Annotated in this window: 43 protein-coding genes and 1 pseudogene; 30 read left to right on the top strand and 14 right to left on the bottom strand. The window is 63.0% G+C overall.

Translation table 11 applies throughout. The annotated features are described in order from the left end of the window. Positions 1-655 precede the first annotated feature (655 nt). From gyrB to dnaA, 3 genes are all read right to left on the bottom strand, one after another. A complete protein-coding gene (gene gyrB / locus PQU95_RS17755) occupies positions 656-3,046 on the bottom strand; it encodes a DNA topoisomerase (ATP-hydrolyzing) subunit B (protein WP_272753238.1) in 2,391 nt (796 codons plus the stop codon). A gap of 109 nt (positions 3,047-3,155) precedes the next feature. Next, complete coding sequence (gene dnaN, locus PQU95_RS17750) at positions 3,156-4,262, bottom strand: DNA polymerase III subunit beta (protein ID WP_017510175.1); 1,107 nt, start codon at positions 4,260-4,262, stop codon at positions 3,156-3,158. Positions 4,263-4,300: 38 nt separating this feature from the next. Then, positions 4,301-5,746 (bottom strand): chromosomal replication initiator protein DnaA, encoded by a 1,446-nt coding sequence (dnaA, locus tag PQU95_RS17745; RefSeq protein WP_272753239.1) that lies wholly within the window; start codon positions 5,744-5,746, stop codon positions 4,301-4,303. A gap of 400 nt (positions 5,747-6,146) precedes the next feature. Between dnaA and rpmH the strand changes: the two genes are divergently transcribed. The 8 genes from rpmH to PQU95_RS17705 all read left to right on the top strand — a co-directional run bounded on the left by rpmH (position 6,147) and on the right by PQU95_RS17705 (position 12,921). Continuing rightward, positions 6,147-6,281, top strand: a complete 135-nt coding sequence (gene rpmH, locus PQU95_RS17740) for a 50S ribosomal protein L34 (protein WP_008955801.1) — start codon at positions 6,147-6,149, stop codon at positions 6,279-6,281. 4 nt (positions 6,282-6,285) lie between these two features. After that, positions 6,286-6,639 (top strand): ribonuclease P protein component, encoded by a 354-nt coding sequence (gene rnpA / locus PQU95_RS17735; protein WP_081600701.1) that lies wholly within the window; start codon positions 6,286-6,288, stop codon positions 6,637-6,639. After that, on the top strand, positions 6,624-6,833 hold the full coding sequence (gene yidD, locus PQU95_RS17730; protein ID WP_081600700.1) for a membrane protein insertion efficiency factor YidD: 210 nt from the start codon (positions 6,624-6,626) through the stop codon (positions 6,831-6,833). Before rnpA ends, yidD begins: the two co-directional genes overlap by 16 nt. 17 nt (positions 6,834-6,850) lie before the next feature. Next, on the top strand, positions 6,851-8,494 hold the full coding sequence (gene yidC / locus PQU95_RS17725; protein WP_272753237.1) for a membrane protein insertase YidC: 1,644 nt from the start codon (positions 6,851-6,853) through the stop codon (positions 8,492-8,494). 201 nt (positions 8,495-8,695) lie between these two features. After that, positions 8,696-10,048 (top strand): tRNA uridine-5-carboxymethylaminomethyl(34) synthesis GTPase MnmE, encoded by a 1,353-nt coding sequence (gene mnmE / locus PQU95_RS17720; RefSeq protein ID WP_272753236.1) that lies wholly within the window; start codon positions 8,696-8,698, stop codon positions 10,046-10,048. A 23-nt stretch (positions 10,049-10,071) separates the two neighbouring features. Beyond that, positions 10,072-11,235 (top strand): dienelactone hydrolase family protein, encoded by a 1,164-nt coding sequence (locus tag PQU95_RS17715; protein ID WP_272753235.1) that lies wholly within the window; start codon positions 10,072-10,074, stop codon positions 11,233-11,235. A gap of 112 nt (positions 11,236-11,347) precedes the next feature. Continuing rightward, positions 11,348-12,103: a substrate-binding periplasmic protein gene (locus PQU95_RS17710; RefSeq protein ID WP_272753234.1), complete on the top strand. Its 756-nt coding sequence runs from the start codon at positions 11,348-11,350 to the stop codon at positions 12,101-12,103. Beyond that, complete coding sequence (locus PQU95_RS17705; protein ID WP_272753233.1) at positions 12,100-12,921, top strand: substrate-binding periplasmic protein; 822 nt, start codon at positions 12,100-12,102, stop codon at positions 12,919-12,921. The genes PQU95_RS17710 and PQU95_RS17705 overlap by 4 nt, the downstream gene beginning before the upstream one ends. Positions 12,922-13,030: 109 nt before the next feature. Here PQU95_RS17705 and ugpQ read toward each other — a convergent pair whose 3' ends face one another. Next, the gene (ugpQ, locus tag PQU95_RS17700; protein WP_272753232.1) at positions 13,031-13,765 is read right to left on the bottom strand and encodes a glycerophosphodiester phosphodiesterase; all 735 of its coding nucleotides are present in this window, start codon (positions 13,763-13,765) and stop codon (positions 13,031-13,033) included. 553 nt (positions 13,766-14,318) lie between these two features. Here ugpQ and PQU95_RS17695 point away from each other — a divergent pair. The 10 genes from PQU95_RS17695 to PQU95_RS17650 all read left to right on the top strand — a co-directional run bounded on the left by PQU95_RS17695 (position 14,319) and on the right by PQU95_RS17650 (position 23,035). Further along, the gene (locus tag PQU95_RS17695) at positions 14,319-15,440 is read left to right on the top strand and encodes a Re/Si-specific NAD(P)(+) transhydrogenase subunit alpha (RefSeq protein ID WP_272753231.1); all 1,122 of its coding nucleotides are present in this window, start codon (positions 14,319-14,321) and stop codon (positions 15,438-15,440) included. Positions 15,441-15,451: 11 nt separating this feature from the next. Beyond that, entirely contained in the window at positions 15,452-15,757 is a 306-nt protein-coding gene (locus tag PQU95_RS17690; protein WP_227301921.1) for a proton-translocating transhydrogenase family protein, read from the top strand. A 3-nt stretch (positions 15,758-15,760) separates the two neighbouring features. Continuing rightward, complete coding sequence (locus PQU95_RS17685) at positions 15,761-17,131, top strand: NAD(P)(+) transhydrogenase (Re/Si-specific) subunit beta (RefSeq protein WP_272753230.1); 1,371 nt, start codon at positions 15,761-15,763, stop codon at positions 17,129-17,131. Between the two features lie 198 nt (positions 17,132-17,329). Continuing rightward, positions 17,330-18,100, top strand: coding sequence for an oxygen-binding di-iron domain-containing protein (locus PQU95_RS17680; protein WP_017510164.1), 771 nt, complete (start codon positions 17,330-17,332; stop codon positions 18,098-18,100). Between the two features lie 3 nt (positions 18,101-18,103). Next, complete coding sequence (locus tag PQU95_RS17675) at positions 18,104-19,564, top strand: type IV pilus assembly protein FimV (RefSeq protein ID WP_272753229.1); 1,461 nt, start codon at positions 18,104-18,106, stop codon at positions 19,562-19,564. Beyond that, a complete protein-coding gene (locus PQU95_RS17670) occupies positions 19,542-20,678 on the top strand; it encodes a response regulator (RefSeq protein WP_272753228.1) in 1,137 nt (378 codons plus the stop codon). Before PQU95_RS17675 ends, PQU95_RS17670 begins: the two co-directional genes overlap by 23 nt. 9 nt (positions 20,679-20,687) lie before the next feature. Then, positions 20,688-21,230: a GTP-binding protein gene (locus tag PQU95_RS17665; protein WP_272753227.1), complete on the top strand. Its 543-nt coding sequence runs from the start codon at positions 20,688-20,690 to the stop codon at positions 21,228-21,230. A gap of 4 nt (positions 21,231-21,234) precedes the next feature. Further along, positions 21,235-21,870 carry a roadblock/LC7 domain-containing protein gene (locus tag PQU95_RS17660; RefSeq protein WP_272753226.1) on the top strand — a complete coding sequence of 212 codons (636 nt, stop codon included), beginning with the start codon at positions 21,235-21,237 and terminating at the stop codon, positions 21,868-21,870. Between the two features lie 22 nt (positions 21,871-21,892). Continuing rightward, a complete protein-coding gene (locus PQU95_RS17655; RefSeq protein ID WP_147695322.1) occupies positions 21,893-22,255 on the top strand; it encodes a roadblock/LC7 domain-containing protein in 363 nt (120 codons plus the stop codon). Between the two features lie 69 nt (positions 22,256-22,324). Then, the gene (locus tag PQU95_RS17650; RefSeq protein WP_272753225.1) at positions 22,325-23,035 is read left to right on the top strand and encodes a hypothetical protein; all 711 of its coding nucleotides are present in this window, start codon (positions 22,325-22,327) and stop codon (positions 23,033-23,035) included. A gap of 69 nt (positions 23,036-23,104) precedes the next feature. On the opposite strand, the gene PQU95_RS17645 is transcribed toward PQU95_RS17650, so the two are convergent. After that, entirely contained in the window at positions 23,105-24,997 is a 1,893-nt protein-coding gene (locus PQU95_RS17645; RefSeq protein ID WP_272753224.1) for a sigma-54-dependent Fis family transcriptional regulator, read from the bottom strand. 271 nt (positions 24,998-25,268) lie between these two features. Here PQU95_RS17645 and adh point away from each other — a divergent pair, with 271 nt between their 5' ends. Continuing rightward, complete coding sequence (gene adh, locus PQU95_RS17640) at positions 25,269-26,783, top strand: aldehyde dehydrogenase (protein WP_017510156.1); 1,515 nt, start codon at positions 25,269-25,271, stop codon at positions 26,781-26,783. 15 nt (positions 26,784-26,798) lie between these two features. Here the strand turns inward: adh and PQU95_RS17635 are convergent, their stop codons facing one another. After that, on the bottom strand, positions 26,799-27,095 hold the full coding sequence (locus tag PQU95_RS17635) for a hypothetical protein (protein ID WP_272753223.1): 297 nt from the start codon (positions 27,093-27,095) through the stop codon (positions 26,799-26,801). On the opposite strand from PQU95_RS17635, the pseudogene PQU95_RS18545 reads away from it, so the two are divergent. The 3 genes and pseudogenes from PQU95_RS18545 to PQU95_RS17625 all read left to right on the top strand — a co-directional run. Further along, positions 27,028-28,260 (top strand): annotated as a pseudogene (locus PQU95_RS18545) (FIST signal transduction protein); the annotation flags it as partial. The gene PQU95_RS17635 and the pseudogene PQU95_RS18545 sit on opposite strands and share 68 nt — an antisense overlap. A 159-nt stretch (positions 28,261-28,419) precedes the next feature. Then, the gene (locus PQU95_RS18540) at positions 28,420-29,076 is read left to right on the top strand and encodes a methyl-accepting chemotaxis protein (RefSeq protein ID WP_373321419.1); all 657 of its coding nucleotides are present in this window, start codon (positions 28,420-28,422) and stop codon (positions 29,074-29,076) included. Between the two features lie 181 nt (positions 29,077-29,257). Continuing rightward, positions 29,258-29,944, top strand: coding sequence for an META and DUF4377 domain-containing protein (locus PQU95_RS17625; protein ID WP_272753221.1), 687 nt, complete (start codon positions 29,258-29,260; stop codon positions 29,942-29,944). A 102-nt stretch (positions 29,945-30,046) separates the two neighbouring features. On the opposite strand, the gene PQU95_RS17620 is transcribed toward PQU95_RS17625, so the two are convergent. The 3 genes from PQU95_RS17620 to PQU95_RS17610 form a co-directional block, all read right to left on the bottom strand. After that, positions 30,047-30,604 (bottom strand): GNAT family N-acetyltransferase, encoded by a 558-nt coding sequence (locus PQU95_RS17620; protein ID WP_272753220.1) that lies wholly within the window; start codon positions 30,602-30,604, stop codon positions 30,047-30,049. Positions 30,605-30,660: 56 nt separating this feature from the next. After that, positions 30,661-30,837: a hypothetical protein gene (locus PQU95_RS17615; RefSeq protein ID WP_272753219.1), complete on the bottom strand. Its 177-nt coding sequence runs from the start codon at positions 30,835-30,837 to the stop codon at positions 30,661-30,663. Positions 30,838-31,054: 217 nt separating this feature from the next. Next, positions 31,055-31,447, bottom strand: a complete 393-nt coding sequence (locus PQU95_RS17610; RefSeq protein ID WP_272753218.1) for a YidB family protein — start codon at positions 31,445-31,447, stop codon at positions 31,055-31,057. A 206-nt stretch (positions 31,448-31,653) separates the two neighbouring features. Between PQU95_RS17610 and PQU95_RS17605 the strand changes: the two genes are divergently transcribed. The 8 genes from PQU95_RS17605 to PQU95_RS17570 all read left to right on the top strand — a co-directional run bounded on the left by PQU95_RS17605 (position 31,654) and on the right by PQU95_RS17570 (position 40,807). Then, on the top strand, positions 31,654-31,833 hold the full coding sequence (locus tag PQU95_RS17605; RefSeq protein ID WP_147695315.1) for a hypothetical protein: 180 nt from the start codon (positions 31,654-31,656) through the stop codon (positions 31,831-31,833). A 227-nt stretch (positions 31,834-32,060) separates the two neighbouring features. Next, complete coding sequence (locus PQU95_RS17600) at positions 32,061-33,401, top strand: efflux RND transporter periplasmic adaptor subunit (protein ID WP_272753217.1); 1,341 nt, start codon at positions 32,061-32,063, stop codon at positions 33,399-33,401. Then, complete coding sequence (locus tag PQU95_RS17595; protein WP_272753216.1) at positions 33,401-36,478, top strand: efflux RND transporter permease subunit; 3,078 nt, start codon at positions 33,401-33,403, stop codon at positions 36,476-36,478. The genes PQU95_RS17600 and PQU95_RS17595 overlap by 1 nt, the downstream gene beginning before the upstream one ends. 323 nt (positions 36,479-36,801) lie before the next feature. Further along, on the top strand, positions 36,802-37,275 hold the full coding sequence (locus PQU95_RS17590) for a type IV pilin protein (protein WP_272753215.1): 474 nt from the start codon (positions 36,802-36,804) through the stop codon (positions 37,273-37,275). Beyond that, positions 37,269-37,724, top strand: a complete 456-nt coding sequence (locus PQU95_RS17585) for a pilus assembly FimT family protein (protein ID WP_272753214.1) — start codon at positions 37,269-37,271, stop codon at positions 37,722-37,724. The genes PQU95_RS17590 and PQU95_RS17585 overlap by 7 nt, the downstream gene beginning before the upstream one ends. Continuing rightward, a complete protein-coding gene (locus tag PQU95_RS17580) occupies positions 37,705-38,109 on the top strand; it encodes a prepilin-type N-terminal cleavage/methylation domain-containing protein (protein ID WP_272753213.1) in 405 nt (134 codons plus the stop codon). The genes PQU95_RS17585 and PQU95_RS17580 overlap by 20 nt, the downstream gene beginning before the upstream one ends. After that, complete coding sequence (locus PQU95_RS17575) at positions 38,106-38,798, top strand: PilW family protein (RefSeq protein ID WP_272753212.1); 693 nt, start codon at positions 38,106-38,108, stop codon at positions 38,796-38,798. Before PQU95_RS17580 ends, PQU95_RS17575 begins: the two co-directional genes overlap by 4 nt. Then, positions 38,795-40,807: a hypothetical protein gene (locus PQU95_RS17570; protein ID WP_272753211.1), complete on the top strand. Its 2,013-nt coding sequence runs from the start codon at positions 38,795-38,797 to the stop codon at positions 40,805-40,807. Before PQU95_RS17575 ends, PQU95_RS17570 begins: the two co-directional genes overlap by 4 nt. On the opposite strand, the gene PQU95_RS17565 is transcribed toward PQU95_RS17570, so the two are convergent. The 5 genes from PQU95_RS17565 to PQU95_RS17545 all read right to left on the bottom strand — a co-directional run bounded on the left by PQU95_RS17565 (position 40,802) and on the right by PQU95_RS17545 (position 45,068). After that, positions 40,802-41,701, bottom strand: a complete 900-nt coding sequence (locus PQU95_RS17565) for a LysR substrate-binding domain-containing protein (RefSeq protein WP_272753210.1) — start codon at positions 41,699-41,701, stop codon at positions 40,802-40,804. The two genes, PQU95_RS17570 and PQU95_RS17565, sit on opposite strands and share 6 nt — an antisense overlap. Positions 41,702-42,276: 575 nt before the next feature. Then, positions 42,277-42,957 (bottom strand): Fe2+-dependent dioxygenase, encoded by a 681-nt coding sequence (locus tag PQU95_RS17560; protein ID WP_272753209.1) that lies wholly within the window; start codon positions 42,955-42,957, stop codon positions 42,277-42,279. A 121-nt stretch (positions 42,958-43,078) separates the two neighbouring features. Beyond that, a complete protein-coding gene (locus tag PQU95_RS17555; protein ID WP_144373335.1) occupies positions 43,079-43,492 on the bottom strand; it encodes an ExbD/TolR family protein in 414 nt (137 codons plus the stop codon). Further along, on the bottom strand, positions 43,479-44,153 hold the full coding sequence (locus PQU95_RS17550; protein WP_272753208.1) for a MotA/TolQ/ExbB proton channel family protein: 675 nt from the start codon (positions 44,151-44,153) through the stop codon (positions 43,479-43,481). The genes PQU95_RS17555 and PQU95_RS17550 overlap by 14 nt, the downstream gene beginning before the upstream one ends. Before the next feature lie 3 nt (positions 44,154-44,156). Further along, positions 44,157-45,068, bottom strand: coding sequence for an energy transducer TonB (locus PQU95_RS17545; protein ID WP_272753207.1), 912 nt, complete (start codon positions 45,066-45,068; stop codon positions 44,157-44,159). Positions 45,069-45,241: the final 173 nt, after the last annotated feature.

The raw sequence follows: 45,241 nt of genomic DNA, 5'->3' as shown, positions 1-45,241 counted from the left end.
CAGCAAGCTGTCCAGTAGTGCGTCAGGTACGTTGTGATTTTTCGAGCTCATTGTGCCTCCAGACTAGGTAGCAGTTTCCTGCCAAATGTCCGTTTACACAAAATTCAGTACACGCCCTGATCAGAGCTGAGAAGCGTCTTTTGAACCTTCACGGCAAGGTCAAAAATGCCCCCTTCCTATTAGAACAACAAGAAGCATTGAAAAGATTCTTGGAGCCTGTGGAAGTTGTACAGCCCGAATTTGTTGAGGTTGCAGCTACGGAAATTTGAATCACTTCATTACAGTACTATCAGTTATCGACTATATGGTGATAAGCGTGGATTCGATGCAAAGCGGCCAATTTCGCTGGCCGGCGTAAACTTCAGCTTCGAATCGGGAGTTCGCATATACCGTTGCAGGAAGCTGCCACTCGGTGCTGGGGACAGGGAAATGGCTGGTGTGTGACCTTGAGTAGACTCTCAAGGCTGATAGGGTGACAGACCGCTAAGGCCGATAAGCGGCCCCGCTACCACCATGGCTGTATTTCCCATCGGCTAGTAGGGAATGAAAATGGCCTCCAAAACTGGAGGCCATTTGCTAAGCTAAGTACAGCGAGCCGAATCCCAAAAATCTAGAAAAGTGGGAAAAATCTAGATATTCGTGGGATCCTACATTTTTACACATCAATATTCCGCGCAATCAACGCATTGCTCTCGATAAACGCGCGGCGTGGTTCGACGTTGTCGCCCATCAGGGTGGTAAACACGTCGTCGGCGGCCATGGCGTCTTCGATTTTTACTTTCAGCAGGCGGCGTACTGTCGGGTCCATGGTGGTTTCCCACAGCTGGCCGGGGTTCATTTCGCCCAGGCCTTTGTAGCGCTGGATGGACAGGCCTTTGCGGGTTTCGCCCAGCAGCCAGTCTAGCGCGTCGCCAAATTCGCTTACCGGTTTTACCGTTTCGCCGCGTTTTACCTGGGCGCCGTCGCGCAGCAGGCCGTGCAGCATGTCGCCGGTTTTGGCCAGTACGTCGTAGTCGGCGGTGGCCAAAAAGTCCTGGTCCAGCACGGTGACCAGCACGTTGCCGTGCAGCATGCGGGTGATCTTGATGAGCCAGGCATCGTTTTTCTCGTCGCGCAGGGCGTCCAGCTTGATGAGCTCGGCCGGCAGTACGGCGGCCAGGCGCTGTACGGCGGCGGCGGCGGCGCTTTCGCTATCCAGGCTGATGCGGCCAACCTTCATCAGGGCGTGCAGTACCAGCGGGTCTACTACGCGGCTTTCGCGGTCGATGGCGGCGCGGGCTTGCAGGTACTGGCGGGCGATTTCACCCAGGGCGTCGCCGCTAAGCGGGGCTTCGCCGGCGGCGGGGGTGAGCTCGGCTTTGTCCAGCGCCAGCTGTAGCAGGTACTGGTTGAGCTCGAAATCGTCTTTCAGGTAGCGTTCCTGCTTGCCGTGCTTGGCTTTGTACAGCGGCGGCTGGGCGATGTAGATGTGGCCACGCTCTACCAGCTCGGGGGTCTGGCGGTAGAAGAAGGTCAGCAGCAGGGTGCGGATGTGCGCGCCGTCCACGTCGGCATCGGTCATGATGATGATGCGGTGGTAGCGCAGCTTGTCCGGGTTGTATTCGTCTTTGCCAATGCCGCAGCCCAGGGCGGTAATCAGGGTGGCGACTTCCTGGCTTTGCAGCATTTTGTCGAAGCGGGCGCGTTCTACGTTCAGGATCTTGCCTTTTAGCGGCAGGATGGCCTGGAACTTGCGGTCGCGGCCTTGCTTGGCAGAGCCGCCGGCGGAGTCACCCTCGACCAGGTAAAGTTCGGACATGGCCGGGTCTTTTTCCTGGCAGTCGGCCAGCTTGCCGGGCAGGCCCAGGCCGTCCATCACGCCTTTGCGGCGGGTGATTTCGCGGGCTTTGCGGGCGGCTTCGCGGGCGCGGGCGGCTTCCACGATCTTGCCGGTAATGATTTTGGCTTCGTTGGGGTTTTCCATCAGGAAGTTTTTCAGGGCTTCGCTGATGACTTCGTTTACCACGGGGCCGATTTCGCTGGAGACCAGTTTGTCTTTGGTCTGGCTGCTGAATTTGGGGTCGGGCAGCTTTACCGACAGCACGCAGGTCAGGCCTTCGCGCATGTCGTCGCCGGTGGTGTCCACCTTGGCTTTTTTGGCCACTTCGCTTTGTTCGATGTAGCCGTTCAGGGTGCGCGTCATCACCTGGCGCAGGGCGGTAAGGTGGCTACCACCGTCGCGCTGCGGGATGTTGTTGGTGAAGCACTGCACGTTTTCCTGGTAGCTGTCGTTCCACTGCATGGCTACTTCTACGGTCATGCCTTCTTTTTCGCCAATGCCGTAGAACACTTTGGGGTGCAGGGCGTTTTTGTTGCGGTTCATGTACTGCACGAAGCCGGCTACGCCGCCGCTAAAGGCAAAGTTCTCTTCTTTGCCGTTGCGCTTGTCGATCAGGGTAATGGCCACGCCGTCGTTCAGGAACGACAGCTCGCGGATGCGCTTGGCCAGAATGTCGAAGTGGAACTCTACGTGGCCGAAGGTTTCTTCGCTGGCGTGGAAGGTCACCTCGGTGCCACGGTGGGTGGTGTGCCCGGTCATGGTCAGCGGGGCCACGGCTTCGCCACGGCGGAATTCCATTTCGTGTACCTGGCCGTTACGCCAGATTTTCAGCTTGAGCCAGTCGGACAGCGCGTTTACTACCGATACGCCCACGCCGTGCAGGCCGCCGGAGATCTTGTAGCTGTTGCTGTCGAACTTACCGCCGGCGTGCAGGATGGTCATGATGACCTCGGCTGCCGAGCGGCCTTCTTCCGGGTGTATGTCGGTAGGGATACCGCGGCCGTTGTCTTCCACCGAGATGGACTGATCCGGGTGGATGGTGACTTTGATGGTGTCGGCGTGGCCGGCCAGCGCCTCGTCAATGGCGTTGTCCAGTACTTCGAACACCATGTGGTGCAGGCCGGTGCCGTCCTGCGTGTCGCCAATGTACATGCCGGGGCGCTTGCGCACTGCGTCCAGACCTTTTAGTACCTTGATGCTGTCCGCGCCGTATTCCTGTTCGCTCATAAACCCACTCTTGTTTCTGTTCGTTCGGGGCAGCTGCCCCCATGCTGGCGGCCAACCTTAGGCTGGTGGCCGCCGCCGCTGGCCCTGCACGGGGCAGGGCAGGCGGGTGTCAGATGCGCATTGGCATCACAACGTATTTGAAGGTTGCGTTGTCCGGGATGGTTACCAGCACGGCGCGTACGGCGTCGCCAAAGGCGAGCTGCACGGTTTCAGCCGGTAGGTTGGTCAGCACGTCCAGCAGGTAGTTGATGTTGAAGCCGATTTCCAGCTCGGCGCCCTGGTAGGCGATTTCCAGCTCTTCTTCGGCTTCTTCCTGCTCGCTGTTGGTACACAGGATGGACATGGTGCCCGGGCGCAGTACCAGCCGTACGCCGCGGAATTTCTCGTTGGCCAGGATGGCTGCGCGTTGTAGCGCCTGCAGGAAGGTCACGCGTTCCAGCAGGAAGATGTTGTTGTTGTCCAGCGGGATCACGCGGTTGTAGTCGGGGAACTTGCCGTCCACGATTTTGCTGATGATCACGGTGCTGCCAAAGCTGAAGCGCACCTGGTTGGACAGCAGCTCCACGTTGATCTGCTCGTCGCTATCCTGCAGCAGCTTGTACAGCTCTACGATGGTTTTGCGCGGCAGGATCACTTCGCTCTTGGCCAGGTTGGCCGCAATCTCGGCACTGGCAAAGGCCAGGCGGTGGCCGTCGGTGGCGATCAGGCGTACCTGGTTGCCTTCGGTTTGCAGCAGCAGGCCGTTCAGGTAGTAGCGGATGTCCTGCACGGCCATGGCGTACTGTACCTGGGCGATCAGGCGCTTCAGGTCGCGCTGGGCCAGGCTGAAGCTGGCTTCGGCGGCGCTGGCGGCCGACAGCAGCGGAAAGTCGTCCGCCGGCAGGGTTTGCAGGTTGAAGCGGCTTTTGCCGGCTTTCAGCATCAGGCGGCCGTCTTGCTGTTCCAGCGTAACGGTGGTCTTGTCGGGGATCGCGCGCAGGATGTCCTGCAGCTTTTTGGCCGAGGTAGTCAGGCGGAAGGCTTCGCCGGCGATGTCGTCGGGGCTGGCCGTGGTGATCTGGATTTCCAGGTCGGTGGCCAGAAAGCTTACCGCGTCTGCCTTTTTCTCGATCAGTACGTTGGAGAGGATAGGCAGGGTGTGGCGACGCTCTACGATGCCGGTCACAGCCAGCAGGGGTTTGAGCAGTGCATCGCGTTCGGCTTGCAGAATCAGCATGTGCGGACTCCCGGGGTTACAGGTCGTTATGAAAAGGTTCAGTTACGCAGCATGGAGAGCAGCGTATCGTAATCGTGGGCGATGTCCGCGTCACTACCGCGCATTTCTGCAATGGTTTTGCAGGCGTGCAGCACGGTGGTGTGGTCGCGGCCGCCAAAGGCGTCGCCAATGTTCGGCAGGCTCAGCGAGGTCAGCTCTTTGGCCAGCGCCATGGCGACCTGGCGCGGGCGCGCGATATCGCGGCTGCGCTTTTTGCTGTGCATGTCGGACAGCTTGATCTTGTAGTACTCGGCCACCGTTTTCTGGATGGCGTCCACGGTGACCTGGCGGTTGCCTGCGGCCAGAATGTCTTTCAGCGCTTCTTTCACCAGCTCCATGGTGATGGGCTGGCTGGTAAAGCGGGCGTAGGCCACCACGCGCTTCAGTGCGCCTTCCAGCTCGCGCACGTTGCTGCGCACGTTCTGGGCAATAAAGAAGGCTACGTTGTGGTCCAGCTTGGTGTTATCGGCTTCGGCCTTTTTCATCAGAATGGCCACGCGCATTTCCAGCTCCGGCGGCTGGATTTCTACCGTCAGGCCCCAGCTAAAGCGCGAGATCAGGCGCTCTTCCATACCTTCTATCTGTTTGGGGTAGCTGTCGCAGGTCATGATCACCTGCTTGCCACCCTCGATCAGCGCGTTAAAGGCGTAGAAGAATTCTTCCTGGGTGCGGTTTTTGCCGGCAAAGAACTGGATGTCGTCGATCAGCAGCAGGTCCAGGCTGTGGTAGTAGCGCTTGAACTCGTCAAAGGCCTTGTGCTGGTAGGCGCGCATGATGTCGGCTACGTAGCGTTCGGCGTGGATATAACGAATCTTGGCCTGCGGGTTTTTCTGGTAAACGTGGTTGCCGATGGCTTGTATCAAGTGGGTCTTACCCAGGCCCACGCCACCGTACACAAACAGCGGGTTGTAGGCCGGGTCGCCCGGGTTTTCGGCAATTTGCAGCGCGGCGGCGCGCGCCAGCTGGTTACCTTTACCGGTCACCAGGGTATCGAAGGTAAACGCCGGGTTCAGGCGGGTACTTTCGTGGCCACCGCCAATGGCTTTCAGCGCGGTTTGCTTGGGGCTGGCGGCTACGCTGGGGTTGCTGGCCGGGCGCGCGTCGGTTTTGCTATCGCTGGCGGCAGGGTTGGCCGCAGGTGCGCTGCCCTGGCCACGCGGGGTGGCTTTGGGTGGCGTGACCGGGGCCGGGGTAGCACCGGCGGGCGCGCCTATGCGCAGCTCTACCGGCGTTTCGCCCAGCAGCTCGATGGCCAGCTCTTCAATACGCGCCAGGAAGCGGTCTTTGATGAACTGCAGGATGAAACGGTTGGGTGCGTACAATACCAGTGCCTCCTCTGTCGGCTCGGCGGCCAGAGGGCGGATCCAGGTATTGAATTGCTGCGAGGAAAGTTCTTCCTCCAGACGCGTCAGGCACGTGGCCCAGAAGTGTTCCGGTTCAGTCATCAAAGTCATTAAAAACAAAATCCCGCCGCAAACGGACAGCTGGTCAGGGGGCGGCGGGAGTGGCTGACGGCAAGCGGCACCGGCAGTCATTGTTGGGTTGGGCTGGCTAGCCTTGCCTGTATCAGGTAGCCGTGCAGGGGATTCGCTTTTACTGGGCACGGCAACAGGCAGGTTTTCAGCTGGCTATTCTACGGCTTTTGCGCAAAGTTATCCACAGCACTGCAAAAAATTTGTACAGCACTTTACCCACCATGGGCGGGCTGTTGTGTCTCTATAATGTGCGCTTTCCCGCGCTGCCTGCAGGCTATTGACGTGCTTCTGGGTGGCAAAGGTTGACAAAACATGGATTTATCTGTGTAATCACGCGTTTATTTCCGTTTCGAAACAGGAAAACTTCATCATGAAACGTACTTACCAGCCTTCTACTACCCGCCGCAAGCGTACTCACGGCTTCCTCGTTCGCTCCAAGACCCGTGGTGGTCGTGCCGTTCTGGCCGCCCGTCGCGCTAAAGGCCGCAAGCGTCTGGCCGTTTAATCGCTTGGACAACACATTTCGCCGTGCGCACCGGCTTTTAAAAACGGATGAGTTCTCATCCGTTTTTCATTTGCGGAACGCGCGCAGTAATAACCTGTTCCAGGTGTATGCCCGGCCCAACGGCCTGACGCATGCGCGCCTGGGCCTGGTGGTAGGCAAGAAGGTAGCCAAGCGTGCCAATCGCCGTAACTACATCAAGCGCACGGTGCGCGAGTGGTTCCGTCTGAACAAGCATGCTTTGCCGCCAATGGATTTTGTTGTCCGCTCCCGGCAGGCGTATTACCGCGACGAATATCACGAAGCAATCACAGCTTTGGCTGCGCTCTTTGCTAAACTAGCCCGATGTCGAAATTCTTGATTCTTCTGGTGCGCTTTTACCAGCTGGCGATCAGCCCCTGGCTGCCGCCGCGTTGCCGTTATCAGCCCACCTGTTCGGCCTACGCCATCGAAGCATTGAGAAAGCACGGCGCCATCAAGGGCGGCCTGCTAGCGACACGACGGATATGCCGTTGCCACCCTTGGGGCGGCAGCGGTTATGACCCGGTTCCCTGACCTTTCCGGTAAGAGAGATGGACTCCAAACGACTGATCATCTTTATCGTGCTGTCTTTCGGCATCCTGCTGCTGTGGCAGGAATACTTTGCGCCGAAGCCGCCCGCCAAGCCTGCTGTGCAGCAACAAGCTGCCGCCACTGCAGCCCCCCATTCCGACGTACCGTCTGCCCAGCTGGCAGACAGTGCCAAGCCAGTCAAAGGCCAGCGCGTGGTAGTGAATACCGACGTGCTGCGCGCCGAGATCGACACCAATGGTGGCGACCTGCGCAGCCTGCAGCTGCTCAAGCACGACGGCGCGGTAGATGCCTCCAAGCGCTTCGAGCTGTTCACCGACAAGGGTGAGCGCCTGTACGTGGCACAAACCGGCCTGATCGCCGCCGGCAACGCCGCCCTGCCTACCCACAAAACCGTGTTTGCCGCCGAAAAAGCCGAGTACCAGCTGGCTGGCGACCAGGTAGAAGTGAAACTGACGGCCCCTGCGGCCAACGGTGTGCAGGTCAGCAAGGTGTACACCTTCAAGAAGGGCAGCTACCTGATCGACGTGCGTTACGACATCGTCAACGGTGGTAGCACCCCGCTGTCCACCACGGCTTACTTCCGCCTGCTGCGTGACGGCAAGGCACCGGAAGGTGAAGGCCGTATGGCACAAACCTTTACCGGCCCGGCGGTGTATACCCACGACGGCAAGTTCCAGAAAGTGAAGTTTGACGACCTGGACAAAGGTAAGGGCGAATACACCAAGAACGCCGACAACGGCTGGGTAGGCATGGTGCAGCACTACTTTGGTAGCGCCTGGATCCTGAAACCGCTGGAAGGCAAGCCGGTATGTGCCAATGCCCAGAGCTGCCAGTTCCTGCTGGAGCCTAAGAACGGTGCCTACTCGGCTGCCGCGCTGGTAACCGTACCGACCGTGGCTGCTGGCCAAAGCACCTCGCTGACCGTGCCGCTGTACGCCGGCCCGCTGGAATACAACACGGTGACCAAAGTGGCCGAAGGCCTGGACCTGGCCAAAGACTACGGCATGGTGCATATCTTTGCCTCGCCGCTGTTCTGGCTGCTGACCAAGCTGCACGCACTGGTGAACAACTGGGGCTGGGCGATCATCCTGCTCACCCTCACCGTGAAGGCTGTGTTCTACCCGCTGACCGCCGCCTCCTACCGCTCCATGGCCAAGATGAAGGTGCTGGCACCGCGTCTGGAAAACCTGAAGCAGCAGTACGGCGACGACCGCATGAAGTTCCAGCAAGCCGTGATGGAAATGTACAAAACCGAGAAAGTGAACCCGCTGGGTGGCTGCCTGCCTATGCTGGTGCAGATTCCGGTGTTCATCGGCCTGTACTGGGCGCTGCTGGCGTCGGTAGAGCTGCGCCAGGCAGAATGGCTGTACATCCACGATCTGGCCCGCCCGGACCCGTTCTACGCGCTGCCGCTGATCATGGCCATTACCATGTTTGCCCAGACCTTCCTGAACCCGCCACCGGCCGACCCGATGCAGGCCAAGATGATGAAGATCATGCCGATTGCCTTCTCGGTGATGTTCTTCTTCTTCCCGGCCGGCCTGGTGCTGTACTGGGTAGTGAACAACCTGCTGTCCATCACACAGCAGTGGTACGTGAACCAGAGCATCGAAAAAGCCCGCAAGGCGGCCCTGCAGTCCTGATCTGCGGCCAACCTTGTACGGTAGAATCACAGCCCGGCCTTTTGGCCGGGCTTTTTGCTGCCCGCGTTACCCACCGGGCTAATATGCTTATTGCCACGAACCCCACGAAAGAACACGAAAGCGGTCTGCCAGGGTCTGCCTGACCGGCTGTTTGGGGTGTCTTTTCGTGGTTTTCGTGGCCCCAGAATTGAAGGAAACCCCATGAGCTTCAGCTACACCCCCAGCACCATCTGCGCCATTGCCACCGCCCCAGGCCGCGGCGGCGTGGGGGTGGTGCGCGTCTCTGGCCGCGACTTGCTGCCCTTTGCCCAGGCCATCAGCGGCGGTAAAACGCCCAAGCCGCGCTACGCCACCTACACCGACTTTTACGCTGCCGACGGCAGCGCCATCGACAACGGTCTGCTGCTGTACTTCCCCGGCCCCAACAGCTTTACCGGCGAAGACGTGATCGAGCTGCAGGGCCACGGCGGCCCGGTGGTGATGAAGATGCTGGTGAGCCGCTGCCTGCAACTGGGCGCGCGCCTGGCCGAGCCGGGCGAGTTCACCAAGCGTGCCTTCCTGAACGACAAGCTGGACCTGGCACAAGCCGAAAGCGTGGCCGACCTGATCGACGCCGCCAGCGAGAGTGCGGCCAAGAGCGCGCTCAAATCGCTGAAAGGCGCCTTCTCGCACGAGATTCACACCCTGGTGGACGAGCTGATCAACCTGCGCATGCTGGTGGAGGCCACGCTGGACTTCCCCGAAGAAGACATCGACTTTCTGGAAAAGGCCGACGCGGTAGGGCGCCTGCGCCGCCTGCGCGGCCAACTGCAAAAAGTGCAGGCCACCGCCAAACAGGGTGCGCTGCTGCGCGAGGGCATGCACGTGGTGCTGGTGGGCCAGCCTAACGTAGGCAAATCCAGCCTGATGAACGCGCTGGCCGGCGACGACATCGCCATCGTTACCGACATCGCCGGCACCACGCGCGACACCGTGCGCGAGGAAATCGTGATCGACGGCGTGCCGGTGCACATCATCGATACCGCCGGCCTGCGCGATACCAACGACGTGGTGGAAAAAATCGGCATCGAGCGCACCTGGCAGGCGGTGGAGCGCGCCGACGTGGCGCTGGTGCTGGCCGATAGCCGCGATGGCCTGGTGCCCGAGGTGCACGCCATTCTGGCCAAGCTGCCACCGCGCTTGCCGCGCGTACACGTGTTCAACAAGGTAGACCTGTCCGGTGGCCAGGTTGGCCGCAGCGAGCAGGACGGCCACCCGGTGGTACACCTGTCGGCGCGTACCCACGCCGGCGTGGACGACCTGCGCGCGCTACTGCTGGAGATGATCGGCTACAGTGGCGACAGCGAAGGCGTGTTCCTGGCGCGCGAACGCCACCTGGACGCGATCGCCCGCGCCGCCGACCACCTGGGCCTGGCCGAGGCCGACTGGCAGATGGTGGAAATTTTTGCCGAAGAGCTGCGCATGGCGCAGAACAGCCTGTCGGAAATCACCGGCAAGTTCACGCCGGACGACTTGCTGGGCGTGATCTTCAGCCGTTTTTGCATCGGTAAGTAAACCGCCCTCGCGGGCAGGGAGGCATGATGCGCGTTATTGTGATCGGTGGCTTGCTGCTGTGGCATGTCCTGTGTCTGGCCCAGGGCGTGCCGGCGGAGGCCGAGCTGCCTTTGATGCGCGATGTGCACGAGACTGTGGTCGCGTTGCCGGTGACGGTGCGCGACCGCCACGGCGCCGTGCTCTCGGCCCCTTTCACCGTCACCACTTTTCGTCCTGATGGCGATGGCCCGTTTCCGTTGGTCATCCTCAACCATGGCCGGGCTGTCACCGCCGAGCAGCGTGTCTTGCCGGCTCGTCAGCGGCTGGAGTCAGCGGCCCGCTACTTTGTCCGCAAGGGATTTGCCGTGGCAGTGCCCACCCGCCTGGGCTACGGCCAGAGCGCCGCGCTGGGCGACCCTGAAGACGCCGGCTCGTGCGAGCGGCCGCAGTGGCAGCCGGCGGTGGAGGCCGGGCTGCAGCAGCTGCGCGCCACCTTCGACTATATGCGCGGCCAACCTTGGGTCAGCACTACGTCGTGGTTGTTGGTAGGGCAGTCTGCCGGCGGCTTTCTGGTAACCGCCGCCAGCAGCCGGGATTGGCCAGGCTTGAAGCTGGCCATCAATTTTGCGGGTGGGCGTGGTGGCGACCCCGATCGCCATCCTGGCGTACCGTGCTCGCCGGGCACTTTGCAACAGCAGTTTGCCGACTGGGGCAAGCAGGCGCGAGTGCCGATGCTATGGCTGTATACCGAAAACGACCAGTTCTTCGGCCCGGCTTACAGTAGTGCCTGGGCAGTGGCTTACCGCGTGGCCGGTGGTCGGCTGGATTTTCATCTATTACCTGCATTTGGCAGCAACGGCCATACCTTGTTTGCCGCCGGTAACGATCTGTGGCAACCGTTGCTGGATCGCTTGCTGGTAAGCTCGGCTTGGCCGCAGCCGGGGACGTTGTGGCCACCACCTGCTTTGCCCGCGGGGAATGTGGCCGATAGCGAGGCGCTTCCCCTGACGCAGGCCAGGGTGAAGGCCGTGGACTATCAGCGCTTTTTAGCGCGCCCATTGCCACGCGCCTTCGCGATGGACGGGATGGGCCACTGGGGGCAGGCTAGTGGCGACGATGCTATGTCGCGCGCACTGGCCTTGTGCCGGCAACGTGCCGTGGGCGAGTGCCGGCTGTATGCCGTGAACGAGCAGGTGGTATGGCGTTGACGTGTTGGCAGGGTGTCTGCAGCACGATGGCGTGTGTATTGTTGATACAATGTTGTGGTATTAAAGCAGCACGCTATTTATCAACTTTATTAACCAGCCGGCACCGCGACTCATGCCCCTTTTCCTGCTTGTGCTGGTGATGCTGGCGCCGCCTGCCCAGGCTCAGCGTCTAGTCTTTGCCTTCAATACCGCCGAACCTTACAAGGTGCTGGATGCGGCTGGCCGCCCAGCCGGCGCCTACGTGGACATCATCCGCGAGCTGGCGCGGCGTAGCCAACTGGTGCTGGAGATCGAGCAGGTGCCGCTCAAACGCGTACTGGCCATGATGGAAACCGGCAGCGCCGATATCAGCATCGGGGTGAAGGGTGGCCCGGATCGTGATGCTTACCTGGAGTTTATCGACCCGCCGTTTGCCCCCGGCAGCCGCACCGTGGTACTGCAGCGCAGTAACGACCCGCGTGTGCCGCAGCGCTATGAAGACCTGCTACCCCTGAGCGTGGGGGTGGTCGAGGGGGTGCACTATTTCCCGCAGTTTGACGCCGATAACCGCATGCGCCGCGATGCGGCTCCCACCATAGACATGGCGCTGCGCAAGCTGCTGGCCAAGCGTTTTGACGTGCTGCTGATCAATGCTTTGCAGGCGCAGGGCGAGCTGCGCGAGTCGCGTTATCGCGGGCTGTACCGCCAGGCCCGGGTGTCGTTCGAGTTTGGCGGGCAGCGCCGCATTGCCATCTCGCGCCATTCGGTAGTGGCGCAGCAGCTGAAGGGCGTGTTGTCGCAGCAGTTGGCCGCCATGGTGAAAGACGGCACTATTCGCCGCCTGCTGGCCAAAGCGGACGCCGAGATGGCGATAAGGCCGTTGCCGTGAACCTGCGCTGTCTGTTACTGGCCATCACGTTGGCCGCAGGCTGTGCCATGCCTGTACTGGCAGCACAGCCTGCCGTGCTGAACATTGCCTTTAGCGTGATGCCGCCGTGGAAAACGGTGGACGCCCATGGCGAGGCGCAGGGCCCCTACGCGCACATCTTGCGGCTGCTGGCCGAGCAGCTGGACGCGACGCCGCACTTTATCGAGTGTTCGCTTAGCCGCTGCCTGCAGCTGATGCAAAGGGGGGAGGCCGATGTGGCGCTGGGCATGGCGGCTACGCCTGAGCGGGTGGCGTATATCGATTTTCTCTCGCCGGGGCTGGAGGAGGATTCGCGCATTGCCTTTTTCATGCGCAGCAATGACCGTCGGCCGCTCGCCCGCTACGAAGACCTGGCCGGCTTGCGGGTGGGCGTGACGCACGACCGGCGCTATTTCGCCCGTTTCGACAGCGACACCTCGCTGCAAAAGGACGTGGCGCTGCACACGGCCGAATCCATGCGCAAACTGGTGGCCGGGCGGGTGGATGTGGTGATTGCGCCGGTGCTGCACGGCCGTAGCGTGCTGGCGGCCGAGTCACTGGCGCAGCGCGTGCGCCAGATGCCCTTGCAGGTCAAATCCTACGGTGGCTTTATTGCTTTTTCCCGCCTGTCGCCATGGGGCCCCTACCGCGCCAATGTGGCCATGGCCATTATGCGTATGCGCGCTATCGGCCAGCTGGACCCTACCCGGCAGATACCGCGTAGCCGCCGCTGCGAGCGTACCATGCCAGGCTTGCGTACCCCGGGCTGTGGCTACGATGCCGACGCCTTGCGGCCCTAGGGCGGGGCCATTGCCAGCCCTGGTGGGTGACCCAGCCTGTTTGCCACGCAAGCAGGCTTTTTTGTCAGCCGCAGGTTGTGATTCACCCGTGACTGCGGCGCAGCCTGGCCTATAGCCAGCTGGGGTCCAGCCGGTCTGGCCGGTCGGTACACAGCATGTTTACCCCCCAGTGGCGCAGCCTTTGCATGTCTTCCAGCTGGTTTACCGTCCACGCCATCACCGCCAGCCCGGCTTGGTGCAGGGCCTGTACGCTGGTCTCGTCCAGCGCCCGGTAGTGCACGTGTATGGCGCTGCAGCCCAGTGCGCGGGCCTGCGCCACGCTGTCTTCCGCTAAGGTTTCCAGCAGCAGGGCGCGGGGTAGCTGCGGTGCGGCCAACTGTGCCGCGGCCAATGCTGCCGTATCGAACGACGATAGCAGAGGCGGCAGCGCCGCGCCTTGCCATAGCGCCTGGATTTCGGCCACACAGACGCGTGCCATGGCGGCGGGCTCGCGCGCGGGTTTCAGCTCCAGGTTTACCGCCATACCCAGCTTGCGGCTTTTCGCGGCCAGCGCCGCCAGTGTGGGCAAGGGCTCGCCGGCAAAAGCCAGGTGGTGGTAACGCCCGGCATCCAGCGTGTGCAGCTGGGCGATGGTTTGCCCGGCCACATCGCCACTGCCGGTGGTGGTGCGCTCCAGCGCGTAGTCGTGCACGATCACCGCCTTGCCATCGGCGCTAAGTTGCACATCACACTCCACCCCGCTGACGCCCAGCCGGTGCGCCAGCAACAGCCCCGCCAGCGTGTTTTCCGGTGCCAGCGCGCCCCCCAGCCGGTGGGCAAAGCCTAGTGGGTATGGCCAATGCATGCTTTTGCTCCATTTCATGAAAAGGGCGTAACGGGGTACGTTACAAAACTGTCGTCATACTGCAGAAATTGCCTGATACGGTAAGTATTTAGCTGCATTTGATACAGGGATTACCCCTTAAGCGTAAACCCTTCTTTACAAAGTGTCGGACAAGATTGTCTACTGTGGTGCATATGCTGCGCCGCAATATGCAGCTTTGCTGCGTCTTTTCGCCATGCTGGTGCGTGTGTGCTTCCCCTGGCCATGGCAATGTCGCAGCGCAACAACGTGCAATCCACGCCACAGTTGGCCGCGCCATATGCAACAAATGTTAAAAGGTTATTTCAAATCAGTTGATTAAGTACTTGTCTGACAGTATTCATGACAACAATGGCACGGCATTGGTGCAATGGCAGCCCGTTTGGCATGTCGCTTTTATGTAAAAGCATTGCGCCAAATCAAAAGTCGTGATGTAGTAAGAATTCAAACGCTCGTTCGAAATCAAGCCTCGCACGGGCGTTCGCTATCTTTAGATTTTTTATTTGTCATTCATTCATTTGCAGAAAGGAAGACCATGCAAATCGCTATTCCAGCCGAAAGGCTGGCAGGTGAAAGCCGCGTGGCCGCGACACCGGAAACGGTTAAAAAGCTCGTCGCCATGGGCCATGCCGTGGTGGTAGAGGCGGGGGCGGGCAATATGGCCGCCGTGCCGGATGCGGCGTATGCCGAAGCCGGTGCCACCCTGGCCGCGTCGCGCGCCGCAGTACTGGCGCAGGGCGATATTGTGCTGACCGTGCGCCCGCTGCCGGAAGACGCTATTGCCGAGCTGAAAGAAGGCGCCGTGCTGATTGGCCAGCTGGCCCCGTTCCAGAACACCACCTTCCCGCAGCTGGCAGCGCGCAAGGTGTCGGCCTTTGCCATGGAGCTGCTGCCGCGCACCACGCGGGCGCAGAGCATGGACGTGCTGTCCAGCCAGAACAACATTGCCGGCTACCGTGCCGTGTTGCTGGCCACGCACTACTACCCGCGCTTCATGCCCATGCTGATGACCGCGGCCGGTACCGTGAAGCCGGCCCGTGTGCTGATCATGGGGGTGGGGGTAGCCGGTTTGCAGGCCATTGCCACCGCCAAGCGCCTGGGCGCGGTGGTGGAAGCCACCGACGTGCGCCCGTCTACCAAAGAACAGGTGGAAAGTCTGGGTGGCAAGTTCATCGAAGTACCGATGAGCGAGGAAGAGAAGAAAGCCAACGACGGTGTGTACGCCAAGGAAATGTCGGACGACTACAAGCGTCGTCAGGCCGAGCTGGTGGCCAAGCACGCGCGCCAGGCCGACATCATCATCACCACGGCGCTGATTCCGGGCAAGAAGGCGCCGACGCTGATCAGCCGCGAGATCGTGGCCGCCATGAAGCCGGGCAGCGTGATTATCGACATTGCCGCCGAAGCGGGTGGCAACTGTGAGCTGACCGTGCCGGGCGAGGTACATCGCACCGATAACGGCGTGAGCGTGGTGGGCCTGTACAACCTGCCGGGCCTGCTGGCGGCCGATGCCTCCAGCCTGTACGCCAAAAACCTGCTCACCTTCCTATCGCTGATGCTCAGCAAGGAAGGCTTTACCCTTAATCTGGAAGACGACCTGCTGGCGGCCACCCTGGTGACGCACGACGGCCAGGTGCGCTTTCCTGCGGCCAACTAGGAGGTGCCATCATGGTTGACCCGTTTATCTCCAGCTTCACCATCTTCGTTCTGGCCGTGTTCGTGGGCTACCACGTGGTGTGGAACGTTACCCCGGCCCTGCACACCCCGCTGATGGCGGTCACCAATGCCATTTCCGGCATCATCATCGTGGGCGCCATGCTGCAGGTGGTAGACATCAATGGTAGCCAGATCACCGTGACATCGGTGCTGGGCACCATCGGTATCTTCCTGGCCAGTATCAACATCTTCGGTGGCTTCATGGTCACCCAGCGCATGCTCGACATGTTCAAGAAGAAGAAAAAACAGGGGGCATAGCAGATGGAGAACGTATCCGCAGTACTTTACCTGGTGGCAGCCGTGCTGTTCATCCTGGCACTGAAAGGCCTGTCCTCGCCCACCACGGCGATCCAGGGTAACCGCTACGGCATTATCGGCATGCTGATCGCCGTGGCCACCACCTTCATGATCATGGACAAGCCGGTGCTGGCGCTGATTGTCGGTGCCATCGTGGCCGGTGGCGCCATTGGCGCGTACAAAGCCAAAACCGTCGAGATGACCGGCATGCCCGAGCTGGTGGCCGCCATGCACTCGCTGGTGGGCCTGTCGGCGGTGCTGATCGCCGTGGCCGCCATCTTCCACACCGGTGTCGAGCACACCGGCGTGCAAAAGGTGGAGCTGTTCATCGGTGCCTTCATCGGTGCCATTACCTTCACCGCCTCGGTGGTGGCCTACGGCAAGCTGTCCGGCAAGTTTGGCGCCAAGGCAGTGAACTTCAGCGGCCAACACCTGCTGAACCTGGTACTGGCGCTAGCCATGGTGGGCTTTGGCGTGGCGTACTTCCTGACCGATAGCCACGGCGCCTTCCTGATGATGGTGGCCATTGCGCTGGTGCTGGGCGTGACGCTGATCATCCCGATCGGCGGGGCCGACATGCCGGTGGTGGTGTCCATGCTGAACAGCTACTCCGGCTGGGCGGCAGCGGGTATCGGCTTTACGCTGAACAACCCGGTGCTGATCATTGCCGGCGCCTGCGTGGGCTCGTCCGGTGCCATTCTGTCCTACATCATGTGCAAGGCGATGAACCGTTCCATCGTCAGCGTGCTGCTGGGCGGCTTTGGTGCCGAAGCGGGTGGCGGCGGTAGCGCCGACACCGGGCCGAAGAACTACAAGTCCGGTTCTGCCGAAGACGCAACCTTCCTGATGGGCAACGCCGACAGCGTCATCATCGTGCCCGGCTACGGCCTGGCCGTGTCGCGCGCCCAGCACGCGCTGCAGGAGTTTGCCGAGCTGCTGCACCAGAAGGGCGTGAACGTACGCTACGCCATCCACCCGGTAGCGGGCCGTATGCCGGGCCACATGAACGTGCTGCTGGCCGAAGCCGAAGTGCCGTACGAGCAGGTGCAGGAGATGGAAGAGATCAACTCCGACTTCTCCAACACCGACGTGGTACTGGTGATTGGCGCCAACGACGTGGTGAATCCCGCTGCGCAGAAAGACAAGCAAAGCCCGATCTACGGCATGCCGATTCTGGAAGCGCACAAGGCACGCACCGTGATCGTGGTGAAGCGCTCGATGAGCGTGGGCTACGCCGGCCTGGATAACGAGCTGTTCTACATGGACAAAACCATGATGGTGTTCGGCGACGCCAAAAAGGTAGTGGAAGACATGCTGAAGGCGGTATCGCACTAAGCTGCGGCCAACCTTGCAAGACAGCGCCCCGTTCGTACCTGGCACGGCGGGGCGTTTTTGCGCCCGGGCCTGGCGGCGGCCACCCGGGCGGTGGTGGCCATTGCCTGCTGTTTGACCCGAGTCAATACCCGCTTGTATTAGGCTGGCTAATCTTTCGGGTCTATCCGGTCTGCACCGAGCAGGTGGCTCGCAAGCGTTATGGCACAGGTTCTCTACAACGACGGCAACCATAAATGCATCGCCTTTACCGACCTGGTACAGGGCGAGGGCATTCAGTCCAACCAGTTTGCCATTGTGCACGATGGTGACGGCATGCTGCTGGACCCAGGCGGCAACCTGACCTACAAGCACCTGCTGGCCGAGATGGCCGAGCATTTTCTGCCCTCGCATACCCGCTATATTTTCGCCTCGCACCAGGACCCGGACATCATCGCCTCGGCTAATGGCTGGCTGCTGATTACCGACGCGCAGATCGTGATCGCGCAGGAGTGGACGCGCTTCATCCCGCATTTCTGCGTAAAAGGTGCCACCGAAGGGCGGCTGATCCCGATTCCGGCGCGCGGCATGACGCTGCCACTGGGCCGCACGCGGCTGGAAATCGTCCCGGCGCACTACCTGCATACCGTGGGCTTTTTCCAGGTGTACGACCCGATCAGCAAGATCCTGTTTTCCGGCGATATCGGCGCCTCGCTGATGGATGGCATCAGCGCCGCGCAGCCGGTGGAAGACTTTGATCGCCACCTGGTAGACCACCATATGTCCGGCTTCCACCGCCGTTACATGAGCAATAACCGCGCCGCCCGCCTGTGGGTGAACATGGTGCGCCAGATGGACGTGGAGTGGATCGTGCCGCAGCACGGTGCCTCGTACAAAGGCAAGGACATGGTGAAGCGCTTCCTCGACTGGTTCGAAAAGCTGGAGTGCGGCACCGATTTGCTGTCCGAAGCCGACTTCCCGCCGCGCCGCTGAGCCATGCTACTGCCGGACGATTTCACGCTGCTGCTGGCCGCCAGCCCCGCTGTGTTGCTGGGCGTGCTGCTGGCGCTGCGTCAGCGTCGGGCCAGCCAGCCACCCGCCAGCCAGCTGCCGCCGCTGAAAATCCTGCGCCCGCAGCCTGCGGCCAACCCTGACGCACCGCCGGCTACGCCAGTGGCCAGTGACCGTGTGCCCCCCCTGATGCCCGCCGCCGCCGCGGCCAGTGAAGGTGCGGGTGCCGACGAGCTGCAGCTGGAAATCGGCGTGGCCGATACCGACCTGCTGACCGAGGCCGACGTTTACCTGCAGTTCGGCTACCTGGACCGTGCCGCTGCGCTGCTGCGCAGCTACGTAGACCACAACCCGCCCGCCAGCCGCGAGCTGGCACGCCTGCTGGGCCTGTACCTGCGCCTGCACGCCATCGACGACTTTACCGAGATGCTGCAAAGGTTGGCCGCACTGGGCATCATGACCGAGGCCGACACCGGGCAGGCCGTGGTAGAAGGCCTGCGTATCGACCCCGACAACCTGGCACTGCGCGTGTTTGCCGAAGACACCCTGGGCTGGGATATCGCCACCGTCAGTCGCCGCATCGGCCTGCGCCGGCCGGCCGGCGCGTCGCCGCTGGTGGCGCAGCCTGCTGGCCAGGCCGTGACGGCTGGGGATGGCCGCGTGCAGCTGGTGTGCGGCAGCCAGCCGCTGGCCGCCCTGAACGCGCACGAGCGCCTGGCCATTTGCCACCTGATGCCCGCCCGTCAGGGGGTACGCATTCTGCAGCAGCAAGGCGAAACCGCTACCGCCATCGGCACGCTGGAAGCCCTGCTGGCGCAGACGCGCCACCCGCTGACGCCGCTGATGGACATTCTGCATCTGTATTACCGCCAGGCCGACCTGGCCGGCTTTACCCGCCGCCTGTGGCAAAGCTTTGTGCTGCTGGGCGAGCATGGCGCGGCCCTGCGTGAACGCTTGTTGCGCATGGGTTTTGCCCTGGGTCGCCACCCGGTACTGGATGTGCTGGCTAGCGGCGCCGACGCGGCACGCCTGGAAGCGCTGGGGCGCGAGTGGGGCTTTGTGCCGGCCGGCACCAATGTGGAGGGGGCCCTGCCCCTGGTGACCGTGCAAGCCACCGCTCCGGCAGCCCAGGCCCGGCACGATGCGCTGGCCGAGGCCGACGCCTACCTGGATTACGGCCAGACCGAGCAGGCGCTGGCGGTGCTGGAGCAAGCCGTGTTTGCCAACCCGGCCGACGTGCGCCTCTACCCGTTGCTGCTGGACCTGTACCAGCGGCTGGAGGCGGCCGACCATTTGCGTATGCTGTTACAGCACCTGCGCCAGACGCTGGGGCGGCCGCCGCACGAGATCGCTGGCCGCCTGGGGCAGCTGCGCCAATTACTGAAACTGGATGACCCGCTGGGCACCCATCTGGAGGACGACGATGTCTGTCAGCACGCCGGCTGAGCCGATTACCGTACTCACCGCCGGCATGGACGAGCGCAAGCTGGCGCTGTTTCGCATGGCGTTCCGCCTGCATTCCCTGCACCGCTACCGCCTGGCCAGCGACCACCCGGCCACGCCGCAGGTGGCCATTGTGGACGTGGATAGCGCCAGTGGCTGGCAGGTTTGGCAGCAGTACCGCCAGCAGTACCCGGCATTGCCCGCGCTGATTGTCACGGCCTACCCCAGCGACAACGCCCCGGCCTTGCAGATGGTGAAGCCGGTACGCATGGAAAAGCTGTTTCCGCTACTGCGCCAGCTGTTGGCCGCACCAGGCCAAGAAGCCAGCGCGGCGACCCCGCCAGCAGCGCCTGCCGTTGCGATTGCGGCGCCTGTCGTGCCCCCAGTGGCCAGCCCGCCGCCGCAACCCGCCCCGGCCCAGGCCGTTCCACCTTCGCTGGCCATGCCGGGCGCTGCGCCCTCGGTGGTGCGCAGTGGCCAGCGCCGTACCCTGCAGCGTTTTCACCCTGCCGGTACCATTTACGGCCTGCTGGTGGCAGCTGCCCGCCAGAAACAGCCGCAGCAGCTGCACTGCGAACAGCGCCTGTTTGCCACGGTCGACCCGGTGCAGGGCCAGGTGGCGCTGTACACCACGCTGTCCAGCGTGCAGCAGCTGTGCGAGCTGAACGGCCTGCGCCTGGGCGCCGAGGCACTGTCCGGCCAGAGCGGGGAAGAACCCATGCTGCGCCTGCCCTTGTCTACCTTGCTATGGCAGGTGGCGTTATGGAGCTGCCGCGGCCGCTTGCTGGCCGGCATCGACCCGGATACCCCGCTACGCCTGCGCCAGTGGCCCAACCTGACCCGCCTGGCACCCTTGCCCGGCGCCCTGCGCATTGCCGGCCTGTGGTCACGTACGCCCACCAGCCTGCGCGTGGCGGTGAGCCTGCTCAAGATGGAGCCTGGCCCGTTGTGCAATTTTATTGCTGCCAGCCACGCGCTGGGCCTGCTGGAACAAGTGGGCAAGGCAAACGAGGCGGCCTCTGCCGCTACCCGGCCGGCTACCCCGGCACCCGCCCCCTTGCCCCCGGCACGACAGAGCTTGCTGTCGCGCCTGCTGGGGCGAATCAAGAACCTGTAGGTGCTTTACATGCGACCCAGTGACAACAAAATCCTGTTTGCCGGCCCGGTAGGCGCTGGCAAGACCACCGCCATCGCCAGCCTGTCCGATGTTCCGCCGGTGACTACCGATGCCACCGCCTCGGACATGACGCTGGACCGCAAAGGCCACACCACGGTGGCGCTGGATTACGGTGTGCTGATGCTGGACGAGGATACCAAGGTGCACCTGTACGGCACGCCGGGGCAGGAGCGCTTCGACTTTATGTGGGACATCCTCAGCCAGGGCGGTATCGGGCTGATCCTGCTGCTGGACAATACCCGACCGCACCCCATACGCGACCTGCAGTTTTTCCTGAAGGCCTTCGACAAGCTGCTGCAGGACGCCCCGCTGGTAGTGGGCATTACCAAGACCGACCTGGCCACTACACCGACTACCGCCCACTACGCCGATATTCTGGAAACGCTGGGCCTGCGCCCGCCCATCTTCGAGGTGGACGCGCGTAACCGCGAGGACATCAAGACGCTGGTGTGCGCGCTGCTGTACTCCATCGACCCGGGGCTGGAGGGCTAAGGCCATGGACAGCACGCTCAGCCTGAATGGCGCGCTCTACGCCGAGCTCACCCCTGCGGGCGCCTGGTACGCGGTGAGTACGCGCGACGAAGGTAGCGACCGGCAGCTGTTGCTGCAGCTGCTGCAGCACGGAGGCGAGCTGGCGCTGACCGAGGCCAGGCTGCAGCAATGGAGCACGACAGACAGCCCGGCGCAAGCGCTGGCCGTGCTGTACCGCTTGCAGCGCCTGGGCTTTGTCAGCGGTAGCCTGACCGGCCGCAGCGAGCCGGCCGGTAGCCTGGAAAGCCGCTTGCCGGCCTTGTTGGCCGCCTTGTCCGGCGAAGGCCGTGCGCTGCTGGCCGACGACAATGGCCTGTACTACGCCACGGCCGGTTTCCGCCACGAGGCCGCCGAGCAGATCGCCGCACTGGCCGGCGACATCGTCAGCCTGGGCCGCCGTCACGCCCGCTTGCTGAACCAGAATCTGGGGCTGGGTGCCCAGGCCTGGGCGCTGATCGACCCCGCCGGCCATGCCGAGCTGAGTTTTCACCCGCTGTATCTGGGCCGCCAGTCGTTTGTACTGGTGATTGGCGGCCAACCCCGACTGGGCGATAACGCCTTTGTTGCCATGACCGAGGCGCTGTGCCGCCGTTACGCCTGAACGATTACCGGAAACCACCACCATGCGCGAACAACTGCTCAAATCCATTCTTAGCGACCTTAATGGCGCCTCGGCTGATATCGAAGCCTCCGCCATCATCTCGGCCGACGGCCTCACCATGGCGGCCTTGCTGCCACAGAGCGTCGACGAAGACCGTGTCGGCGCCATGGCCGCCGCCATGCTGTCGCTGGGCGAGCGCACCGCGCGCGAGCTGGCGCGCGGCGAGCTGGAACAGGTGATGGTAAAAGGCGATGCCGGCTATATCCTGATGAGCTATGCCGGCCGCGATGCGGTGCTGACGGTGATTGCACGCAAGGAAGCCAAGCTGGGCCTGATCTTTCTGGACGCCAAGCGTGCCGCACGCAGCGTGGAAGAAATCCTGTAGCCAGCGCGTACTCTATGCATAAATGACATAGCTGTTTATCATGCGGCCACGGATTGCATAGAGATCACCATGAAGAAAACAACGCTGATGACCAGCTTGCTGCTGGCATGGTGCGGCTACGCGCTGGCCGAGCCCTTGACCTTTGGCTGGCTGGAAAGCGGCCCTGCGCGTCGTCAGAAGTTTGAAAAGCACTTTCTGAGAGGCGATACCTTGCAGCAGTTTGCGGTGGGCAAGAAGCAGGTCACCCTGCCTGCCGGTAGCTGGGTGATTAGCCAGGTGCATACCTACGCACCCGACATGCCGCAGGCGGGCCGTGACGATGCTGGCGGCGCCACTGCCGATGCAGCGCTGGGCCTGCAAGACCCGCAAAGTGGCGACCGGATCTATCTGCAAACCCTGATTTCGCCACCGTCCAGCCGCATCTGGCTCGCGTCGCTCAGCGACAGCTGCCGTGATGCCAGCCAAGCCAAGGATGGCACGGTGGTCTACCAGCAGCAGCTGGACAGCAAGCAAACCGACCGTCAAAGCTGTGTGACGGTCAGTGGGCGCAAGGCGGTAGACCAAGCCAGCGGCGAGGCCCGGCTGGTGTTGACCACCAGCGTGATGGAAAGCCGCGATGGCGACTACCTGGCCTATTTCCACACCCGTACGGTAGCCTTGCCGGCAGGGCAGGCCAGCGATCTGGCCGCGCTGGACAAGCCTACCCGTGCCTTTATCGCCAGCCAGTTGCGCTGGGGCGTGGCACTCAAGGCGGATATTGCCAGACGGATGGGCTGGTAGCCGCCCGTGCATCAAATAACCCGCCATGCCGGAAGCGGTGTGGCGGGTTACTTGATGGCGTAGCCGTCGTTACGCCGTGTGCCCACCCCCGCGTAGCCGGCGGTAAAACGTACTGCGGCTGATGCCCAGCGCCCGTGCGGCGGCGCTGGCATTGCCACCGTGCTGCTGTAGCAGGCAGTGCAGTGTGCTGGCGGTGTGGCGTGGTATCTCTTCCTGGCCGCGCAGGCTGGCGGGCAGGTGGTCGGGGGTCAACACGGTGCCATCGTCGGCCAGCGCCAGCAGGGTGCGCAGCAGGTTGTCCAGCTGGCGCAGGTTGCCCGGCCACGGGTAGCGGCGGATAAAGTCGGCCAGCGCCGGCGACAGCGTAATGCCGCGCCCGGCGCTGCCGTGCTGGAGCAAAAGGTTGGCCGCAATCTGCGCCACGTCGCCGCGTTCGCGCAGCGGTGGCAGCGTTAGCGGGTAGTGGCACAGCCGGTAATAGAGGTCGGCGCGGAAGCGCCCGGCGGCGACTTCCTGTTCCAGCTGGCGGTGGGTGGCCGCCACAATGCGCACGTCCACTTTTTGCCCGGGGCCCCCGCCTAGCGGCACCACCAGCCGCTCTTGCAGCACGCGCAGCAGCCTGGCCTGCAGGCTCATCGGCATGTCGCCGATTTCATCCAGAAACAGTATGCCACCGTCGGCCTCGCGCAGGCGCCCTTTTGCCCCCTGGCGGCGGGCACCGGTAAACGCGCCTTCTTCATAGCCAAACAGTTCCGACTCGATCAGCCCTTCCGGGATGGCGGCGCAGTTCACTGCTACCAGCGGCGCAGCGGCGCGGCTGCTGGCTGCGTGCAGTGCCTGCACAAAGCGCTCCTTGCCGGCGCCGGTTTCACCCAGCACCAGTACCGGAATATCCGCCTCCAGCAGGCGGCGCGCGGTGTCCAGCATGCCCGGTGGCAAAGCCAGGTCCTGCTTGCGGCCAACCTTGTCGCTCGCCCGTTCGTGTTGCCCGCCTGCAGCAGGCCGGCGCTGGCTGGCAGCCGCTGGCGCGCTATGCAGCAAGACGCTGCCGTGATGGGGCACCGCTTGCCTGGGGGGCAGCAGGCTGGCCGAATACAGCTGCCCGCTGTGGCGCAGCGAGGCCACGCCGCTGCCGTGGCGGCTCAGCCAGTGCTCCATGCTCAGGCCGGACAGGCCGGCAAAGCGGGTCTGGCCCAGGCAGTGCCAGTCCAGCCCCAGCAGGCTGAGCGCCGCACGGTTGGCCGCACGCAGTACGCCATCGTCGTCAAAGGCCAGCCGCGCGCAGCGCGGGGTGGCCAGCGTGGCGGGGTCGGGGGCAAAGCGCAGCTCGTGCAGGCTGCGGGTGTGTTCGTCGAACAGGCGTTGCTCGATATGGCGTACCGCGGTGACCACTTGCAGCTGCTGCGCCTCGCCCAGCTTGCGTGGCAGGCCGGAGACATCCAGCACGCCCAGCATCCGCCCCTGCGGGTCGACGATGGTGCTGGCGGTGCAGGACAGCTGGCGGTTGCGCTCCAGGTAGTGCTCGCTGCCGCGCACGCGCACCGCGCTGCCGGTGACCAGGGCGGTGCCGATGGCATTGGTACCGCGTACGTCTTCGCGCCAGTCCATGCCCGGTAGCAGCGCCACGCGTTCGGCGCGGTCCAGAAACGCCGGGTGGCCCATCTGGTTCAGGATCACACCGTCGCGGTCGGCCACAATCACCACATGGCCTTCGTCTACCACGCTGTCGAATAGCGCATCGATGGCCGGCCTGGCCAGCTGCAGCCAGTCGGCATTGTCTTGCTGGCGGTGCGCCAGGCGCTGGCTGTCCAGCCGCTCGGGCGGGCGCAGCCGTGCGGCGGACAAGCCCAGGCCCAGGCAACGCCGCCAGGAGTGCAGGATAGGCTGCGGTACGCTGTTTTCCGGTAGCTCGTCACCGTCAAAAAAACGGCGGCGGACTTCAGCTAAAGGCAGGGTAGACATGGTGTTCTCCGTACTGTGTCACGCTGTTGCGACAGCTGTGTCAGTCTGGCACAGCTAGCCGCCGGCTGCAGGGCTGAGCGTGGGGCTGGCGGCGTGGCGAAGCAGCCTGCCAAAAATCCTTTATTTATTGCGATGCAACATGCATGCACCGGATTGCAGCATGGGCGGGCGGTGCAGTAAAGCTGCGCTGCAGCATGGCCGCAAGCTGGCACGGTAGCTGCAGTGTGGTGTTTACACCCGGCGAGGTGACACCAACACCAAGGAGACACAGATGAGCGCGATTACCCCGGCACAATACGGCCTGAACCTGAAAACCCGTTATGCCAACTTTATCAATGGCCAGTGGCAGCCACCGGTCAACGGCCGCTACTTCGAGAACATTACCCCGGTGACCGGCCAGGTATTGTGCGAGATCCCGCGCTCCGATGCGGCCGATATCGAGCTGGCGCTGGACGCCGCCCACGCTGCCAAAGGGGCCTGGGGCAAAACCAGCGTAGCCCAGCGCGCGCTCATCCTGCACCGTATTGCCGACCGCATGGAGCAGCACCTGGCTACCCTGGCCACGGTAGAAACCTTCGACAACGGCAAGCCTATCCGTGAAACCACGGCGGCCGACCTGCCGCTGGCGATCGACCATTTCCGCTACTTTGCCGGCTGCATCCGCGCACAGGAAGGCAGCATTGGCGAGATCGACGCCACCACCGTGGCTTACCACTTCCACGAGCCGCTGGGCGTGGTGGGCCAGATCATTCCGTGGAACTTCCCGCTGCTGATGGCCGCCTGGAAGATTGCCCCGGCGCTGGCGGCCGGTAACTGCATCGTGCTGAAACCGGCCGAGCAGACCCCGCTGTCCATCCTGGTATTCGCCGAGCTGGTGGGCGACCTGCTGCCGCCGGGCGTGCTGAACATCGTGAACGGCTTTGGTACCGAGGCCGGCAAGGCGCTGGCTACCAGCAAGCGCATCGCCAAGATCGCCTTTACCGGCTCTACCCCGGTGGGCCGCCTGATCATGAACTACGCCAGCGAAAACCTGATTCCGGTGACGCTGGAGCTGGGGGGCAAATCGCCGAACATCTTCTTTGACGACGTGGCCGCCAAGGACGACGCCTTCTTCGACAAGGCCATCGAAGGCTTCGTGATGTTTGCGCTGAACCAGGGCGAGGTGTGCACCTGCCCTAGCCGCTCGCTGGTACACGAGTCCATCTACGACCGCTTCATGGAACGCGCGCTCAAGCGTGTGGCCGAAATCAAGCAAGGCAACCCGCTGGACCCGTCCACCATGATCGGCGCGCAGTCGTCGCAAGAGCAGATGGACAAGATCCAGGGTTACCTGCAGCTGGGCAAGGACGAAGGCGCTACCGTGCTGGCCGGTGGCGACCGTGCCCACCTGGGCGGCGGCCTGGAAAACGGCTTCTATATCCAGCCTACCGTGTTCCAGGGCCATAACCAGATGCGCATCTTCCAGGAAGAAATCTTTGGCCCGGTGCTGTCGGTGACGCCGTTCAAGGATATCGACGAGGCGCTGCATATCGCCAACGACACCCTGTTTGGCCTGGGTGCCGGCGTGTGGACGCGCAATATGAACACCGCTTTCCACATGGGCCGCAGCATCGAGGCGGGCCGCGTGTGGACCAACTGCTACCACGCCTACCCGGCACACGCTGCGTTTGGTGGCTACAAGCAGTCCGGTATCGGCCGCGAAACCCACAAGATGATGCTGGACCACTACCAGCAGACCAAGAACCTGTTGGTGAGCTACAGCGAGGACAAACTGGGCTTCTTCTAAACGGTTTGGCTTCCACTACCCTGGCTCGCGGGTGCTGCAGCCGGGGTGGTCACCCGCTTTACCGTGCTGGCGGGTCATCGTGGTGATGGCCGGCCAGCTCACGCAGTGATTCGTCTTCCTCCCCTGTTTGTCGTGGTCGCTCGCGGCGGGCAGTTTGGTTGCCACCTGATGTTTCTCAACACAGGTGGCATTTTTTATGGAGATGATTACCTGTATGGCAGGATAATCTATAAAAAATAAAATCATGGCCGGGGCCTGGCCCGGGCTGTACACAACGACAACCGCTGGAGCACGCATGCTTTTCTTCAACAAGAAACGTTCTTCTGTAGCCGATAACGCCGGCACTGCCCCGGCGGCAGGGCTGATGCACATTGTGCGTACCGATAACCAGGGTTACGAGCAGGCCTTGCAGGGCAAAGCCAGCGCCAGCATCAAGCTGGTACTGGGTTATGTGAACCCTGCGGCCAACCTGGAGCAAGTTGGCCGCAATGTGGCGCGCCATTTTCCGCAAGCCAAGGTAGTACTGACTACCACGGCCGGCGAGCTGTGCAGTGCCAGCCGCCAGGACACCCTGTACCTGCCGGCCAATGGCCAGTGGCAAACCATGGTGTTCCAGCTGTTTGACGCCGCGCTGGTGTCCGATGTGCACGTAGCAGCCGTGCCGCTGGCGTGCGAAGACATCAAGGCCGGCCAGCCCGGCCTGAGCCATGAAAACCGCCTGGCCAAGCTGCAAGACAATGTGGGCCGCATCAACCTGCCGTTTGCCATGCGCCACGACGAGGGCTTTGTGCTGACGCTGGTAGATGGTTTGTCCAACAGCGAGAGCTACCTGATGGAGGCGCTGTACGAATCCGGCAAGCTGCCCTATCTGTTTGTCGGCGGCTCGGCCGGCGGCCCGCTGGATTTCAGCATGACGCGGCTGTACGACGGCCAGCAAGTGCGCGACGGCCACGCCGTGTTTGCCTTTATCAAGCTGGCACCGGCCTACCGCTACGGCATTTTCAAAAGCCAGAACTTTGAAGACACCGGCACCAGCTTCATCATCGCCCAGGCCAGTACCGAGCTGCGCCGTGTGCATTCGGTGATCGATAGCAAGAGCGGCGAAATCCGTAACGTACTGGACGCGCTGTGCCAGCACTTCCGCTGCCAGCGCAGCGAGCTGGGCGGCAAGCTGCAGAGCCACAGCTTCGGCATCAAGATCCAGGACGAGCTGTTTGTGCGCTCGGTACTGGCCATCAACGAGCAGGAAGGCTACTTGCAGTTTGCCTGCGACCTGGCCTTTGGCGAGCAGCTGTTCCTGCTGCGCAGTGTCGACCTGGCCGAGCGTACCGGCCGCGACTTCGAACAGTTCAGCCGTGGCAAACCGCAGCCGGTAGGCGGCATTCTCAACGACTGCATCCTGCGCCGCCTCAATAACGCCAGCGCGCTGGCGCGCGCCAATGTGTACGGCGATATCCCCACCGCCGGCTTCTCTACCTTTGGCGAGCTGCTGGGTGTGAACATCAACCAGACGCTGACCGCCATCTTCTTCTACCCGGCCAGTGACACCTTCCGCGACGACTTTGTCGACCGCTTCCCGGTGCACTACGCCAACTTCAAGAACTACTTCTACCGCCGTGAGTTGCAACGCGCGCGCATGACGGGGCAGATGAAAAGCCGCGTCATCGAAGAACTCAACGGCTACAAGGCCTTTGCCGGCCAGCTGATGGAAAGCCTGCCACTGTTCCGCGATACCACCGCCCAGCTGGTAGAACACCTGGGCAGCATCGAACAGGACATCAGCCGCTTCGGTAAGGAAGTAGACCAGGGTGCGCAAACCGCCAGCAACGTGACCGGCCGCATCGGCGCGCTGGAAAAAGACGCGCAGCAGATCGGCGAAGTCATGCAGATGATCAAGAAGATCGCCGAGCAAACCAACCTGCTGGCACTGAACGCCGCGATCGAAGCCGCCCGTGCCGGCGAGGCCGGGCGCGGCTTTGCCGTGGTCGCCGATGAAGTACGCAAACTGGCCAACACCACGCAATCCAACCTGGACGCCACCGGCGGTGCGGTAGACAACGTGATGAACGGCGTACGCGACGTGGGCGGCGACGTACGCGGCATGGGCAGCCAGGTCAGCGGCTTTGCCGGTGAAATGGCGCAAGTGGTGGGCAAACTGCACGGCCTGGCCGCCACCTCGCAGGACAGCAAGCAGCGCGTAGACAGCATGCTGGCGCAGACCGAAAGCCTGTACGCGCGCATGCGCGAAGTGGACAAAGAGCTGGACGCCATCCTGCAGCTGGAAAAACAATAAGCCGCAGCGCCAGGCCTGGCGGCGAGAAAAGCCCGCTACCGCGCTGCCGGTAACGGGCTTTTTACTGTGCGGGTGTGACCGTGTGTGACCGCGTTTACATTTGTTAAGGTGTTGGCATTGACCCGTGCCAGGCCGTGGCATAAGCTGCCCCACTGACTGAATAAAGGAGCACGAGATGCACATGAAAGGCGTAACTGTCGCCATGATGTCGCTGCTATTGGGGGCGTGCGCCAGCAGCACCGTGCCGCAGCAAGGCAAATGGCAGCAAAACGGCCCCGACGGCAAGCCACTGCAAACCCTGCAGCTGACAGACGGCCAGCTATCGGCCAACGCCGGCTGCAACCAGATGTTCGGCCCCGCCCGCATCGAACAAGGCCGCCTGGTGGTGGGCACGCTGGCCAGCACGCTGATGGCCTGCGCGCCGGACGCCATGCAGCGCGAGCAAACGTTGGCCGCGCTGCTGCGCAGCCGCCCGCAAGTGCGCCTGGACGGCGACAAACTGCTGATCGGCGAAGTGGCCCAGCAGCAGGTATGGCAGCCGGTGGCCGCAGCCACCCAGCCGGCAGCGCCTGCCAAACCGCCTAAACCTGTGGTGGTAGCCGAGCCAAGCACCACACGCCTGATCTACGTGGCGCCCGAGCGCCGCACCTGCGTGGGCGTGGCGCCGATGCAGTGCCTGCAGGTACGCGACAGCCAGCAACAGCCGTGGCAACACCATTATGGCGAGATCGAGGGCTTCACCGCCGAAGCCGGCACCGCCTACCGCCTGCGCATCCGCGAGATCAAGGTGGTCAACCCGCCAGCCGACGCGCCGGACCGCCGCTGGGTGCTGGACAGCATTGTCGAGCAGATCCGCATCGCGCCCTGATGCGGTGACCGTTGTTCTACTCCCAAAACAAAGCCCCGGCACGCCGGGGCTTTGTCTTGCCTGAGGGTTGGCCGCAGTACAGGCTACCGCTGCCAGACAGCCTCAGCGCATCAGCCGATACCGGTACGCGCTGACGTGGCCGTGTTCGGCGCCGGTTTGGTAGGTGGCGATGCGTGTGGCGCCGAGGTGTTCGGCAGTTTTCCACGAGGCGACATTGCGGGTGGCCATCGCCATGTCCAGCCACGGCAGGCCCAGGTGGGCGATGCGTGGCAGTAGCAGCCGCACCGCCTGGCAGGCGTAGCCGTGGCCGCGTTGCCACGGCACCACCGACCAGGCCAGGTGCCCGGGGCAGTCTGCCGGCAGGTTGTCGCCGGGCAAGGGCCAGCGCAGGCTGAGTTCGCCGCAGTAGTCGCCGTTGCTGATCCAGAAGTGGCAGTGGGGCAGGCAGGGTTCGCTATTGTCAGCGTCTGGCCCCATGCCGGGTGCCGGCAGCGGGCAGTGGGTGAAGTGCAGCAGATACGTGTCGGGTGCGGCGCGGCAGGCGGCCAGCATGCGGCTGGCGGTATCAGGGTCCTGCTCGTGCCCGGCCCAGCCGCGGCTCAGTGCTTGCTGGTAGCTGGCTAGCAAGGCGTGGTTGGGGAAGGCGAGCGACAGCGGCATGCGGTGACCTGCTGCGGGGGGGAGCGGCTGCGCCGCTAACCGCGCGGGCGACGGGCTTAGCGGGCCTTGCGCTGACCTCGCCAGCTAAGTGGCAGCTGGACGATGACGCCGATCAGCACGTAGCTGGCGGGCTCCAGCAGGCTGGCCGGGGTGGACAGGCGCTGGACGATGACGGTGAGTGCAAAAATCAGCAGGCCGGTGTTGGCCCCTTGCAGGATGGTTTGCAGGTTCATGGTGTTGACCTTGGGTGGGGTAGTACACGCCGACAAATGGACAAGCCGATATTATGACGATGTTGTTTTGCAGGCAAGCAACCGTTGCTCTGGCAATAACAAGGCCGTGGTGACAAGCGGTAGAGGAGGATAGTCGCAGCCGGCCATGCCCGGCTTGGCGCCTGGTGCTGCAGCAGGTTGGCCGCACGCGGCCAACCTTTTGGTGCAGGATGCGGGCTTAGCCGCGGTTGAACAGGCCGCCCAGCAGGCTGGCGCCCTGGGCCAGCAGGTTGTCGCCTTCTACCTGGCCGTTGGGGGTGAGCTTGTCGATCATGGTGGGCAGGTGTTCGGCGATCTGTTGCGAGGCCACGGCCGGGTCGATGCCCAGTTTTTCGGCCAGGCCGGCGATCTGCTCGTTACCCAGCACGCTCTGGATCTGCTCCGGGGTGATGGACAGGTTGGCACCGGTGCCTACCCAGGACGAGACGATCTCGCCCAGGCCGCCGTTCTGGAATTTTTCTACCAGGCCGGCCACGCCGCCGTTGTCGTTCAGCAGGGTGTTGGCTGCCTGCAGCAGGCCACCTTGTTCGCTATTGCCCAGCAGGCTGCCCAGTTGGTCGAGGATGCTCATGGTGTGCCTTTCGTGTGGTGGTAAAAGAGTGCCCAACTTAAACCCTTTCTTGTTACAGATAAATGTTTCTATAAATCGATAGCGGGTGTGAACCCCGGGCTTGTCGTTTTAACTGCTTGTTTTCACTACACGATTTTGCAGGCACGGCATGGACTTTCGCGCCGCGCTGCCGCATACTGCCGCGTTTTGCCATTCAGGAGCAGGCTATGCCTATCAACCACTTCGACTTGCAGCGTTTTGAAGCGATCAAGGTACGCGAGAGCATTCGCAAAGCCGGCTCGCCAGACCGTTTCGGCAAAGAATCCAATGCCAAGAACGACAAAAAACTGGACAACCCGCTGCTGGGCAAACTGCTGAAAAGCCACGTGCCCGACGACAAGAAGTAAGCGCCACGCTGCCCGCACGGGCCGGCGGTATGGCTGACACCCCCACGCGCACTGCGCCTGGGGGTGTTTTGCTTGTTGGGCCTGCGTTTTAGCGCTGGGTGTGTCGCAAGTGTGGTGTAAGCATTTGCTATGCACAGTGTGTTCATATTCATTAATGAAGTAACACATAAGCCTGTCGCGCAAATTGTTTATGCTGGTGGCCATGGCAAGACTGGACGATAGCGACAATGAATAAATGGCTGACAGGGACCGTCGTGCTGGCGGTAGCCGGTGGAGCGGTGTGGTGGCAGGCAGGCAAGCAGCCTGCGGTAGATAAAAACGCGCGGGCCAAACGCCCGCCGGTGGTGGCGCTGGCGCCGGCGCAGCCCAACCGGCTGCCGGTGGTGCTCACCGCCAACGGCACGGTCACCGCGCTGGACCGTGTGGAGGTGAAGCCGCAGGTGTCCGGCGTAGTGGGGCGTGTGCTGGTGCAGGAAGGCAGTATGGTCAAGGCGGGTACGCTGCTGGTGCAGCTGGATGACGCTGCCGAGCGCGCCGCGCTGGCACGGGTACAGGCGCAGCAGGCCAGCGACGCGGCACAGCTGAAGATCGCCGGGCGTGACCTGGCGCGCGGGCGCGACCTGTTCCGCCAGCAGTTCATTTCGCAAAGCGCGCTGGACGCCCTGCAGGGCAAGGTGGACAGCCTGCAGGCAACGTTGGCCGCAGATCGTGCGGCAGTCGAGTCGGCCAGGGTCAGCCTACGCCAGAAGGCCATCTACGCGCAGGTAGACGGCCGTGTCGGCGCCATCAGCCTGTCGCCCGGTGCGCTGGTGCAGCCGGGCATGGCCACGGCCATGCTCACCCTGACGCGCATGTCGCCGGTGGCGGTGAGCTTTACCCTGCCGGAGCAGCAACTGCAGGCGGTGCGCCAGGCGCAGCAGGCCGGCCCGCTGAAGGTGGTGGCGCGCAGCGGTAACGGCGCGGGCCAGTGCCACAGCGGCGAGCTGACTTTTATCGATAGTGCCGTGGACAGCAGTAGCGGCAACGTGCTGCTCAAAGCCCGTTTCGATAACGCCGGCACGGCCTTGTGGCCAGGCCAGTTCGTTAATGTGGCGCTGCAGGCCGGGCGCTATGAAGGCGCGGCCAACCTGCCGGTAGCAGCGCTGCTCACCGGCCCCGACGGCCAGTTTGCCTACACCGTGGGCGCCGATAGCAAAGCGCAGCGCATACCGCTGACGCTGCTGGCCATCCAGAACGAGCGCGCCATCGTGCGCGGTATCGCCCCCGGCTTGAAGGTGGTGGTCAACGGCGGCCAGAACGTGCGCCCCGGCGAGCTGGTCACGCTGGCGCCGCCGCGCAAGCAGGACGCCAGTGCCCCGGTGTCGGCCAAGGTTGGCCGCAGCGAGGCCAGCGGCGCGGCTGCTGAAGGTAGCCGTGGCAGCCGCGCTGGCGGCAAAGGCAGCCAGAATCTGGCCGAGTGCAGCCCGGTGGCCGGTGGCGATAAAGGTGCCCGTGCCGCAGGCCGCGACGCCAGCGCGCCAGGTGCCGAAGGCGGCAAACGCCAGCGTGCAGCCAGCGGAGCGCAATGATGAATATTTCCGAGCTCTGCATCCGCCGCCCGGTGATGACGGTGCTGCTGTGCCTGTCGCTGATCATCGGCGGCTTGCTGGCGCTGCAGCGCATCCCCATCGCCGCGCTGCCCAGCTACGAGACGCCTACCATCAACGTGTCGGCCAGCCTGCCCGGCGCCAGCCCGCAGACCATGGCCAGCTCGGTGGCGACGCCGCTGGAAAAACAGTTCGCCACCATTCCCGGTGTGGCGGTAATCAGCTCCAGCAGCAGCCAGGGCAGCACCTCGGTCACGCTGGAGTTCGAGCCGGGGCGCAATCTGGACGGCGCCGCGCTGGACGTGCAAGCCGCCTTGCTGCGCGCGCAGCGCAGCCTGCCGGACGAGATGACCAGCCTGCCGTCCTACCGCAAGGTGAACCCGGCCGATGCGCCTATTTTGCTGCTGGCGCTGAATTCCCCGGCGCTGTCGCTGACGCAGCTGAACGACTATGTGGACAGCCTGGTATCGCCCACGCTGTCCACCATCAATGGCGTGGCGCAGGTGCAAGTGTTTGGCCAGAAGCGCTACGCCGTGCGGGTGAAGGCCGACCCGCAAAGGTTGGCCGCACGTAACCTGACGCTGGACGAAGTGGCCACTGCGCTGCGTGCGGCCAACGGCAATACGCCGCTGGGCACGCTGGAAGGCCCGTCGCAAGTGCTCACCATCCAGTCCGACAGCCAGCTCAAGAGCGCTGCCGAGTTTGCCGCCATGGCGGTGGCCAACCGTAACGGCAGCGTGGTGCGCCTGGCCGACGTGGCCACGGTGGAAGACAGCATTGAAAACCTGAAGACCGGCAGCTGGGTCAACGGCGAACGCTCCATTGTGCTGGCAGTGTTCCGCCAGTCCGACGCCAACACCGTGGCGGTGGTGGACGCCATCCGCGCCATGCTGCCCAAGCTGGAAAGCCAGCTGCCAGGCTCGGTGCGCATGGCACCGCTGTCCGACCGCTCTGATGCCATCCGCGAGGCGGTGCACGACGTGAACCTCACCATGCTGCTGACGGTAGCGCTGGTGATCATGGTGATCTTCATGTTCCTGCAGCGCATGGCCGCCACGCTGATACCGGCGCTGACGCTGCCGATCTCGCTGATCGGTACGCTGGGCCTGATGTACCTGATGGGTTATTCCATCGATAACATCTCGCTGCTGGGCCTGACGCTGGCGGTGGGCCTGGTGGTGGACGACGCCATCGTGGTGCTGGAAAACATCGTGCGTTACATGGAGGAGGGCGACGACGCGATGACGGCGGCGCTGAAGGGCTCGCGCGAGATCGCGTTCACCATCGTCAGCATTTCGCTGTCGCTGGTGGCTATCTTTATCCCCATCTTTTACATGGATGGCGTGATCGGCCTGCTGTTCCACGAATTTGCCGTGGTGGTGTCGCTGGCCATTCTGGTGTCGGCGGTGGCCTCGCTCACGCTGATTCCGCTGCTGGCGTCGCGCTTTTTGCGCCGCGACCACATGCCGCACCACGCCGACGCCGGCCAGGGCCACGCCATTGCCCGTGCGTTCGAGCGCGGCTTCGATGCGCTGCTGGCGGCCTACGAGCGCACGCTGGACGCTGCGCTGCGCCACAGCCGGCTGACATTGCTGGTGGCGCTGGGCACCGTGGCCGGTTCGGCGTGGATGTTCCATGCCATCCCCAAGGGCTTTTTCCCGGTAGAGGACACCGGCCAGGTCAGCATCAATACCGAGGTGCCGCAGGACGTGTCCTACGACAAGTTGGCCGCACTGCAGGCGCGCGCGGCCACCATCGTGCAGCAAAGCCCGCACGTGGCGGCTGTCACCTCGTCGGTGAGCGGTAGCGGTGGGCGCATGTTCGTCACGCTGAAGCCACGCGGCCAGCGCGGCAAGATCGACCAGGTGGTGGACGACCTGCGCAAGGACCTGCGCAAGGTGAACGGCCTGAGCGCGGCGATCAACCCGGTGCAGAACCTGCGCCTGGGCGGCCGCAGCAGCAAGAGCCGCTACCAGTACGTGCTGCAGAGCGTGGACAGCAGCAGCCTGTACGACTGGGGCGAGAAGCTGGAGCGCGCCATGCGCAAGGACAGCCTGTTCCAGGACGTGAACAGCGATGCGCAGCGCAAGGGCCTGCAGGCCGAGCTGCACATCGACCGCGACAAGGCGGCGCAGCTGGGGGTGGGCATGCAGGCCATCCGCACCGCGCTGTATACCGCCTTCGGCCAGCGCCAGGTGGCCACCATCTATACCGACAACGACAACTACTCGGTACTGCTGCAGCTGGACGACAGCCAGCGTGTGAACGAGTACGACCTCACCCGCCTGTACGTGCGCGGCAGCGGCAGCGAGCTGGTGCCGCTGGCCAGCGTGGCCAGCATCCAGCGCACGGTGGGGCCGGTGTCGGTCAGCCACCAGGGCCAGCTGCCGGCGGTAACGCTGTCGTTCAACCTGCCGCCGGGCGTGGCGCTGGGCGAGGTGGACGCGCGGCTGAAAGCCATGCAGCAGGAAATCGGCCTGCCGGCCAGCGTGTTTACCAGCTACGCCGGCGACGCCGCGGCGTTTGCCGAGTCGCAAAGCAGCCAGACCACGCTGCTGCTGGTGGCCTTGCTGGTGATCTACGTGCTGCTGGGCGTGCTGTACGAAAGCTACATCCACCCGCTCACCATCCTGGCCGGCCTGCCGTCGGCGGCCATGGGCGCGCTGGGGGCGCTGATGTTGCTGAACCAGGAGCTGACCATCATCGCCAGCATCGGCATCCTGATGCTGATCGGCATCGTGAAGAAAAACGCCATCATGATGATCGACTTTGCGCTGGTGGCGCAGCGCGAGCAGGGCATGAGCCCGCAACAGGCCATCCGTACTGCCTGCCTGCTGCGTCTGCGCCCGATCCTGATGACCACGTTGGCCGCCATGATGGGCGCACTGCCGATTGCGCTGGCGCTGGGGGCCGGCGCCGAGCTGCGCCAGCCGCTGGGTGTGGCGGTGGTGGGCGGCTTGCTGTTTTCGCAGCTGGTGACGCTGTACATCACCCCGGTGCTGTACCTGTGGTTTGACGGCCTGGCCGCCAAGGTTGGCCGCAAGGTAGCGGCCGGCTAAACCACCGTCCGTTTTATTCACGTCACCCGCCCGCTGCCTGGCAGCCGGCGGGTTTTTTCATGCGCATGGCGTGGTGTGGTTTTTTTGCCATGGTTATATGAAGGGTTGTGTAGGTAATACCACAAAACTACCAATTAAGCGCATTTGCCCGACATGCAGCCATGAAAAATGGCTAAATTGGCAGCGTATTGCGTAATAAATTGTGCTTAAAAAGGCACATTGGCAATATTTTCTGGCTGAGTTACTATGTGTTTTCTATTTTAGTATTTAAAAACAATCATTTAGAGCAATGTTTCTAAATTAATACCAATTGGGATCCAGTTTTGCATCCAGTTTCCTCTAACCCTGCCAGGCAGGCACTGCGTGGTTTTACGCTGCTTGAGCTGGTTGTCGTGGTGGCCCTGCTGGGCATTTTGCTGTCGGTGGCCTTGCCGTCTTACCAGAGCTACGTGCGGCGCAGCGGGGCGCAAACAGCGGCGGCCGATCTGGTGGCCTTGAGCCTGGCCATGGAAAACCTGTACCAGCGCCAGCTGGTGTACCCGCAGCCGGCCAGTAACCCAACGGCAGATACCAGCAGCACCGTGGCCTACCTGGCTTCCGGCACCAGCGCTTCGCCATGGGCACCGGCGCGGGGAGACCGTTTCCGTTATGTGGTGCAGGCCAGCGCCAGCAGCTACACCCTGAAGGCCTCCGGGCTGGCAGGGGGGGTGAACGAGGGCTGCGAGCTGACGCTGTCCAGCAGCAATATCCGTGCGGTAAACGGCGGGGCGGCGTGCGGCGGGATCTCGGTATGGTAGGGCGCGCGGCGGGCTTTAGCCTGGTGGAAACCATGGTGGTGCTCAGCATCGGTTTGCTGTTGCTGCTAGCCAGCGTGCCGTTGACACGCAGCTGGGTTGCCAATGCCCGCATCAGCCAGGCCGATAGCCAGCTGTTGCAGGCCTATGCCAAAACCCGCGCCCTGGCGCTGCGCAACCCTTTGGCCAGTATCGGCAATACGCCTGCGGCAACGCTGCTGATTCTGGATAACCAGCGTGTGCAGGTACGGGAAGGCAGTAGCGGTACGCTGGCGTGGTCGGTGACAGCGGCGGACGGGGTGGCATTTTTCCTGGCAGAGGACGCGGCAGCTGCCGCGCCAGGCTGTGGCAATGTGCTGCGGCTGGACAATAACGGCCTGCCATTAGGCGCGTGCCGTCACTACGCGGTGAGCGCCGCAGGGGGGGATCGCCTTGTCGCCACGCTACGCTAAACCCTGCCGCCAACAGCGCGGCATCAGCCTGCTGGAGGCGCTGATCACGCTGCTGCTGATGTCCATCATCGGCATCGGCACGGCCTATATCGCGGCCAAGGCAGCCGTGGCACAGCGCCACAGCAGCAGCCAGCACCTGACGGTGAGCCAGCTGCGCCAGGCGCTGAGCCGTGGCGAGTGCCGTAGCACCACGCCGCGTAGTAGCGAGCTGCCCCTGGGTAGCGGTAGCGTGCAGGCCAGCTGCCAGAGTGTGCTGACCACGCTGAGCGTGGTACCGCTGTCCGGCGGCATGGCCAGCCAGACGGTATCGGTGGCCATGCCGGCTATCCGTGCCAGTGGCGGCTTGCTGGAGGGGGAGGTGCGTATCGACCCCCAGGGCTCATGAGCCGCCGCCATCAGGCCGGCATATCGATGCTGGAGCTGCTGATAGGCATGCTGCTGGCCATGTTTGCCGTGATGGCCATGCTGTCGTTGTCGCGTACCACCAGCCGTGTCACCGCGCTGAGCCGGCTGGGCGTGCAGACGGACGCGCAGCTGGCTACCGGCCTGTTGGCCGCAGACAAGCTATTGGCGCAGGCGGGTTATTTTGCCGTGACGGCATCGGGTAGTGTGCCCGCGCCACGCTACCCCGACGATTTGCGGCTGCTGCAAAACGCCACGCTGGGTGGCAGTGCCCAGGCGCTGTTGCTGGCGCCGGCCAGTGGCACGCTGGTGGCGCAGGCGGGTCAGGGGCAGGCGCTGCTGTGGCGTAGCCGCGATGCGTCTGGCGTGTTCCGCTACGACGGCCTGTACGCCCCGGCTAGTGGCGGTTTGTGGCGCATCCACGGCAGCAGCATGGATTGGGCCGGCTGGGAGCAGGCCGAGCTGCTGCTGGGCGCACCGCCGCGCGGGCACGACAGCCTGGCCAGCGCCGGGGTGGCCAGCTTTGCCGTGTCGCATGCTGCGGGGGGCTGCCAGCCATTCGGCGTAGGCAGTAGCGCCAGTGGCGGCGTATACACCGTGCGTATTTCTGCATTGGCCTACAGCGCTGGCCAGCGCGTAGATAGCCATACTTGCCTGATGAATTTTCAATGACCAAATTCGCTGTTGCCCGGCCTGTGCGCCGTCATCTCCCTGCCCGTCGCCACGCCCAGCGCGGCATGGCGGCGTTGCTGGTGGTGCTGCTTACCGGCATGTCGCTGTCTGCCCTGACCCTGGGGGTGATGCATTACACCAAAGGGGCGCAGGACAGTAACTATGCCCTGCATGCGCGTACCCAGGCCGAAATCAATGCCTGGGCCGGGGTAGAAGCGCTGCGCCAGTATGTGCAGGGCAAGCAGGCGAGCGACCTGCCTTCGCTGCAGGAGGTAGTGGTGCGCAATGCTGCCGGCCAGACGCTGGCGACGGTGCATTACCAGGCCAGCTGTACGAATGCGACGGCGGGGGAGTATTGCTTTCATGTAGTTGGCCGCAGCGCTAACAGCACGGCGACGCTGGCGGCAGGCCTGCGGCTGAGTACCGCCAGCCCGTCCTACCCGCGGCTGCAAACCGGCCTGGCGGTGAACGGTGGCTTGAACGTGAGCGGCAACCTGTTTCAGGTGCGCAATGGTGCCAGCGGGATGGGTGGTGTCTCGGTGGATGGCGATATCAATATCGACAAGATCAGCACCTCGGCCTCATCGCCCACCTGCGCTACCGGCAATATCAAGATCGGTGGCAATGGCACTTACACCGGTAGCTATCTGGCGCAGGGCGATATCTGGGTATTTGGCGGGGCCACGGCACAGGATGTGTCGCTGCAGGCGCGCAGTGTGGTGATAGGTGGTAACGCCGAAGACGGCCGCCTGCGCCCGGGTGGTGCCTCGCGCTACCAGCGCATCAGCTACCAGCAGTTTCTGGCCACCGGCCCGCTGGAGATTCGCAGCCTGCAAGGCGGCGGCAATTTGTACGCGCCATCGCCCTGGCTGTTGCCTACCCTGGAAAGCGGCAGTATCGGCGGCCAGGCGTATGGTATCCCCGGCTACAACACGGCGGCGCAGCTGGCCACCTGCCGCCTGGCGGATGGCCGCTTTGCCTGCACCGAGCCGGTGGTAGAGGGGAGCGAGTACGTGATACCCAGGCTGTCCACGCGCCTCCCGCAAACCATCCCGCCAGTGCAATGCCAGACAGCACTGGTGAACCAGGACGCCAACCGGCTGGAAGCCCAGGCCAATTACATTTTCTATTTCGACGAGCAGCATCAGGGCCGCCCCACGCTGAAGATCCAGCATATGCGCAGTAGTGGCGGGGCAGACCTGTCCGGCACCTATGATTTGAGCCAGACGACACTGGCCATGACCAGTTTTCCGGCCGCCCCCACCATCCCGCTGCTGCGCTGTAACGGCGGTAGCTGCCGGTTGTGGGAAAAAACCGCTGCGACGGGCTGGGGCAGGCTGGCTGGCCTGGAGATGCCGCCGGGCGTGGTCTTGTTCAAAACCACGGCGGCCAACGCGGGCAGTGTGGAAATCAGCGCCGGTAATAGTGTGCTCTATAACACCCTGCTGTCGGGTGGCACGCTGACACTGGCCAATAGCGGTTTGCGCTCGCTGGTGGCCCCGAATTTTTCAGCCAGCGGGAGTGCCACGCCGCGTACGGCTGCAGCGTGCAGCCAGCTGGCCTACCCCAGCCAGCTATGCGATGGCGCTGGCCATCTGAAAACCTGGACCGACAGCCAGGGCGAGCATCAGGGCATACCGGTAGGCAATATGGCGGTAGTGGTCAATGGCTCGTTTGCCCCTAATGGCTGGTCGCTAGCGGGCAATGTGGTGATCAGCAAGCTGATTCTGGTGAGCGGCCAGCGCGTCACCATCCGTGGTGCGGTATGGGTGGGCGATGGCCAGACCCTGGCGGATGGCGATATCAGCGAAATTACCCATGACGGGCTGGAGATCGATGTCAGTACGCTGGCCCCGGACCAAAGCTATATCGACAATGGTGGCGACGGCACGGCACCCGGCGGCGGCGGCGGTGGCAGTGGCGGGCAAGGCGGCCAGGCTGGCGGCAGCGGTAGCGGGGGCACGGGCACCATTACCGGCAGCCGCCTGGCGCGGGTGCGGCCGCTATAGGGTGGCTTGCGGCGGAGGGCTATCGCTGAATTCGCTCAGCGCCCAGTCGCGGAAGGCAATCACGCTGGGCAGGGTGGCCAGCTCTTGCGGGTAGATCAGGTAGTAAGCCCAGCTGGTGACCAGGGCGACATCGGATAGCTGCACCAGGGAGCCATTGGCCAGATCGTCGGCAATCATGCTCTCCTCGGCCAGGGTAATGCCCATACCGCGCGAGGCGGCGGTAATAGCCAGATCCAGCGTGTCGAAAGCGTAGGCTTCGATGCTGCTACCCGGGTTCATGCCCGACAGCGCGAACCATTGCGACCAGAACTGGTCTTCATGGGACGGGTGCAGCAAGGGGTAATCCAGAAACTGTTCTATGGTTGGCCGCGGCTTATCTTTGAACAGCGCGGGAGAGGCCACCGGGACAAAGCGGGCGCCGCGCAGACGGTGGTAAATCAGCCCCGGTTCCTGCGTTTCGCACGCCTGAAAGGAAATGTCGTACTCGCGGCTTTTGAAGTTGGGGTCAAAGCCGGTCACGGTCACCAGGCTGACCATCAGCTCCGGGTAGCGGTTACGAAACTGCGTAAAGCGCGGCAGTACCCAGCGCGAGGCAATCGACGGGCTGGCCTTGACCCGTAGCTCGCGCGAGCGGCGGGAAATGGCTTCGCTGGCGGCTTCGATACGCGAGAAGGCATCGCGCACGGCAGGGAACAAGGCGACACCTTCGGGTGTCAGTGTCAGCCCCCTGGCCTGCCGCACAAACAAGGGCAGGCCGTAGTGGGCTTCCAGCGTCTGGATATGGCGGCTCACCGCCCCCTGGGTCAGGTGCAGTGTCTCGCCGGCCTTGGTAAATGAATGGTGTTCGGCAGCCACCAGGAAGACACGCAGGGCGTTGAGCGGGGGCAGTTTCATTATTCGTGCTCCATGAATTTTACGCATGGTAAACATGCGCATTCATGCTTTGTCAATGCAAGCCGAGATGGGTAAGCTTGACTGCTGGTTTAATTAAACAGTGTGCAAGAATAGAGGCTTAGCTTTTACTTTGGCCATTTTTGTTGGCACTAATTGCGCAATATCATTTTTTATGGCAATGCAATTAATGCATGCCTGGCAGTGTGGCAATAAAACGCCGATTTACTCTGTAATACTGGCATTGCCTGCGCTGTCTTGATGCTGTTGTCGCAGCGTTTATTCGCTGGGTATGACACGCAGAGCTTGCTACACTGTAATGCAGTAGCAAGTCCAATGAATTCCGGTGCAACGGCTTGCCGTTGCGCCTGTATCGAACCCGCCCGGCAACGGGCTGTGGTAGGGCCTGCAGGTATCTGACTGTCACGGGTATGGTCTACCCGTCGGATACTGTGCTTGTCCGAACAGCATGCGGCGTGCCGCCTGCTGTCAAATCCTGATTTATCAGGGTTTTGCTCTGTCCCACGGTGTCCCGCCGGATTCGTCCGGCGGGGTTTTTTTTGTCCGTGCGGCCAAGGTCAGACTTCGGCCCATTCGCGTAGCAGGTTGTGATAAGTGGCGGTTAGCGACATCACTTCCTCGCAGTCTCCCACCTTCTGCCGCAGCTGCAGTATGGCCATATCAATATCGAACAGCATGGCGCGGCGGGTGTCGTTGCGCACCATGCTCTGTGTCCACATGAACGAAGCCAGCCGCGCACCGGCACTGACCGGCTCTACGCGGTGCAGGCTGGTGGATGGGTACAGGATGGCATCGCCGGCCGGTAGCCGCACGCTATGCGTACCGTAGGTGTCCTCCACGACCAGCTCGCCACCTTCATACTCTTCCGGATCGCTGAAAAACAGGGTGCACGATACGTCGGTCCGTACATTTTGCCCGCTTAGCGGGTCGCGGCGGATGGCGTTATCCACGTGGCTGCCGTAGGTCATGCCGCCCTGATAACAGTTGAACATGGGCGTCATCAGCGTATGCGGCAGCGCGGCCGACATATATAAGGGGTGGCGGAACAGTGCGCTACGCACCAATGCGGCCAACTCGCGCGCGGCATTGCTTTCTGGTGGCAGCTGCAGATTGTTTTTCACCTGCACGGCCTGCTGGCCTGCGGTGCTACGGCCATCTTGCCAGGGGGCGGCCAGCAGCAGGCTGCGGGCGTGGGCGAGTTCTTCGGGGGTGAGCACGGCGGGGATGTGCAACAGCATGATGATTCCTGTAAGGCAGGGTAGACAAACGGCGTGGACGGGTGGGGCGCCTGGCCAGCGTTTTGCCTATCGGTCTGCCACGATAGGCAAAACGGCCTGCCGTGGGGCAGGCCGCGCAGGCTTATTGCTGGGCTTCGGTGACGAAGCCGATACGGCTGACGCCGGCGCTTTGGGCATCGGCCAGCGCTTCGGCGACCACCTCATAACGCACTGCCTTGTCGGCACGCAGGTGCAGCTCCACTTGCGGGTTGGCCGCGGCGGCCTCGGCAAAGCGGCTCTTCAGCCGGCCTTCTTCCATTGGTACATCATTCCAGTAGATCTTGCCGCTGGCGTCGATGCTCAGGCGGATCGCCTCCTGCTTTTCCTGGTGCGCGGCGGCGCTGGCTTGCGGCAAGTCGATCTTGACCGCGTTGGTCAGCAGCGGGGCGGTAATGATGAACACCACCAGCAAGACCAGCATCACGTCCACCAGCGGCGTGGTGTTGATCTCGGACATCGGCGCGTCGGCGCCCTTGTCGAAACTACCGAATGCCATCTTTACCTCCCAGTGTCAGCAGGTGTGCATGCAGGTCGTGGGTAAAATGATCCATATCCTGGTTGATCAGGCGGTTCAGGCGGGTAAAGGTGTTGTAAGCCAGTACTGCAGGAATGGCCGCAGCCAGGCCCGCTGCTGTGGCCACCAGCGCTTCGCCGATCGGCCCGGCCACGGTGCCGATCGATACCTGACCCTGCGCGCCAATGTTCACCAGCGCGTTATAGATACCCCATACCGTCCCGAACAGGCCGATGAACGGTGCTGTCGAGCCGATGGTGGCCAGGAAAGTCATGCCACCTTCCAGGCTTTGCTGTTCCTGCGACAGGCGCTTGCGCAGCGCGCGGGTCAGGTACTCGTCCAGGCTGCACGATTGGCCAAGCGAGCCATCGCTGTGTTGCTGGTATTTGCGTACCGCAGCCAGGCCTTCGCGCAGCAGGGCGGCTACCGGTGCCGGGCTGGCGTCCAGGTCCTTCTCTGCAGCTTGCCAGCTGGCCGCACCCCATAGCTGCGCATCCGCTGCGCGGTTCAGGCGCCGAACGTGCCACGCACGCCAGCCGCGCAGCACGATGAAGTACCAAGTCAGTACCGACATCAGGATCAGGATCAGAAACACCGATACCAGTACGGCATCGCCCTGTTCAAAGGTAAGCATCAGGTTCATGGGTCAGGACTTGTTCTTTTGAGGGTGAGTAAATTCAACAGGTACCAGGCAATATTCTTCAACCGCCTCGCCACCGCGCTGGCCCGGCGTGAACTGCCAGCGGCTGGCTACCGTACGGCGCGCCGAGTTATCCAGCCGCGGATAGCCGCTGCTCTTGGCAATGGCTACCGACAGCGCGCGCCCTTTGGTGCTGACCAGTACGCGTAGCACCACTGTGCCTTCTTCTTCCAGCTCCACCGAAAGCGGCGGGTATTCCGGCTTGGGGTTTCCCTGTGCGCCACTGACGGGGGTTGGCGCAATGTAAGCTTGTTCGGCAGCCGGTTTTTCCGGCGCAGGGGCCGGGCGGCTATCCGCCACAGGCCGTGCGACTTGCGCTGGTGCTTCTACCGCAGGCTGCGGTTTGGGCTGTGGTGGAGTGGGAGGGGTGCTGATGGCATTGGCTGGCGGTGCCACCGTGCTTTTGCTTACTTGCACGGGCGGCGTCGGCATGGGCTTGGCTACCGGCGGGCGTTTAGGCTGCGGTTTGGGTGGCGTTGGTTGCACGGCTTGCGGTGCAGCCTGCTGCTTGGCTACAGAGACCATCTCTATAACAGGTAAAACCTGCGGAGGCGTCAGCGGCGAGCTGTGGCTTGGCGTCATCATCAACAAGCCCAAGTGGGCGGCGCCAATGATGCCTAGCGAGCCATAGTGAAATGCGCGGTTTTCCATTAATTGAGATTTTTCTTGATAACCATTCGCATTAATACTAATGCGCCAGCAGGCCGCTGTCAAAGTAGCATCTACATGGATGAGCTGCATTGTGTCGAATTGCCCCATTTTTCCATTGTTATAGAGATGCAGAAGCGCCTGCGCGAAAAGCTCGCGCCCACCCTGGCCGCCTGCGGCCAACTTTTTTGCTTTTCTTAACCGTTGCAAATCAACACCTTAAGCAAATGCTTGCAGTTTATTGCGAGGTAAGTGTTGACGCCATTTGTCTGTCTGGGTATAGTTCGCCTCCTCAGCTGACGACGCAAACGAAACAAGCAGTCAGCACCGCTCTTTAACAGACCAAATAACCGATAGGTGTAAGTGTCTGGCTAAGCCAAATA

The sequence above is a fragment of the Vogesella aquatica genome (assembly GCF_028548455.1).
Classification (GTDB): domain Bacteria; phylum Pseudomonadota; class Gammaproteobacteria; order Burkholderiales; family Chromobacteriaceae; genus Vogesella; species Vogesella aquatica.
This window is presented reverse-complemented; position numbering and strand designations above follow the sequence as displayed.

What these genes read in the sequence shown, in the direction of transcription:
- gyrB (WP_272753238.1), bottom strand. Translation starts at nt 3,046, where the DNA reads ATGAGCGAACAGGAATACGGCGCGGACAGCATCAAGGTACTAAAAGGT.
- dnaN (WP_017510175.1), bottom strand. Translation starts at nt 4,262, where the DNA reads ATGCTGATTCTGCAAGCCGAACGCGATGCACTGCTCAAACCCCTGCTG.
- dnaA (WP_272753239.1), bottom strand. Translation starts at nt 5,746, where the DNA reads ATGACTGAACCGGAACACTTCTGGGCCACGTGCCTGACGCGTCTGGAG.
- rpmH (WP_008955801.1), top strand. Translation starts at nt 6,147, where the DNA reads ATGAAACGTACTTACCAGCCTTCTACTACCCGCCGCAAGCGTACTCAC.
- yidD (WP_081600700.1), top strand. Translation starts at nt 6,624, where the DNA reads ATGTCGAAATTCTTGATTCTTCTGGTGCGCTTTTACCAGCTGGCGATC.
- yidC (WP_272753237.1), top strand. Translation starts at nt 6,851, where the DNA reads ATGGACTCCAAACGACTGATCATCTTTATCGTGCTGTCTTTCGGCATC.
- mnmE (WP_272753236.1), top strand. Translation starts at nt 8,696, where the DNA reads ATGAGCTTCAGCTACACCCCCAGCACCATCTGCGCCATTGCCACCGCC.
- PQU95_RS17715 (WP_272753235.1), top strand. Translation starts at nt 10,072, where the DNA reads ATGATGCGCGTTATTGTGATCGGTGGCTTGCTGCTGTGGCATGTCCTG.
- PQU95_RS17710 (WP_272753234.1), top strand. Translation starts at nt 11,348, where the DNA reads ATGCCCCTTTTCCTGCTTGTGCTGGTGATGCTGGCGCCGCCTGCCCAG.
- ugpQ (WP_272753232.1), bottom strand. Translation starts at nt 13,765, where the DNA reads ATGCATTGGCCATACCCACTAGGCTTTGCCCACCGGCTGGGGGGCGCG.
- PQU95_RS17695 (WP_272753231.1), top strand. Translation starts at nt 14,319, where the DNA reads ATGCAAATCGCTATTCCAGCCGAAAGGCTGGCAGGTGAAAGCCGCGTG.
- PQU95_RS17690 (WP_227301921.1), top strand. Translation starts at nt 15,452, where the DNA reads ATGGTTGACCCGTTTATCTCCAGCTTCACCATCTTCGTTCTGGCCGTG.
- PQU95_RS17685 (WP_272753230.1), top strand. Translation starts at nt 15,761, where the DNA reads ATGGAGAACGTATCCGCAGTACTTTACCTGGTGGCAGCCGTGCTGTTC.
- PQU95_RS17680 (WP_017510164.1), top strand. Translation starts at nt 17,330, where the DNA reads ATGGCACAGGTTCTCTACAACGACGGCAACCATAAATGCATCGCCTTT.
- PQU95_RS17675 (WP_272753229.1), top strand. Translation starts at nt 18,104, where the DNA reads ATGCTACTGCCGGACGATTTCACGCTGCTGCTGGCCGCCAGCCCCGCT.
- PQU95_RS17670 (WP_272753228.1), top strand. Translation starts at nt 19,542, where the DNA reads ATGTCTGTCAGCACGCCGGCTGAGCCGATTACCGTACTCACCGCCGGC.
- PQU95_RS17665 (WP_272753227.1), top strand. Translation starts at nt 20,688, where the DNA reads ATGCGACCCAGTGACAACAAAATCCTGTTTGCCGGCCCGGTAGGCGCT.
- PQU95_RS17660 (WP_272753226.1), top strand. Translation starts at nt 21,235, where the DNA reads ATGGACAGCACGCTCAGCCTGAATGGCGCGCTCTACGCCGAGCTCACC.
- PQU95_RS17655 (WP_147695322.1), top strand. Translation starts at nt 21,893, where the DNA reads ATGCGCGAACAACTGCTCAAATCCATTCTTAGCGACCTTAATGGCGCC.
- PQU95_RS17650 (WP_272753225.1), top strand. Translation starts at nt 22,325, where the DNA reads ATGAAGAAAACAACGCTGATGACCAGCTTGCTGCTGGCATGGTGCGGC.
- PQU95_RS17645 (WP_272753224.1), bottom strand. Translation starts at nt 24,997, where the DNA reads ATGTCTACCCTGCCTTTAGCTGAAGTCCGCCGCCGTTTTTTTGACGGT.
- adh (WP_017510156.1), top strand. Translation starts at nt 25,269, where the DNA reads ATGAGCGCGATTACCCCGGCACAATACGGCCTGAACCTGAAAACCCGT.
- PQU95_RS18540 (WP_373321419.1), top strand. Translation starts at nt 28,420, where the DNA reads ATGACGGGGCAGATGAAAAGCCGCGTCATCGAAGAACTCAACGGCTAC.
- PQU95_RS17625 (WP_272753221.1), top strand. Translation starts at nt 29,258, where the DNA reads ATGAAAGGCGTAACTGTCGCCATGATGTCGCTGCTATTGGGGGCGTGC.
- PQU95_RS17620 (WP_272753220.1), bottom strand. Translation starts at nt 30,604, where the DNA reads ATGCCGCTGTCGCTCGCCTTCCCCAACCACGCCTTGCTAGCCAGCTAC.
- PQU95_RS17615 (WP_272753219.1), bottom strand. Translation starts at nt 30,837, where the DNA reads ATGAACCTGCAAACCATCCTGCAAGGGGCCAACACCGGCCTGCTGATT.
- PQU95_RS17610 (WP_272753218.1), bottom strand. Translation starts at nt 31,447, where the DNA reads ATGAGCATCCTCGACCAACTGGGCAGCCTGCTGGGCAATAGCGAACAA.
- PQU95_RS17605 (WP_147695315.1), top strand. Translation starts at nt 31,654, where the DNA reads ATGCCTATCAACCACTTCGACTTGCAGCGTTTTGAAGCGATCAAGGTA.
- PQU95_RS17600 (WP_272753217.1), top strand. Translation starts at nt 32,061, where the DNA reads ATGAATAAATGGCTGACAGGGACCGTCGTGCTGGCGGTAGCCGGTGGA.
- PQU95_RS17595 (WP_272753216.1), top strand. Translation starts at nt 33,401, where the DNA reads ATGAATATTTCCGAGCTCTGCATCCGCCGCCCGGTGATGACGGTGCTG.
- PQU95_RS17585 (WP_272753214.1), top strand. Translation starts at nt 37,269, where the DNA reads ATGGTAGGGCGCGCGGCGGGCTTTAGCCTGGTGGAAACCATGGTGGTG.
- PQU95_RS17575 (WP_272753212.1), top strand. Translation starts at nt 38,106, where the DNA reads ATGAGCCGCCGCCATCAGGCCGGCATATCGATGCTGGAGCTGCTGATA.
- PQU95_RS17570 (WP_272753211.1), top strand. Translation starts at nt 38,795, where the DNA reads ATGACCAAATTCGCTGTTGCCCGGCCTGTGCGCCGTCATCTCCCTGCC.
- PQU95_RS17565 (WP_272753210.1), bottom strand. Translation starts at nt 41,701, where the DNA reads ATGAAACTGCCCCCGCTCAACGCCCTGCGTGTCTTCCTGGTGGCTGCC.
- PQU95_RS17560 (WP_272753209.1), bottom strand. Translation starts at nt 42,957, where the DNA reads ATGCTGTTGCACATCCCCGCCGTGCTCACCCCCGAAGAACTCGCCCAC.
- PQU95_RS17555 (WP_144373335.1), bottom strand. Translation starts at nt 43,492, where the DNA reads ATGGCATTCGGTAGTTTCGACAAGGGCGCCGACGCGCCGATGTCCGAG.
- PQU95_RS17550 (WP_272753208.1), bottom strand. Translation starts at nt 44,153, where the DNA reads ATGAACCTGATGCTTACCTTTGAACAGGGCGATGCCGTACTGGTATCG.